This window comes from Neobacillus terrae, assembly GCF_011393025.1.
Taxonomy (GTDB): Bacteria; Bacillota; Bacilli; order Bacillales; family Cytobacillaceae; genus Neobacillus_A; species Neobacillus_A terrae.
Map to the genome: position 1 here is coordinate 173,015 of NZ_JAAOEO010000002.1, position 57,671 is coordinate 230,685.

Consider the following 57,671-nt stretch of genomic DNA (forward strand, 5'->3'; position numbering starts at 1 on the left):
TTTGGAAGCCTTCTCGCAATAGGAATTTCCGGAATGATTGGTATTCAGTCATTCATTAACCTAGGAGGCGTTTCAGGGCTTATTCCATTGACAGGAGTACCGCTGCCATTTGTAAGCTATGGAGGCTCCTCGCTCATCCAGCTTGCCATCGCATCAGGAATCCTTGTTAATGTTTCCATGTTTGTAAATTATGAAAAAAATTATAAGAATCAAAAAGAACAAACAGAAAATAACATTCATCCTTTACCAAAAAAAGTTTATCAAATAAAACAATAAAAAAGCTGCTGGCCTTATGCCAGCAGCTTTTTTGCAGTCGTTCTATATATTTCTTTTTGTCCTGGAGTACAGAAGCAGAAAATAACTTAATACACCAAAAAGACAGGTAATGAAGAAAGCGTGAAGAAGAGCTATATAAAGGTTTAAACGGCTGAAAATAATAAAAGCTCCGGCAAGCACCTGTAAAGTTACTAAGATAAATGAAATAATCCAGCCCCAGTATAAAACTTTCTGATCCCGATATTTCTTTACCGCCAGGTAAGTGATGTAGCCTATCCAGATAAAAATCAAGCCCGCTGCCATTCTATGTCCCATTTGGACCCATTCATACATGTTTGAGGGAAGGGCAGGGGAAGTATTTACACAGAGCGGCCAATCCTTACAGACTAAACTTGACTTAGTATGCCTTACAAGCGCTCCTGTATAGATCACGATGTAACTGTAAATAGAAAGAAGTACAATATGCCGTCCCATTCTTGAATCGATGACAAGCTTGTCTGCATCAAATTTTTTATCTACTTCAAATATTAAAATTGTCAGAAGAAAAACAGCAGCAAATGAAACAAGTGAGATGCCAAAATGCAGGGCAAGGACAAAGCTTGATTGTCCCCATTTTACAGCAGCAGCTCCAATCAGCGCCTGCAGCAAAAGAAAGAAGAAAGAAAGGATCGAAAGAAACTTAGTTTCTCTTATATGCCCGATTGCCTTCCACGACCAGATGGAAAGAGCAAGTACCATGAAACCTCCTGCACCAGACACAAGCCGGTGTGCCAGCTCAATCACCAATTCGGGTGTGATATGAGTGGGGAGAACCTGGCCGTTACAGAGTGGCCAAGACTTTCCACAGCCAGCACCTGAGCCGGTTTTGGTAACAAGTGCTCCTCCTATTAAAATAAATATCATTGCAATGGTAGTTGCGACAGCAAACCATTTTAAAGATCGCCGCAAAAAATTCACCTTCTCGTTAATAGTTCAATAATTTGTCAAAGAATAATCTTAAAAGTATAATAAAACACAATGGAAAATAGAAAAATCCCTAATACATCATAACGAAAAAAATCTAAAATGAACAGTTTTCTGCAAATAAAAATCGATTTAAGTATTATATTTAATCGTTATAGTAGATAGTTAAGGGTTTTCACTATTGTTATAGTGGAATAAGTTGAAATCTAGCCTCAAAAATGGTAGAAATGTTAATAGGAATCTTATGGAATTTTTAGAGACAGTTTCCATTGTTCCTTAGAATATCCCCATTAAAGGGACTTAATGCCGCTTTTTCATTATTTATTCTGGCATATTTCAATTTCTAAATTTTTTAAAAAGGCTGGATTAAAATTTCATTAAAATGAATTAAAAATTATACAAAAAAAGTTCACAAAAAACACCAAAAGTGTGATTTAATATACAGAGAAAGTGTTTCGTTGTATGATTTATTATTTAACAAGGTATATATAGTAAAAATAGTAAAAAGCATAATGCCGGATGGAAGATAATTGATCCTGCATGTTTCGTTTTTTAGTTTTGTGATAAAGAAATAGGAGGAATATAAATGTCGAATCCGAAGGCTTTAAGTGATGTCGCCGTGGAAGATGGCGCAACTGGCCTACATATAGAAGAAACAAATGCCTGGAAAGACTTTTTGGCTTTAATTAAAATAGGCATCGTTAATTCCAATATGATTACAACCTTCACCGGCGTTTGGCTGGCTCTGCATTTTAGCGGACTGCGTTTTCTCGAGAATTTAGATATAGTATTTTTTACTTTGTTAGGTTCAGCTTTAATCATTGCTGGTTCTTGTGCTATCAATAATTACTATGACAGAGATATTGATCATTTGATGGAACGGACTAAAGTAAGGCCGACTGTTACAGGGAAGGTCATCCCATGGAAAGTCTTAAGCCTTGGTCTTTTCCTAATAGCAATAGGAACTCTGTCTCTAGCAATGACGACTTGGACTGCTACTTTAATCGGTCTTATTGGTGTTTTCAGCTATGTCGTTCTTTATACAATGTGGTCTAAGCGGCAGCTGGTTTCAAATACAATTATCGGAAGTATTTCCGGAGCGGTGCCTCCTCTAATCGGATGGGCAGCTGTTGATGGAAACCTCGATATAATAGCTTGGTTTTTGTTTATATTAATGTTTGTCTGGCAGCCTCCTCATTTTTATGCCCTTGCAATGAGAAGGGTGGAGGAGTATAGGGCTGCTGGCATACCTATGCTTCCTGTTGTAAAAGGGTTTAGTACCACTAAAAAGCATATTGTTCTATGGGTGGCAGCTTTGCTTCCTATTCCGTTTTTTTTAACTTCTTTAGGAATCCCATTTCTAATTCTGGCGACTGTTTTAAATATCGGTTGGCTGGTATTGGGGATTTATGGATATAAGATCAAAGACGATATAAAATGGGCAAAACTGATGTTTGTATATTCGCTGCAATACTTGACTATAATTTTCACAGCGATGGTAATTGTCACATTAATATAGTTTTGCTGTTAAGTTCCTTCTATTGGGGGACCGCCCGATAGGGGGACTTATCATATATTTCATTTGATCATGCATTTCAAAGAAATCATTAGCGAAAGAGGGGTTTGATTAAGCAATGAAAAGGCTTGCGAAGTGGCGTTTGATCTCGTTGTTTTCGATCTTAGCGCTTATTCTTTCCGGCTGTGGCCAGCCATATTTGTCTGCGCTCAGGCCAGCTGGAGAAGTTGCAGAAATGCAATATGGTTTAATGAAGCTAAGTACATTAATTATGGTTGGGGTTATCGCAGTTGTAACCGTTATCTTTATCCTGGTTGTAATTAAATTCAGAAGGAAAGATGACAGTGAAATCCCAAAACAGGTGGAAGGCAATCACAAGTTAGAGATTTTATGGACTGTTATTCCTATTTTATTACTTCTCATTCTTGCAGTACCTACTGTAGCAGATGTATTTAAGCTTGCAGACGTTGGTAAGATGGATAAGAAAGGTGCCCATAAGGATGAAGTGGTCGTAAAAGTACGTTCCAATCTTTACTGGTGGGAATTCGAATATCCAGACCTTGGTATCGTCACTAGTCAGGAGCTTGTAGTTCCTACAAACAAGAAAGTTTACTTTAGTTTGCATTCTTCAGATGTAAAACACTCTTTCTGGATTCCTGCTGTTGGGGGAAAAATGGACACTAATACGGATAACGTTAACAAGTTCTGGCTCGAATTTGATGATAAAAAAGCAAATGAAGCCGGAAATCTATTCTATGGTAAATGTGCCGAGCTTTGTGGACCTTCCCATGCTCTAATGGACTTTAAAGTTAGAGCAATTAGCCAAAGCAAATTTGATAGCTGGGTTAGCGCTATGAAAGACGTAAAAAAACCGCAGCAGGCAACTTCTGAATTGGCTCAGCAAGGTCAAAAGATTTTCAGCCAAAGCTGTATCGGCTGTCACGCTGTTACACCAACTAACGCAACACCTGAAAAAGCCCGTGTGGCGCCTAACTTGACTAACTTTGGCGAACGTTCTCGTGTAGCCGGTATTTTACCTCATACAAAAGAGGATGTAAAAGCTTGGATTAAAAATCCTGAAAAATTTAAGCCGGGAAATAAAATGACTGGCAAATATCCGCAAATGTCCGATCAGGAGCTAGATGCATTGGCTGAATACTTGATGGGCTTGAAGGTTCAGGATTAATAGGGGAAATAAGAGAAAGGGAGGTAAAATTGTGAGTACCTACGCACAAAAAAAAGGATTCGGCGCAACTTTATGGGACTTTTTAACGACAGTCGATCATAAAAAAATTGCGATCCTATACTTGATTGCCGGCGGATTTTTCTTCGTCGTTGGCGGACTTGAAGCGATGTTTATCCGTATACAGCTTGCAGTGCCAAATAATGATTTTGTAAGTGCCGGCCTGTATAATGAAATTATGACAATGCACGGAACAACCATGATTTTCCTGGCAGCTATGCCGCTTGTTTTTGCATTTATGAATGCAGTAATGCCTCTGCAAATTGGTGCAAGGGACGTTGCGTTTCCATTCGTTAATGCTTTAGGATTCTGGCTGTTTTTCTTCGGAGGAGTATTTCTTAACCTTTCATGGTTCCTTGGGGGCGCTCCAGATGCAGGATGGACTTCTTATGCATCATTAGCGATTGCCTCTAAAGGTCATGGAGTTGACTTCTACGTACTTGGATTGCAAATCTCAGGTATTGGAACCCTTATTGGGGGTATCAATTTCCTTGTAACGATCATCAATATGCGTGCTCCAGGCATGACTTATATGCGTATGCCGCTATTTACATGGTCAACATTTGTAACTTCAGCACTTATTTTGTTCGCATTTCCTCCATTAACTGTGGGATTAGTTTTAATGATGTTCGACCGTTTATTCGGTGCAAATTTCTTCGAAGTTACAATGGGCGGTAATACAGTAATCTGGGAGCACTTATTCTGGATTTTCGGACACCCAGAAGTTTATATCCTTATCTTGCCTGCATTTGGTATTTTTTCGGAAACTTTTGCAATTTTCTCTAGAAAAAGACTATTTGGATATTCTTCCATGGTATTCGCGCTCGTTTTAATCGGATTCCTTGGTTTCATGGTTTGGGCTCACCATATGTTCACAACTGGACTAGGCCCTGTAGCTAACGCTATTTTTGCAGTAGCAACAATGGCAATTGGTGTACCAACCGGTATCAAAATTTTCAACTGGCTCTTTACAATGTGGGGAGGAAGTGTAAAGTTCACAACTCCAATGTTATATGCAGTTTCATTTATCCCATCATTCGTTGCCGGTGGGGTAACGGGAGTTATGCTTGCATCTGCAGCAGCTGACTACCAGTATCATGATACGTATTTCGTAGTTGCTCACTTCCATTACGTTATCGTTGGTGGGGTAGTATTAGCAATATTGGCTGGAACGCATCTTTACTGGCCAAAAATGTTTGGAACTATGCTTAATGAAACAATGGGGAAAATTACGTTCACATTATTCCTGATCGGCTTTCATTTAACATTCTTTATTCAGCACTTCCTTGGACTTTGGGGTATGCCACGCCGTGTATTCACTTACCTTCCAGGACAAGGCTTTGAAACAGCAAACATGGTAAGTACTGTCGGCGCATTCTTTATGGCTGTCGGAGTAATTGTTCTATTGATTAATATCATTGTCACATCTGCTAGAAATGTTAGGGTTGGAAACGACCCATGGGGTGACGGAAGAACTCTTGAGTGGGCCATTCCATCTCCACCGCCTTTCTATAACTTTAAACAGCTTCCATTAGTTCGTGGATTGGATGCTTACTGGTTAGAGAAAATGGAGGGTAAAATGGCAATGACTCCAGCAGAACCAATTGGCGATATTCATATGCCGAACGCTTCCTTCCTGCCTTTCACAATAGCACTTGGCTTATTTATTGCAGCGTTTGGTGCTATGTACCATGTGGATCATAAGCCTTGGGCGCTCCCAGTAATGGTTATAGGATTATTAGTAACCTTTGCATCAATGTTCTTACGCTCTGTAAAAGATGATCATGGATTCCATATCCATAAAGAAGATCTAATTGAAAAAACTGACAAGGGGGTAGAGGCATAATGCAAGTGGAAGAAAAATTCACCTATGAAACTTGGCCTGCTCACTCTGAAAAAGCTACCCTTGAAGCAAAAAATAAATTTATTGGTTTTTGGTTATTCTTAGGAGGAGAGACAGTTCTTTTTGCTTCTCTCTTCGCTACTTACCTGGCTTTAAAGGATAAGGTTCCGAATACAAGCATGCCGCATGCGAAAGATTTATTTGAATTGCCGCTTACTTTTGCAGCAACAATGCTGCTTTTGACAAGTTCTTTAACAAGCGTTTATGCAATGTACCATATGAAGAACTTTGCCTTTAGAAAAATGATGCTTTGGCTTGGTCTTACTGCTCTTTTAGGTGCTGGATTCCTTGGGCTTGAAATTTACGAGTTCACAAATTATGTACATGAAGGCCATACCTTTACAAGCAGTGCTTTTGGATCTGCCTTTTATACTTTAGTTGGATTCCATGGAGGCCACGTTGCTTTCGGTCTTTTATGGTGTTTAACATTAATGTTCCGTAATTCAAAAAGAGGTTTAGATCTATACAACGCACCAAAGTTTTATGTGTTCAGTTTGTATTGGCACTTCATTGACGTTGTATGGGTATTCATCTTTACAGTAGTGTATTTAATGGGAATGGTGGGATAAACTGATGGCAAATCATGAATTAAATTCAGGAAACCCTAGAGTTGACATTGAATATCGCCGTAAAAAAAGCAAAGAAGAAATGCGTTATCAAATCGTCTCATTTACAATGATGCTATTTTTGACATTTATTGCTTTTGGTATGGTTGCTGCAAAAGGTTTTTCGCATTGGTTTACAGTGCCAATTATTCTTTTGCTTGCTGTTGTTCAGGTGATATTCCAACTATATTATTTCATGCATATGAATCAAAAGGGGCATGAAGCCCCTTCCCTTTTCCTTTTTACAGGTTTAGGAGTAGGTCTTACTGCAATCCTTACTTTTATGACCATCGTTTGGTGGTAATCAAAAGAAAATCGGCTGCTGCCGATTTTCTTTTTGTGTTTAATAGAAAAAACTGTCAACTGAGGAAAAGGACCCTTCTTTGCTTCAAATCGAATTCAGAGGTATAATAAAGACATGTTTTGACAGAGGTGATTATAAGTGCTTTCATTAGATATTTTTGGATTTCAGGCGCTTTGGAGCCCATATTTTTTGGTTTCACTGTTAATTGTTTTAGCAATTTATTTTATCCTGACAACACGTTATAGGAAGAATTTTAAAGAAAGCAGCCCTCTAACAATGGGGCAGGGGATTTCTTTTTCAATAGGTATTATTCTATTGTATGCAGCGAAAGGGTCTCCGCTGGACCTAATGGGGCATTTAATGTTTTACGCCCATATGATCCAAATGGCTGTCTTATGTCTAGTTATACCACCGATTATGATTGTGGGTATTCCGCAGTGGATGTGGAGAGCGATACTAAGACATCCCGTCATAAACTCTGTTTTTACAGTCATGACAAAGCCACTGATAGCTCTCATTGTATTTAACGGCTTATTTTCTATTTACCATATCCCTTTGGTATTTGATAATATTATGCAAAGCATGTTCCTTCATGCCGCTTATACAGTGATACTTTTTATTACTGCTATCTTTATGTGGTGGCCACTGGTTAATCGCTTGGAAGATTATCAAACGCTAAACGGGCTAAAAAAAGTCGGCTATATTTTTGGTGACGGCATTTTACTTACCCCGGCCTGCGCGCTTATTATTTTTGCAAATGACCCAATGTACACCACTTTTTCTGATCCTCATACCTGGGGAGAAATGATGAAATTATGTGTACCCCCGGCTACATTAGCCAGCCTGAATTTGAGCGGTCCTGAATTATTCAATTCAATGTCATTGATTCATGATCAGCAGCTGGGCGGGGTGTTAATGAAAGTTATTCAGGAAATTGTTTATGGAACAGTATTGGGACAGGTATTCTTTGAGTGGTACCGTAAGGACCAGGCAGAATCCCAATTGGAGATTACTAACTCTCTTAACCCAGAAATAAACAGCAGACTGAAACCCTCTCCAAGTAAATAAAATATCAAGATCTCCCTTATAAGGGGGATTTTTATTTTAATTCTTAGCAGCAATCCGTAGCCCTTTTTCGAAAAGAATTGCTCTTTTCATACTTTTTTAGAATAGGATTTGTAAAATCAGGACAAGTAAACTAAAATTATGGATGAATAAAATAAAAGCGAGGACTTATATATGAATGCTTCATTGCCCGTTTTACCTACAATAAGTACATCATTTATTGTTTTGAGTGCTGTTACAGTTGCGATTGGATGGTGGCAAATCCGCCGGAAAAATATTGAGGCTCATAAAAAGACGATGATAACCGCCGCAATATTTGCCCTTATTTTCTTTTTGATTTATGCAAGCAGAACCGTTTTTATCGGGAATACTTCCTTTGGCGGACCAGCCAGTGTCAAACCTTATTACACTATATTTTTAATTTTTCACATTACACTGGCAACAACCGGAGCAGTTTTTGGGATTGTCACACTTCTTACCGGGTTTAAAAATAAATTGTCCAAGCACCGTAAGCTGGGACCAATTACAAGTATTATTTGGTTTTTCACAGGCATAACAGGAGTCGCAGTTTATTTATTATTGTACGTATTTTACCGAGGCGGAGAAACAACCTCCGTAATCAAAGCTATATTGGGATTCTAAAACCAAAAGTACCCTTTCTGGGTGCTTTTTTTGTTTACCCATTTTGCTTCTCTGAACCCATTTTTGGTCACTAAGAGGGGCAAGTCTATGTTAACGGATGCAAGTTAAAGGTTCTACGGGAAAAGCAGGTCATGGGAGACCATGCAGGCACATAGCGCGGTGGAGGCACCTGTACCGCCCGCGGAAAGCGAGTGCCTGAAGTGGGAAACAAGGCAATAATTGAAAAGGAATTGCTTTGCTCTTAATCGACTTTTTATAGAGATTTATGGAAATTAATAAATTAACAGCAGGATTCTATGGAGCTTTCGATGTATGTTTTTCAGTATAAAATTAAAGATGAAGATATACCAAAGAGAAAAGAAATGCTAAAAAATATAAAATTTGAGGAATTTATCAACAAGAACAATTGGCTGCCAACCTTCATATTATTCCTCTGGAAATAATAATGTCTGGGGCACAATGGAAAATGGGGGGATTGCAGGTGTTGCAAAATATCCTGAATATCGTCAATAGGGTTTGTTCATGCTTTATTAAAGGAAGCAATTAGGGAAATAAAAGAGAAGGGCTGCTTGTGTCTTTCCTGCATCCATTTGATATTGCCTTTTATCGAAGTTTCGGCTGTGAGATTTTCACAGAGAACCGGAAAATAACAATCCAAAGTAAAGACTTTCAATCCATCGGTTATGCAAATGGAACTATAAAGAGATTTTCAAGAGAAACACATAACAAGGAATTAGAAGATATTTATCATTCATACGCGACCCGTTTCACCGGTATGAAGATTGGTGGAATCAAAATATTTATCAAGATGAACAAGTGGCAGTCTATTACGATGAAACCAACAATGAAGCTAAAGGTTATGTCCTTTATAATATAAACGATCGGAAAATGGACGTGCAGGAATTAGTCATTTAAATCAGGAAGCAAGGGAAGGCTTATAGAATTTTATCTAACAGCATGACTCCATGGTTGATACAGTGGCATTACTAGTTTCAGTTCATGCCCCGTTTCCTTATTTTTTAAAACAGCCAAAACAAAAGACGGAAGTATTTCCTTATTTTATGGCTAGAATTGTTGATGATAAAAGAATGCCTTAAAAGATATGTTTTCCGCCAGAGTTCGGAATCGGTCTTTATTCATTTGAAGGATGATATGCTCCATGGAACAATGGAAGCTATTTAATAGGACCTACAGAAGTCAAAGCTTTCAAAGAAAAGCAAGGAAGTACCTGTACCAATTATCCTAAAAAAGGAATCTCCCTAAGTATTAATACTTTAACAGCTATACTTTTTGGATATAAGAGCCCTCATGAATTATTTGAATTAGGGTACATTCGAGGAGATTCCTCGGAAGCAGATAAGCTTGAACATATAATTCCCCATAAGAAACCATTAATTATGATTTCTTTTAAATTAATACAATAGAGGACTTCCTGTGGATGTCATCTTTCACTTCTTGGAAAAATACTAAATCTTAAATTTCACTTTTATAATGCCTGCTTCCTTTGCGGTAGTATAAATAATAAGAAGTAACGGGCCTACTATAAAGCCGAGAATTCCTACTACCTTCATTCCCAAATACATAGCTATCAGCGTAGACAGAGGGGAAAGGCCAATGTGTCTGCCCATTACTTTTGGTTCTACTGTTCGACGAATAATTAATAAAATCGCTGCAAGAATGGCAAGCTGAGTGCCTGTTGAAACGTCTCCTATAGCAAACTCGTATAGACTCCACGGACCAAGTATAAGAATAGAACCAAGTATTGGAATAAAATCAATTCCCCAAATAACAAGGGAGACCACAAGAGCAGTATCAGGGCAAATTATAATCAGGCCAATTAGTGAAACAATAAAAATAATCACACTAACCATAAACTGTGCCTTAAAAAAACCTACAACGACATAGGAAAGCCTGGAAGTCATGAAGCTCACTTTTTCAGCTGTTTTTTCGGAAAGATGATTATAAGTTTTAAGCTTTAAGGCAGGCAGTTCCAGTAAAAATAAAAATAGGGCTATTAAATAAACAAGAAAATTAACTAAGTAATTAGGAATGTTTGTCAAAATTACTTTTAAGTTGTTTATATTTAAATATGTGAGAAGGTCTGCTTTCAGGTTATTAAGGAAGCTTTCTACCTGTGAACTTATTTCACGCACAATCTCAACAGGGAGATCTCTTGAGGCAGATATATAACTCTTTTGCATTTTATGCCATGACCTGGTTACATCATTGATGTATTGAGGAGCGTGGTTTACCGTTTTCACTGCTTCGGTAATTACTTTTGTGGTAACAAAATACCCAACAAGAGATAGTAAAAGCACAAATATAAGAAACACAGTGATAACCGCTGTCCGGTGCTTTATTTTTAAAATCTGTTCCAGCTTTAGACAAGCCGGGTTGAGAAGAGAGGCTGTAATGAAAGCAAAAATTAATGGCAGAGAAACGGGCAATATAAAATATAGCAAAAGAAAAATGATGGCTAAAACCAATAAATAAACCAAATTTATTTTTGTGAAAATTACTTTCAATAGGGTACCCCTTCCCATGAAGCAAATGAAAAAAATAAAAGGATTGAACAATTAAATTATAGTACGCATTTAATGGAATAAACAATGTAATTTGCACTTATGCCCTATTTATTTAAAATTGAGTTGAAGGCGGCGGTAATGCTATGTGCCCAAAAAGCATTACAGAGGAAACCATCCAGGCTATTGCCCATATTTTATTGGCGATAATTGAGTCAGCTGCAAAGGAATATAATTTTGTTCTTACAGGATCCTATTCCCAAAAAAATACTTTTTATTCAAAAGAAAAAATGCTGGTCCGGTATAAAGGAATGGTTGTCCGGCCTAAAGAAGATGGAGTATCAGTAGATGTGTTTGTTCTTTTTCAAGGGTATGATGATGTCATTGATAGGGTTAAAAAACTGCAGGAACAAATCTTTCAAGATGCAAATAGCCTTATTGGCTGCCTTGTAAAAGAAATTAATATTAGTCTGGAAAAAGTAAAAAAGGCGCAGGATTGATGCGCCTTTTTTACTTTTTACGTATTTTATTAATTCAGGAAACCTCGTGAATTATTCCGCAAATTTCTCTACTTCAGCTTTTATATCTGAGAGAATCTTTTTGCATTGGTTAACAAGTGATTCAGGGAAATTTTCGCCTTCCCCATATTCAACACCGTGCGGGTAATAGTGCTTTCCAAGAAGTGGCGTCATTAGCTGAATTACTGCCTTGTGAGAGCCAACATCACCTTCAACTGCATAACCAAAAACGCGCAGATAGTAAACACCGTCTTTTAATTCGAACTTGCGATCGTATGTAACTCGCTCATAATCCCATTGGCCTTCACGAACAAGGCGGTGGTCTAGCATGACTTCATCCAGACGGTTTAATTCCGCCTTTAAATTTTCGATTCCAATACCCTCGAATTTCATAAATTAATCCCTCCTGCAACAATTCCATAATACAAGTGTTTTCTATCACCAATTATGAACAATTTAAATTCAATTTAATAATAGTTGAAAACGTTACAACATGCAATGAATACATCAACTGAAGTAAGAGATTCATCCTCTAAATAGAGAAATCATATTGTAGAATATTATGGACTTTCTTGGAAAAGCTAATATGAAGAATCTTAGGTATTTGGGAATCTAATTGGAGGTATTTAAGTTGGAAAAGATAAGGGATATTATGACAGACGAAGTAGAATGCTGTACTCTTTTGGATAATGTGTTTGAAGTTGCTGTAAAAATGAAGAATTTGAATGTTGGAGCTATTCCAATTGTAGAAGAAAAGAAATTGGTAGGAATGATTACGGACCGGGATATTGTTGTTAGAGGTGTTGCGGAAAAGCATCCAGGTTCTACTAAGGTAGAGGATATCATGAGCAGTGAATTAATTACCATTTCGCCTGATGCAACAAGCCAGGAAGCTGTTCATTTGATGTCTGAGCATCAAATAAGAAGACTGCCTGTTGTTGACAACGGAGAGTTAGTAGGGATTGTTTCTTTGGGGGATTTTGCAATAAGACAATTATCCGACGACCAGGCAAAAGAGGCCTTGTCTGACATATCAGAACAAAAATATAATAATCTGCAGCATTAGAAAGGTGCCCATAGGTGCCTCTTTTTGTGCCGATAAAGAAAGGTGTCAGTATTTTTTATTGATTCTTGTTAAATTAAATATTAAAAATGGTATAATAATTTTAATACATATCGATTTAATCAGGGCAAAATGGGGAGGGGCAGCCTCTGCAAACACTTTTTAGGATTCTTATTATTTCTGCGGTTATTCTAATGGTCGGTTTTTATATGAATTTGAATGATCGCAGCAGTAAAGATGTTTTAATAAAAGAAAACTCCGGGGCCCATTATAAAGAACCGGAAGCTTTAAGAAGTCCCGACAAAACTTCTACTAATAAGCGAGAACAGCCAAGTGAAGGTTTATCCACATTAATAGGAAAAAATGTGGATGAATTAGTTAAACAGTGGGGGCAGCCTTCACGGATTGATCAAACCATCTATGGGTATGAATGGTATATCTACAAAAAGGATAATGCTCATTATTTTCAGGCTGGCGTGGAAAATAAGAAACTGGTAACTATTTACGCTGTCGGCAAGGATCTTAACGCTTCCCCATTTGAACTAGGGGAATCAGTTGAAGAGATTTTTAATACCCAGTTTTTTGATGCGAATATTAATATAACACTTGAAGGAAATATTTATCGATTTGAACTTAATGATACAGACCTGAACACACGGCCTCTACTGCAGCTAGGCAATATTTTTGCCCAGCTGTATATTGATAAGTTTACAGGCACTCTTTCAAGTGTTCGTTTTCTTAATGCTGCAACTCTAGTCAAGCAAAGACCCTATGAACTGGTTTACCGTGGCCAGCTTCTTGATCCAATTCAGCCTGATCAGGATAAATGGCACTCAATTGAAGAAGGTACCGAGAAAGAAATCTTTGATCTTACAAATGTATTACGTTCGCGTCATGATTTGAAGACATTGGATTGGGATGAAAAACTTTCTGAAGCTGCTTATGCGCACAGTGAAGACATGGCAGAGAATAATGATTTTTCCCATACTTCAAAGAAATTCGGTACGCTTTCAGATCGCCTGAAAAAAGCGGAGGTAACCTTTCAGTCTGCTGGAGAGAATATAGCAGCCAATTATACAGATGGACCGGCAGTAGTCGAAGGATGGCTGAACAGCAAAGGGCACCGTGACTCTCTGCTAAATAAGGATTTTACTCATTTGGGAGTTGGAGTTTACAAAAAGTATTATACTCAAAACTTTATCCAAAAGTATGAGAAATAAAAATAAAAGCGTTGTCCCTGTTTAGCGATTTAAGTACAGAATAAGAATGATTTTTCTTCATAAAAAAAGGAAGCTTCAAACTGGAGCTTCCTTTTGATCTTTTACCGGATCCAGAGAGAAGTATCGGTTGCAGCAAAAGTATTTTTGGTTCCACTCCCCGATGAACTGATATCTTTTACCAATTTGAAATTCCTCGATTACAAAGTCTTTTGTAATTGGTGTCACTTTTTTAACAGCAGTTGATGAAGTCCCTGTTTCCACCTGAAGCTCCTGTACAAAAATAAAACGTTGATAATAAAATCTTTGTTTTTCACTGGATATTGACTTTATAACCCCTTCAACAATGGCTTCTTCATTAAAATGCCCTGAATTCTTCCACTTCATATCATTTTCTTTCATTTCTTTTCTTGTTAAAAGAAAAAAATATATACATATAATTGGAATAACAATTGCTGTTACCATGCCAGTGTTAACCCCTCCGCAAACCGCCTATAGTACCTATATGGCGAGCTTCTGTATCCTTTTGATTTTACCACTATACGCCCAAATAAAACGAGACAAATTACAAAGAGGTTTCACCAATAATTAAAAGCTACATATGGTAATATAGGCGAGCGATTTATGACAGAGGTGAAAATTTATGGAACAAAAAAAATTGCACCCTTCTGTGTTGAAGTTCAGGGAGTTTGTGAGGAACAATCCGGAAGTTTTATCAGAGGTTAAAAGCGGAAAAACAAGCCTTCAGGATTTGTATGAAGAATGGTATCTTCTAGGCGAAGAGGATGAGAGATGGCAGCAGTTTAAGGAAACAGGCAATTCCACGGAATCAGATGAAAAGAAAAACAGCAGCGGTGATAAGAAATCTGATTGGATGGGACAGATAGCTAATATGGCTAAAAAAATGGATCCTGTTCAGATGCAGGTATTTATTAATAATGCCAGCCAGGCGCTCGGGGCAATACAGGGAGTATTATCCCAGTTCCAGGGTTCAGGTCAAATAAATCAGCCTGGGCCATCAAAGCCTGCAGAAGGCCCAAAACATCCTTTTCAGTTTAGAAAAGATTAAGAAAGGAACCAGATGTGATGAGAAGAGAAGTCCTAGAATACTTGGATAGCAAAAAAGAATTAAAGCAGTTTGTTAGGGAACAGCCCATCTGGTACAGAAAGCTGTCCAGAAATCCTTATGAGCTGGAATCACTCGAGGTTGCTTCTTTACATCATTATAAAAAAACTGTTCCCCATCAGGTGGAGAAGTTTACAAATGGGGTACAGATGGCTTCTATGATGTTTCAAATGTTCCAGGCAATGAAAAGCCAGGGGTAAAGCGCACATAATCCAGACTATGTGCGCTTTTATTTTGTAAAAGTTTATATAATGATATGAATAGTGTTCCTTCTGCCTGATCCTTTGTTTTTAAGAGTAAAAAACAAATGGAATGCGAACAATACATGCATAAGGAGTGATGAAATTGAAAAGGAAACTGACTGGATTCATCGCGATGATACTCTTGCTTAGTATTTTTGCCGGCTGCCAAAGGGACATGCCAAAACCAAGAGCGAAAGCAAGTATGGTTAAGGCTTCAGAAAAGAAACCGGATAACAGCTCTCTTTCGCAAAGAATGGACGCTGGCAAAAAGGACTTTAGCGTGCATTATGACATAAGAGGAAAAAATCTGCTCATTGAATGCATGGTTAATGGAGTTTCCTTTCGGCAGAATGATCCTACTCAAAAAAAATTAGGGAAAATAGCAGTTTGGGTTGATGGAAAGAAAAAGGAGGAGGTAGCTTCAGCAGCATTTATAGTTAGAAACCTATCGCCTGGTGCACATCGGATAAAGCTTGATATCTTAAACTTAAAAAATAAACCTTACGGGATGAGCAGAGATTTTTTGGTAAATATCCCTAATTAAATTGAAAATTTCACTTTCTTATTTTAACCGTGGTAGAATAAGGAGTGGAGGTGGGCTCATGCTAGCAACATTTGAAAGAATAGAACTATTGGATCAAGCCGAAAATTTAAGCCAGATGATTATTGACTCTGATGTAGCAGAAAATTATTACATTTGTTTATATAAATTACAGTCCAATCAGGAGGCCCAAAGGAAAATACGCCATTTCGCCAAACTGAAGGAACAATACGAGGAAGTTCAGCGATTCGGAAAATACCATCCTGATTATAAAAAAGTTATGATGGAAATCCGTGTAGCCAAAAGGGAGATGGACCTTGATTTTCACGTAGCGGAGTTTAGGAAAGCCGAAAATGATCTGCAGGATTTATTGAACCATATCAGTGTCCTCATAGGCGGGGCAGTTTCACGCAATGTGAAAGTACCTACAGGAAATCCCTTTTTTGATACATCTTCGAGCTGTGGAGGCAGCTGCGGTTCTGGAGGCAGCTGTGGATGTTCTGCATAAAACGGCATAATTGCCGTTTTTTTTTTCGGTTAGGAAATTATAGATTTTCACCTTGTGGAAAACTCCGAACTAGGTTAGTGTAATCCAGCTCCAGCGCCTAGCCCCTCGGGGTCTTAAGCCAAATCACTTCAGAAATCAGGACAAGGAAAGCTTCGGAAGCATCCGCATCGCACGAAGGAAAAGCTTTTGCTTTTCCGAGGATGACTACGTGATTCGTCTTATGCCTGTTGGAGGCCCACAGGATGTGGGTCAGGAAGGCGTTGCCACAGGACGTGGCGATTTTAGCCTTTCATCATCTAACCAGGGCGCTTGCGCCTTTTGTTCTGATACAAGAAAAACCACATCTAACTTGACTGTTGTCTACGTTGCGGAAAGATAATCATTTTGAAACCTTACGCAATCATTACATAGATTGCCGCAGCAAAACATCTTTTTTTGTGGAACATAAAACCGGTGTCTAAAAACCAATAATGATTTTTCCTTCCGTACAAAAACCGTTTGACTGTGAAGGCGTTTCCCTTGCATTGCTTTGGCCGCTGATTGCATAATAGCTTTTTGAATATCTTCGACCATGGTTCTCTCCCTTGGCATAATATAAAGGAAGGGGATTCCGGTGATCTTTTTCCATTCTGCTTTTTCAATTATAGAATTGGAGGACTGGAGCAGGATGATAAATTTTTCCCATACAAGATCTAACTCCATAAATTTCACCTACTTGTTATTGTTAGAATTTTGGGAAGTAATTTAGGTTTAAATTGAAATCTAGTGCTTTTTTATGCTAGACTAATAAAAACTAGTGCATTTAAGGGGAAAAAAATATGATTGGACAGAGACAGGGATTGGTTATATGGCTCTATTCCTTAAAGCAGGCTAAAATGCTGAGAAGATTTGGCAACGTTCATTATGTCTCGAAGAGATTGAAATATGTAGTCCTCTATTGCAATCAGGAAGACTTGGAAGGCATTATGGAGAAATTAAACTCCTATTCTTTCGTTAAGAAAATTGAACCGTCATATAAACCTTTTTTGAAAATGGAGTATGAAAACTCAGCTCCTGACAAAGCAAAAGAATACGATTATAAAATGGGGATTTAAAGGTGGGGGCTTAAGCCCTCACCTTTTCTTATCCTTTTTATTGTAGGGGTGCTAAAAAATGATTGAGTCTTAAAATTCCTATCAGATACTGGTAGTAAAGCTCATTTTCAGAAAAAATGACTGATGGCTTAACTGACAGTTCATAAATTTCCTTACCAAGTGTTCTGGCCGTTTCAGAAAAGAGATCAAAACGTTTATTTGGAAGGTGGACTGGATTTGGAATCCCTTCTCTGCAAAAATAAATAGGCTGAAACTTTCCAGGATCTGTTGGCTTCAATATAATTGCCAAAGAGGTAAGTTCTCTTTTTTCAATAGTTGTATGCAATGCCATCATGTATTGGATCCGGTTGGGATTTGATTTTGCAAGTTCGATTAATTCATATATATCCGAGTACCCTTCACCTAATTCTATAAAACGCTGTATCAATGGACAGTTCTCCTTTTTGTCATAATTTCTAAATTAATTTAACACTTTAGGGATAGAAAGAAAAGTGAAATAGAGGTTTTCCAACCAAAAGTGGTCTTCGTAAACATCATGTTATTGGTATAAAAGGAATGTTTTTTAAGGGGAGTTTCATTTGTATAAAAAGATCATTATTTGTCTGCTTATCTTTTTGGCTGCTTTTGGAGGAATTCAATATTGGCAGTGGCACAGCTTTTCAGAAATTGGGAAAAAACATTCTGACGGCCTAAAAAATCAGGTTTCGCAGGAACTTATCATAAATTCGGATGCGAGCGGTCTTCTTAACATCGTTCACACATTTTCAGGACTGAGCACAAAAAAAGAATATACAGTCTTGCCTCCACGGTATAGTCCAAATTGGACTTGTATAGGCGCCGATAGAGAAAAATGCGCCAGCCAAGACAGCGACCCGAATACCTTTCTGGCCACAAAAGGCACTTTGTCTCTACAGTATTCTCTGCAAACAAACAAAAAAGAAAAAGCATTTTTACTCATGGAATGGTCAGCGGGCTTAAAGAATGAGAGCATCCAAAATACAAAAATCACAATAATTTCTCCAGCAAAACAGAAAGGGAAATGGATAGCAGGTATCCCCTTAACAGGGCTAAAGAAAAGGGAATTAATCGATTATTACGTTTTTAAGGGGAGAGAACCAGAAGTTTCTTTATACTGGCAGGAGAGTCCCCTTTATGTGTTAAAGCAAACGGGGAATTATACCATATATAGTGATAGACCAGAGGAATTGAATACAGAGAAAAAGATCATTGAATCCAGCTGGCTGAAAAGCATGCCTTTTTTAAATATTTTTTTTACAAAAAAGACACCACCAGGATCAGCCCCAGGATTTCTATTCCTGGCGGATGGCCGGCCCGCTTCAGAAATACAAGCGGCAGCTGCTGAATATTTCTATGGACAGAAGTTTAAAAAAGCACCCGAATCTGAATGGATAAAGGATATGCTTCTTTCCAATTATTCTGGTAATGAACCCAGGACTGAGAAAGGGAGATTTGCTTTAAACCAATTGCATTCCTCCCTTAGTGATAAGGAATGGAAAAAATTTATTGGTAAGGTAAACAGGACAAAAACACAAGTGAATGTCAGAGATTTAGACTCTATTCTGGAGAAAACAAAAGGGATGAAAACGTCCTTTTTTACATTAAATGCAGAGAAAACAAACGAAAATATTCCTCTTACTTTTTTTGAGAGCCGATCTCTTGTTATCAATGGTACGAAAGCTCCCTCTCTTGAGATTCTAATAGCACAAAGCAGCCATTTTTATCCTTTCGTCGCAACAATGGGTGCTTTGGGATATACGGCAGGTCAACGCGAAGAAAAGTTTATTGTTTTAAAGAAACAAAAGGCCATATATAGTTTCCAGCCTGAGAAGAAAATATTTTATCGGAATGGACAAAGCTACGGGCTTTTGATAAATCCTTTTATGGTTAAAACAGGAAAAGTTTATATAAGCGAGGCTGGACTCAAATCCATATTTAAAGTGAAGGTAACTGAAACTAAAAAGGAGATTACTTTAATCGATTAACAAAGAAAAAACCCTGCAGAAAAAATCTGCAGGGTCCTTCTATATCCTTAAAAAGGATAGAAGGCAAAGGGAGAGGAGAAACCGGAGGAAGAACTTATGGGGAAACGTAAGTCTTCTCCGCGGTTGGCAACAACATCCTCGAATTGATGTTGTTAGTAACATTATTTCCACAAGAGGAAGACTTATACACATGTTTGATAATAAATTAAAATTTTCCCAAACTTGATTCTTACTATTTTTATTAAACAGCTTTATAAATTAGTTATCCTGTTGGCTTGGAAATAGCAATTATGATAGGATAGTGAAGAAATAAGAAAATTGTCAGAATATGTGGTGATTAAGATGAGAGTGGTCTCTGGAATTTGCAAGGGGAGAGCCTTGAAAGCGGTTCCCGGAAACACAACTAGACCAACTACCGATAAAGTAAAAGAAGCAGTTTTTAATATGATTGGTCCATATTTTGATGGAGGCTTGGGCCTGGATTTATTTGCAGGCAGCGGCGGACTGGGTTTGGAGGCATTGAGCAGGGGATTGGATAAAGTTATTTTTATCGATAGGGAAACTAAGGCAATCCATACCATTAACGAAAATATAAAAACATGCGGCTTTGAAGAAAAATCTGAGGTCTATCGAAATGACTCTGAACGGGCGTTAAAAGCACTTAAAAAAAGAGAAATAGCATTTGATTACATATTTTTAGATCCGCCTTACAAAAAACAGCAGCTCATGAGCCTTATGGAAAAAATAAGGGAACAAAATCTGCTCGCTGAAGGAGGCCTGATTGTCTGTGAACACAGCCACGAGGTTATTCTTCCAGACTCATTGGAGGGTTTGCAGCAAATAAAGCATGAAAGGTATGGAATCATATCCATCTCCATTTTTCAGAATGAATTAGAGGAAGTAGGGAACTGAATATGGCAAGCATTGCGGTGTGTCCTGGTAGTTTTGATCCTATAACTTATGGACACTTAGATATTATTAGAAGAGGGGCTAAAGTTTTTGATCAGCTATATGTGGTTGTTCTAAACAATTCCTCCAAGCAGCCACTCTTTTCAGTCGATGAGAGAATTGATCTAATTAAAGAAGTAACGAAGGACCTTCCTAATGTTAAAGTGGATGAGTTTTCAGGGTTATTGGTGGAATATGCACAATCTGTAAATGCAAATGCCATCATCCGGGGATTAAGGGCGGTTTCCGACTTTGAATATGAGATGCAGATTACATCTATGAACAGGGTACTAAACGAGAGTATTGAGACCTTTTTTATTATGACAAATAATCAATATTCCTTTTTAAGCTCAAGTATTGTAAAAGAAGTTGCCAAATATGACGGCAACATTTCTTCACTTGTTCCCTCCACTGTAGAAAAAGCTCTACATCAGAAATTTAAAAAATAGGCAGATCATAACATATAAGAAAACAGACCAGAGCTGGTTCTCTGGTCTGTTTTTTGATAATCGGAATTAATTTTGACGGACAGGACAAGGAAGTCTTTATCAGCTTTTGCATCACATGAAGAAGAAGCAAAGCTTTATTGAGGACGTGCCTTTTGGAGCGTAATATGGGCAACTGCGGGGCTGCTCTCACTTAAAGGCTCGGCAATCGCCAAGTTTTCTTTACGCTTTTACATTCCTTTTTACAAGGATTAATACATAAACTCCAAGTGCAAAAAGAGTAATCAATGGACCGGCAAGGACCATTTTTTGAAATAAGTGATCTGACTCTATGGCCGTTTTAAGAAGACTGACGGGTATGGCATTTGAAGGCTTTTCTGGTTCCTGAAAATGAAGATAAAGTGGTTTCCATAAAATAAGTGTAAATAAGCTGGCAAAAACACCTTGAATAATCCTTGCGAAAAAAAACGGCTGGAACCGTATATCGGTTTGAGCCAAGATGCTTGCAACCTGCGCCTGAACACTAAAACCACTAAAAGCAAGGATAAAGCTTGTTATCATTGCCTGCTGCAGCATAGTGGCATCCTGAACCTGGCTTGTCAGCTGGCTGCCAAGGGTAATCTCAAAAAGACCAGAAATAAAGGGAATACTCAGCATATCAGGAAAGGATATTGCCTGCAGGGCGAAATCAACAACTTGTGCAAGGAAAGCAGTGATATGTAAAAGATATAGGAGTTTATTTATCACTGAAAAAATTATAATAAACCCACCGACCATTAGAAGGGTTTGAATGGAGGAAGTCACTGCATCGCCCAATAATTTCCCGATGGGACGATTATCTTTTAATCTCGTTTGATGAAGAGCGGATAAGGCACTTCTAAATGCAAACCTTTTTTTTCTTTCACTCCTTTTCAGTGAATCTTCCTTTCCATAAAACCTCATGAGGATACCAACACCGATGTTTCCAAGATAATGAGCAAAGGCAAAAATGACACCCAGCTGAGCATTATTGAAAAATCCAACGGAAACAGCTCCGAAAATAAATAGCGGGTTTGAGGAATTAGTAAAAGACACAAGCCTCTCAGCTTCAGTTCTAGTTAATTGTCCTTCCTGGCGAAGCCTTGCTGTTAGTTTTGCGCCTGCAGGAAAACCGGACGCCATACCCATGGCCCATACAAAACCGCCAACCCCAGGCACTTTAAAAAGTGGCCGCATTAGCGGTTCGAGCAGGACCCCTATAAATTTAACGACTCCAAAACCGATAAGCATTTCCGAGACAATAAAAAAGGGCAGTAACGAAGGAAAAACAATTTCCCACCACATATTTAATCCCCTGATTGATGCCTGAAATGATTCCTGTGGAAAGGAAATAAGGGAACCTGCCAATATGGTAACTGAAACAGATAAAAAGAGGGTTTTTAGCTTTGAACGAAACAAATGGGACAGCCTCCTTCCTCTGGAATTCCTTACTGTGCAAGGTACCAAATCAGTGCTAGAATAAGGAATATTGCCTTGTCCTCATATACCACAATATACTCATATAAAGAAATTTTAGACCATAAGATTGAAAGACTATTCTCTTATCAGAAAAACGGGCAAAGGAAACTCCACAGGCCCATAGGGATGAGGAGAAAGAAGAACAGAAGCGACCTCGAGGGGCTAGGCGCTGAAGTTTGACAGGCTCCAAAACCGGACGCGGAAAGCGAGTTCCTTAAGCAGAAATAAACAGGCAAAAATTTAAGAGACACCCGTGAAAAAAATTGGCAAAAGAATGAAAGAACAGCTATCCACAGTTATTTCAGGGTAGAACCAAAATTAAAAATATATTTTTATTTTGTCTCATAGGAAAGGCATGCCGAAAACCGGTTTTTACTAGGTATAGGAGGAGTTCAATTTGGTGCGTCCGAAGATTGGATTGGCGCTCGGTTCAGGGGGAGCAAGAGGTTTTGCACATCTGGGTGTTATTAAAGTGTTAAGAGAGGCTGGGATTCCTGTTGATTTAATTGCCGGAAGCAGCATGGGAGCATTAGTTGCCTGCTTTTACGGGGCTGGTATTGATATGGACCGCTTATATAAACTTTCAGGAGCCTTTAAGAGAAAATATTACCTTGACTTTACTGTTCCAAAAATGGGATTTATAGCGGGGAACCGAATAAAGGAATTTATAAGGCTCTTTACACATGGAAAGAATCTTGAAGAGTTGGATATTCCTGTTGCAGTAGTCGCTACTGACCTGATTGCAGGAGAAAAGGTCATTTTTAGAGATGGCCCGATATCTGAGGCGGTTCGTGCAAGTATATCCATTCCAGGAATATTGGTTCCTGAAAAATTGAATGGCCGGATATTAGTGGACGGTGGTGTGGCAGACAGGGTCCCTGTTTCTGTTGTAAAGGAGATGGGTGCTGATATAGTTATTGCGGTGGATGTCGCAAAGGTAAAGAAAAATGCTGAAATTACTTCCATTTTTGATGTAATTATGCAAAGCATAGATATTATGCAGAAGGAACTGGTTATTAGCAGGGAGGCGGCTTCCGACATAATGATTCGCCCTCATGTAGAAATGTACAGTTCAAGAGCTTTTACTAATATAGAAGAAATTATAAAAATCGGGGAAGATGAAGCGAGAAAGCATCTTTCTCAAATTCAGAATGTGATTGATCAGTGGAGGGAGACAGAATAAAGATGCGAAAAAAAATATCCTTTCTGCCTTATATTCTAATAACAGCAGTTTTAATAGGAGCTATATATTATCCCTTGCCATATTTTGTTTCCAAACCGGGAATGGCAAAGGAACTGGAGCCCATCATCAAAATAGAGAACGGGTACCACGAAAAAGGGAGCTTTATGCTGACAACTGTAAGAATGGGCAGAGCCAATTTCTATTCGTATCTCACTGCTAAAGTAAGCAAATATGATGAAATCTACCCTTTAGACATGATTATGGGAAAAAAAGAAACGGAAGAAGAATTTAATACCCGGCAGCTTCAAATGATGGAGGGCTCAAAAGAGAGTGCAATAGAAACTGCTTTTAAAAAGGCAGGAATCCCTGTTCAGTACCGCTACAAGAGTGTGTATGTACTTGATATCGTACCCGGGATGCCGGCTGCAGGGAAATTAAAATCTGGAGACAGGCTTCTAAAAGTTGATGGTCATCCGTTTATTTCTTCAGGACAATTTATTGAATCTGTTAGCAAAAAGCATGAAGGAGATCCTATTAAGATTACCTTCACAAGAAAAGGAAAGACAGATACAGCGAATATGTCTGTCAAGAAGTTTAAAAATGATCCGAAGCATGTTGGGGTAGGGATAGGACTTGTTGATGATAAGGATCTTATTACTCTGCCAAAGGTTAAAATCAAAACAGATGAAATCGGTGGCCCTTCAGCAGGATTGATGTTCTCGCTTGAAATTTATAACCAGCTGACAAAGGAAGACTTAACAAGGAACTATGAAATTGCGGGAACGGGTACGATTACTCCAAATGGAATGGTTGGACCTATCGGGGGAATTGAGCAAAAAATCATTGCAGCTGACAAAGCAGGTGCTGAAATCTTTTTTGCCCCGAATGAAAAGGGAGCGAAAGACTCAAATTATCGAGCAGCTGTTAAAACCGCAAAAGATATAGATACAGATATGAAGATCATTCCTGTGGATACCTTTAACGATGCTGTCCATTATTTGGAAAATCTTAAAATGAAATCTTAATTAGATAACAATTAGAAAAACTCGGCATTCGCCAAGTCCTTTTAAGCGGATGCCCTAGTTTTTCTTATGCGTTCAGAATTTATGGATATAAATTCTGATTAGCTAAATAAAGGACTCCCCACCGGCGGGCAGTCCTTTATTTCATATAAATTGGCGGCTGATTAAATTCCATTTTTAAAAGCTTCTCTTGTTTTTCACCACTTAGTGCACATGAATAAACTTTTGCTGCTTTTATATCCAGATGAATAGGCTTCTCTTTAAAAGAAGATAGTTTTGATACAAGCGGTAAGGAAAAGTGGCTTTTCATTTTGTTTAAGTACTCCCGTCCTGCCAAAGACATCCCGAGCAGTCTCATATAGGATGCTTTTTCCTGGGGAAGATACATTTCTTCTTTATGTGTATTCGTTAATATATGTACACAGGCTCTTTGGAGTCTTGTCCAGGTATACCTTTTTGTTTTAATTTTCTCCATGAAGTCACCAAAAGAAGAAGAGGATACTGCCGCTTTTAGCATACGGTTTTCAATTCCTTCTTCCACTTCGTAGATTTTCTGCAACTCATTAGCCTCCATATTCAAGAGTCTATATTTAAGGAAAGGCCAGTAGTTTTCCCATTGATGAAAGAGACCATATTCTGAAAAGTAGAGTTTTAATTGATCAAATGTTGCTTGCGGAACATACTGGCTAATCTTGTCCGCGTTTTCGTCTTCTCCAAAAATGGCTTTTCTGATACTGGTTGCACTTGCTATTGTTTCAGAAGCAAAGTGTTCATCATGGTAATCAGCATTCTTTCTTCTTACAGTGAGAGGCTTAATGGAGCTTTTTTGATCTTGAATAGCTTTTATGTATTGATAGCCAAGAATGTTATTTGGCTTTGCCAGGCTGATGAGACTATCAGTTCCTTCAAATTCCTCAAAAGAAAGTGAAAGAGCTTTGGGATAGCTTACACCGGATTTCATATAGTCTTTTACTTTATGATTATATTGGGCCTGGTTCTCATTCAGGAAATCCAGCGTATTAAGAAAAGCATTAATATCCCCGTCTTCACTGCCGAAGCATAGAGCATCACAACCCGCTGCAGCCAAAATAGATACAGCGCCATTTGCGAAGGTTTCCGCTTTCTGTGCTGCGAAAATATATGGAAGTTCTAATACAAGATCTGCACCGCCTGCCAAAGCCATTTTTGTTCTTGCCCACTTAGATACAAGCGCCGGTTCTCCTCGCTGAAGGAAATTTCCGCTTATAACCGCAATAACAATATCTGCATCTGCAGCTTCTTTAGATGCATGAAGATGAAAGGCATGTCCATTATGAAAAGGGTTGTATTCGACAATAAGGCCAACAGCTTTCATTTAATTTCTCCTTTAATTTTTAACGATTTTCTGGTAAATTTTATTATATCAAATTTTTTTCAGCAATTCCTGCTGTCACGGGTATTCACGATGATTACCTTAGGGTGGGGTTTGCAAAAATATATAAAGGATAAACTAATAATATGTTCTATAGTAAAATGACAAAGGTTGATTGTTTTAATGCCTTCCAGGTGTAAAGAAAAAACATTGACAAAAAATTATAGGGAGGCTATAATTACCTTTGTTGCCTTGAGGTGATTCATATGAAATGGACATTAAGCCAATTGCAAAAGAGTCGAAATAAGGAATTTTTAATTGATGAAACCATTAGAGTGGATGAGATTAAAAAAGATGATTCAACAATAAGAGAGGTTTCGCCAATCCATGTAACTGGACGGGCTGATATCGGCTCTACTAGAGTGACATTTCACTTGAAAATTGATGGATATCTTATTCTTCCTTGTTCTCGAACATTAGTTGATGTCAATTATCCAATTTCTGTCGAAACAACTGAAACATTCCTCTTTAATGTTCCAGCATATGAAGCTGTAACAGAAGAGGAGGAAGCTCATCAAGTTAAAGGTGATGTTATTGATCTAATGCCAGCCATTAGAGAAATACTCCTTCTTGAAGTGCCAATTCAAGTATTTTGTGATGATTATAATCAGGAAGGCGCGGCTCCTCAATCGGGAAAAGATTGGGAAGTAGTCACTGAAGAAGATCAGACAAAGAAGATTGATCCAAGACTTGCAGAATTGGCTAAGTTTTTTGACGACAACAATTCCTCCGATTAACAATCGGCAAAAAAAAGAAGCAAAGTGAAGACCGTGATTTCGGCCTTCATTACTTTCTTATAACTCTTTAAGGAGGTGGGAAGAATGGCTGTACCTTTTAGAAGAACTTCTAAAACTGCGAAAAGAAAGCGTCGTACACATTTTAAATTAAATGTTCCTGGTATGGTAGAATGCCCAAACTGTGGTGAAATGAAACTTGCTCACCGCATATGTAAGGCTTGCGGAACCTACAAAGGAAAAGACGTTGTAAACAAATAATCATTATGATAAAAAGCACAAGGACTATTATGCCCTTGTGCTTTTGTCGTTTTAAGGAACTATATATAAAGGAAGGTTAAGGAATGGATTACACTTTAAAAAAGTATGCGGATGGATTTTTGGTTTTTACAATTGAAAGAAATGAAAAAAGGAATGCCATTAATTATGGAGTTATGGAGGGCCTAAAAGAAGCTATGGCCATAGCGATGGATAAGGATATAAAAGCCCTGGTGATTACTGGAAGCGGTGATCAGGCTTTTTGTTCAGGCGGCGATTTATCTGTATTCCACTCACTAAAGACCAGGGACGAAGCCTATTCAATGCTTTCAAGAATGTCTGCTATTCTCTATGGTTTGCTTATTCTTCCAAAGCCGGTTATTGCTCTTATGAACGGGGCTGCTGTGGGAGGAGGCTGTGAAGTGGCAATGGCCTGCGATTTCCGTCTGGCAAAAAGAACTATTAAAGCAGGTTTTGTACAGGGAAAGCAAGCGATTACAACCGGTTGGGGCGGAGGATCGATTGCATCAGAAAAACTAACGGGGACGAACGGAATGAGACCGCTGCTTGAGGCAAATATAAAGCGGGCGGAAGAGTTACAAAAAATGGGTTTTATCGATGAGTTTTATGAAGGGGAACCACTTGAAGCAGCGAAGTTGTTTATTAAAAAAACACTCAGCTTAAATACAGACGTTATTCAGGCCTATAAAGAAATGTGGATCCGTAAATGGCAAGCTGTACAGCTAAAGGAAAGAATGCAGGAAGAAGTTAAGGCGTGCGCAATTTTATGGGAGAGTGACGCCCATCATGAGTATATAAGCAATTTCTTTAATAAAAAATTGAATAAACAATAATACAGGTTGATATCAGTCTATCTTTTCTAGCAGATGCATATTATGAATAAAAACACTAGGAGGGATACTGATGTCACCAACCAGACAGGATGCATGGACGCAGGATGAAGATTTGCTGCTAGCTGAAATAGTGCTTCGCCATATTCGTGAGGGAGGAACTCAGCTTCAGGCTTTTGAAGAAACAGGGGCAAGGCTTTCGAGAACTGCTGCGGCGTGTGGTTTTCGCTGGAATTCCTACGTCCGTAAGCAATATAAATCCGGTATTGAGCTTGCAAAGAAACAGCGAAAAGAAGCCAAGAAGACTCCAGCATTAGAAGAAGAGACAGTTGAAAATGTCCAGGGGAATTTACAGGAAATAGATACTGAAGAGGCAGTGGGGACTGGTGTGCTGAACCTTCAGGAAGTGGTAACTTATATTCAAAACTTATATGTTAAGGCTGAAAAATCCGCTAAAGCTGATGAAGATAAAGCAAAAATAAGAGACTTAGAGAAAAAGGCATTCTATCTTGCTGCAGAAAATGAAAAGCTTTCTAAAAACTTAAAAGCAATAGAGGAAGATTACCGTTCTTTGATTGAGATAATGGAGCGCGCCCGGAAAATGGTGGTTCTGCAGGAGGAGGATCGCCAAAAAAAGGTGAGATTCCAAATGGACAAAAACGGTAATCTTGAAAGAGTAGAAGGGTAAGTTTTCATATTTAAATATAAAAAAGCGGACGCACTGTCCGCTTTTTAATTTGGAAAAATATCCGATAATCTTTTTCAATAACCAGTTTGGCGCACCGAGTTTTCACCTTTGAAAAGCACCATTGAGTTTCTTGCATCTAGTATGACCGCTGGGTGATAGAAAGGAAGCTAGTGTCCGTCCTATTCCTCCCTGCGAAAGTAATCAAAGCGTAGGCCCTCACGACAAGGAAAGCTGTAGCTTTTTCGAGGCGAGGGCAATTTGAGCTCTTCTTAAACTACCATATGTTGCTATTAGGGCACATTCGTTTTTTCTAATGTACCTGCGGGTCAACGCCTTCTGGGTACCATACGAGCGGGTTCTCACCGCGGTCCCGTTCCATTTCATAATTTACATTTTTAAAGCCCATCTTCTCCCAGAAATCTTTAGAATTGACACGAGGGTTGGTTTTGATTGGCAGGCCAAAGCTCTTAGCATATTCAACCAGAGCCTTTCCAAACCCTCTTCCCTGGTAATCCTGGATAACTTCAAGCTTCCAAAGTTCCAAATAATTTTGAGGAGGGGAGAAGTAACGGTCAAACCTGGAGTCAACCTGGTAAAGGCTCATCCTTGCAACTAGCTTATCTCCGAAATAAATACCATAGAATGGAGACTCGCTGTTTTCTTCAATAATATTTCCTTCAAGATCTTCCAGCATTGAAAGTTCCTGAAGACCATATTCTTTAAACTTTTTAAATTCTTCAAGAGTCTTAAAATTAATATGCAATTTTGTGACGGCCATTAAAGATACCCCCTAAATTAAATTCTTATCTTTATAATGTATATAGTGAAAATTAAAGGAATAACATAAAAATGAAAATCCTTCCGTAGTATTTTCATAATATATTATTTTAATTATATAACAAATAGATTGAATCTTCCAACGTGTGCTGCTTTTAAACCTCATTTTCACAGAAGCATCAAGATGGAAGAAAAAACTCCAAAAAACAACAGAAACCGTTTTCATAATTTGCAGGAAATTCAGGAAACCATGTAGAAAGATATAACATTGTTGGTAAAAAAGCATAGAGAAAGGAGAAATACTGTGCAAAAAATTTTAATTGCCAATAGGGGAGAAATTGCATTAAGAATTATCAAAACTTGCCACGAATTGGGAATCGAAACCATTGCAGTTTATTCCGATGCTGACAAGGAATTGCCTTTTGTAAAAGCAGCTACTAAGGCGGTCAGAATTGGGGAGGCTCCTGTAAATAAATCATATCTCCTGGGAGAAGCAATCCTTGAAGTGGCAAAGCAGGAAAAGGTAGATGGCATTCATCCTGGTTATGGTTTTCTCTCGGAGAATGCTGCTTTTGCTGAAATGGCTGAAAAGGAAGGTATTTCTTTTATTGGTCCTAAATCCAAAACTATTGAGTTAATGGGAGATAAAATTGTTTCAAGACAAACTATGGAGCGGGCAGGGGTTCCAGTTGTGCCTGGAAGCGGCACTGGAATTCAAAGTACTGAAGAAGCAAAAGAGCTAGCCCAAAGTATAGGTTACCCTGTAATGTTAAAGGCGAGCAGCGGAGGAGGCGGAATCGGAATGATCCGCTGTGATGATGAGCAAGCGCTCGTTAAATCCTTCGATTCAACGAAGGCCAGGGCAAAGGCCTATTTTGGTTCTGATGAGGTATTTATTGAAAAATATATTGCCAATGGCCGGCATATTGAGGTTCAAATTTTTGGAGACAAGCATGGGAATTTAGTTCATCTCTTTGAAAGGGACTGTTCCATACAAAGAAGGCATCAAAAAGTGGTCGAAGAATCCCCATCTCCTTTCCTATCGCAAACAGCTAAGCAAAAAATGTTTGAAACTGCTTTGAGGGCAGCGAGGGCGGTAGACTATGAAAATGCCGGAACAATTGAATTTATTGTGGACCAAAATGAGAACTTTTACTTTCTTGAGATGAATACGAGACTGCAGGTCGAACATCCTGTTACCGAATTAAATACAGGAATTGACCTGGTTAAATGGCAAATTCTTGTGGCAAGGGGAGAAAGACTGCCCCAATCACAAAATAAAATCGTTTCCAAAGGGCATTCTATAGAATTTCGCTTATATGCGGAGGACCCAGTCCGCTTTCTTCCTTCTCCAGGTAAAATAACCAAACTTGATTGGCGTCTTGAAGAAAATATTAGGGTAGACACAGGTTATTGCGAAGGAGATACGGTTACACCTTTTTATGACCCTATGATTGCCAAATGTATTTTTCATGGTGATTCAAGGGCGGAAGCTATCCAAAAGGCAAAAGCATTTTTTGAAGAAATGAAGATTGAGGGGATTAAAACCAACGTCCCTCTGTTCCTTAATATTTTAGAAGATAAAGATTTTCAGGATGGAAGTTATACAACTGGATTTTTAACAAATACAAATGTACTGAAATAAAAGGAGGAAAAAACATGAAAGAGATTACTGCATCTATGGCAGGTACTGTACTAAATATTTTAAAAAGTGAAGGCGAGGAAGTAACCGAGGGCCAGGAGGTATTAATGCTGGAATCTATGAAAATGGAAATTCCAGTTGAAAGCCCATATGCAGGAACTGTAAAGGAAATGAAGGCAGCAATCGGTGATTTTGTAAATGAAGGCGATGTTTTAATGGTCCTCGAATAGAAGGGCGTCTATATGATACTGCCAAAAGGGGAGGAAAAAATGACTGTGAATAAAAGTATTCAGGATAAGCTGCTTGAGAATCACAAAAAAGTGGAAGCCGGCGGCCATCCGAAATATCATGAAAAGCTGGCTGAGCAAAACAAGCTATTTGTTCGTGAAAGACTTTCTTTATTGTTTGATGATGGAAAGTATGAAGAGGATGGGAAGTTTGCAAACTTCCAGGCTGGTGATCTTCCTGCAGACGGTGTCGTTACAGCTATGGGAAAAATCAATGGCCAAGCTGTTTGTGTAATGGCCAATGATTCAACTATTAAAGCGGGGTCCTGGGGGGCTAGGACAGTAGAAAAGATTATCAGGATCCAGGAAACGGCCGAAAAATTAAAGGTGCCTATTTTTTATTTGGTAGATTCTGCAGGTGCCAGGATTACAGATCAGCTTGAAATGTTCCCGAACAGAAGGGGCGCAGGACGGATTTTTTATAATCAGGTCAAGCTTTCTGGAATGATTCCGCAGGTTTGTATCCTTTTCGGCCCATCAGCTGCAGGTGGTGCCTATATTCCGGCCTTCTGTGACATAGTTATCATGGTTGATAAGAATGCATCCATGTACCTTGGTTCACCACGTATGGCTGAAAAAGTAATCGGTGAAAAGGTCACGCTCGAAGAGATGGGCGGAGCACGAATGCACTGCACTGTAAGCGGCTGTGGTGATGTGCTGGCGTCAAGTGAACAGGAAGCCATCGAGCAGGCAAAGAAATATATTGGCTACTTCCCGGCTAATTTTAAAGAAAAACCTGATGCTGTCGAAGCAGGAAGTCCAAAAAAGGGCCGTTCTTTAGAAAGTATCATTCCTGAAAATCAAAATGCCCCGTTTGATATGTACGAAGCCATTGATCAACTAATTGACGAGGACAGCTTTTTTGAAGTTAAAAAGCTTTTTGCCCCGGAAATTATTACTGGTATTGCCAGAATAGATGGCAAGGCAGTGGGAATCATCGCTAATCAGCCAAAAGTAAAAGGCGGAGTTTTGTTTGTGGACTCAGCTGATAAAGCTGCAAAATTCATTCAGCTTTGTGACGCCTTCCATATACCTTTACTATTCCTGGCAGATGTACCTGGATTTATGATTGGCACTAAGGTTGAAAGAGCTGGTATTATCAGGCACGGTGCCAAATTAATTGCTGCTATGAGCTCAGCTACAGTTCCCAAAATTTCTGTTATTGTTAGAAAGGCATATGGTGCAGGTTTATATGCCATGGCGGGTCCAGCTTTTGAACCGGATTGCTGCATCGCACTTCCAACTGCACAGATTGCTGTAATGGGACCTGAGGCAGCAGTAAATGCAGTCTATTCCAATAAGATTAATGAAATTGAAGATCCAAAAGAGCGAATTGCTTTTGTTCAGGCTAAGCACCAGGATTATAAAGAACATATTGATATATATAAGCTTGCTTCTGAATTAATTGTTGATGAAATCGTTGCAGGATCAGAGTTAAGGGATACCCTGATACAAAGATTCGCATATTATGAAACAAAGGAACTTTCATTTAGTGTCCGTAAACACCCTGTATACCCGGTGTGAAAATAAAACCCTTTCCAATCTAGAATCGGAAAGGGTTTTATTTTGTATTCAAGCCTTTTAGAAATGACTAACCGCGCCGGGCCATGTTCTGTTAAAATATTTCTATAGAAAACAAATGAGGGATTTTAATGGAAATTTCCATAATTGGTGCAGGATCTATTGGTTTATTATTTGCCTCCTACTTAGCAGATTTCTATGAAGTTGCTGTTTATTCCAAGACAATAGAACAGGCAAAGTTAATTGAGGAGCATGGCATCGTTCTGTTAAAGGGTAGCAGCAAAAAAAGGGTACAAGTAAAAGCCCTTCCCTTTGAAAAGTATATTAGAAATGAAGATTTAACAATTCTTGCAGTTAAGCAATATCAGTTAAATGAGGTGCTTCCTGCATTAAATGGCGGAAACCTTTTCTTTTTACAAAATGGCATGGGCCACTTGGAAACACTGCAAAAACTCCGCTCGGAAAATATTTATGTAGGGTCCGTAGAGCATGGGGCCTCAAAGGAAAACCAATGGACCGTCAGGCATAATGGAGAAGGGATAACAAAATCGGCAGTATTCAGAGGAAGCAGTGAGCCTTTAATATCTTTATCAAATACGCTCTCTGGTCTTTTTCCAATTTCCCTTGAAAAAGACTACTATGAAATGCTCTTGAAAAAGCTTGTGGCAAATGCAGTAATTAATCCCTTAACGGCCGTTCTTGGTGTCCCAAATGGAAGATTATTGGACAATCCCTATTATCTTATGGTATTTAATCAAATATTTGAGGAAATTGCTTATATTTTAAAATTAAAAAATAAAGAAGAGATGTTGAAGTCAGTAATGGAAATTTGCCAGAAGACAGCCAAGAACAGATCTTCAATGCTAAAAGATGTGGAAGCTCATCGAAAAACAGAAATTGATGCCATCCTTGGGTATGTTGTGATGGAAGCAGAAAAGCAGAATATTAAAGCACCTCTCACAGAGAACTTTTACCACATGCTAAAAGGAAAGGAGAAAAACAGGGAGGGTAAATTTTGATAAATCTTATTTCTTTCCTTATTGCTGGGATGGTTATGCTGCCACTGGCAGCTTATCTGCTAATATTTATAGGTTATAAATGGCTTACGGGCAGCCATCGAAAATCAGTTCAAATGGCCGCTGACGGCAGCACTATTTTTTTTGTTACTTCCGTCTATTTTATTATTTACACTATTTGGGGAAAATCTCTTTTTTTGATGATTCTGCTGGTAATTCTGATAATTGGAGCTTTTTTTGTCATTACCCATTGGAAAGTTAAAGGAGAAATTCACTTTGCAAAGGTTTTTAAAGGAGCATGGCGATTTATTTTTTTAATCTTTGCTCTTGCTTACTTTGTTTTGATTGTTTTAGGCATGATTTACAGGGTTATTGAATACACCTGTTGATTTTAAAAGGCTGTTAAAATTTAAATCTTATTTTCAGGCAAAGTTTTTTTTCAATCATGGCAGTAAATGCTATACTCGATAGGAATGAATATTGGTTGAACAGAAAGGAAGTACAATAAATGGAGATGATGAATCTCTCTTTGCCTGCTACGAATAAATTTGCATCAAGCTATTTGGAACAATCGGCTGAAATTCTGCCCTTTTTTCATTACCGATACAATCAATTATCTGATTATAAAAATAGATTAAAGGAACTGGAAAATAGGACGTTTCCCCGAAAAGTGCTAGGCGAACATATAGAGGCTTATATGAGCCGCTTTCCATCTTCCCCTGCTGTAAAAAGCTCTATAGAGAAGCTAAAACAGGAAAATTCCGCAGTAATTATAGGCGGACAGCAGGCAGGGATTTTAACAGGTCCGCTTTATACCATACATAAAGTAATATCGATTATAAAGATGGCTGAACAAAAGGAAACCGAGCTGGGAATACCTGTAGTCCCTGTTTTTTGGATTGCCGGAGAAGACCATGATTTCCAAGAGGTTAATCATGTATTTGTTCCGGTGGGGCAAAAAGCGGATAAATGGATATATCCGGAGAGGGTTCTTCAGAAAAAAATGGTGTCAGATATAACAATTGACGAAGAGATTTGTCTATCATGGGCACAAAACCTGATTAAGAATTTTGGAGAGACAGATCATACAAACTCTATTTTGGAAATGCTGGAGGATTCTCTAAAACAATCGGAGAGTTTTACAGACTTTTTTGCAACGGTGATCATGGAATTTTATAAGGATTATGGGTTGTTAATAATTGATTCTGCAAATCCGAACTTAAGGGAAATTGAAAAGGAATTTTTTGAAAAACAAATCAATCACCATGATTCAATCACAGTTTCTCTTCTTGAACAGCAGCGGGAAATCAGCAAAAAAGGTTTTTCGCTAACTTTAGAAGCAACTGAGAATGCGGCAAACATTTTCTATTATGAGCCCATGCTGCAAGAACGTATTTTATTGGAATACGATCGGACTCAGGATAGGTTCATCGGGAAGAATGGGGTTCTTTCCTTTTCAAAGAAAGAGTTAATCCGGGTATTAGCTGATTCACCAGAGAGACTGAGCAATAATGTGGTAACTCGTCCATTAATGCAGGATTTTTTGTTTCCAACTCTCGGTTTTATTGCGGGTCCAGGCGAAATTGCTTATTGGGCAGAATTAAAGAAGGTTTTTGAACATTTTGAGATAAAAATGCCGCCCATTATTCCAAGGCTTAATATTACTTTGCTGGACAGATCTGTTGAAACAGATATTGAAGAGCTGGAATTGGAGCTTGCGGAAGTTCTTCAGTTTGGTACTTCGAGTAAAAAGGATGCATTTCTTGAATCCATTAAAGATAAGGAAGTGGAAGAACTTTTTACATCCGCGAGAGATCAGCTTACTCGACAGTACCTTCGTATCGAAGAAAAAACAGGGCAGCTGGACAAAGGGTTGCTTCCTTTATTAAAGAAAAATAAAGATTTATTAATTAAACAAATCAGTTTTATGGAAGGCAGACTTGAGAGATCTGTCAAGATGCAGCATGAGACAGTTCTGGAAAAGTTTTCACGAATTGATCTTGCTTTAAGACCTGAAGGTTCTCCTCAGGAACGGATATGGAATATCTTCTGGTTTATCAACAAATATGGACTTGATTTTGTACATTCACTTATGGAACTTTCCTACGAATTTGATGGAAACCATAAGGTCATAAAGCTATAACAACCTCACCACAGGTGAGGTTTCAGTTTGTCGACAAAAGGGGGTTCGGAATGCTATATTCCGAACCCCCTTTTTGGTTTATTAAGATTTCTTATCGGATTATACTATTCTTATTCACTGATTCAAGGCGATTACTGGACCCCACCATGTCCAGTTGGCCATCTTTTTTAAATTCAGGGCAGCGAAAGTAAGCGTCGCCAGCATCGACCATTTTTCAAGTCCACTAAAGGTTGTCCAACGCATGCTTGCTTCTCTATTGCATCGGCGAATACACGCTCGACTGTACCTTTCTTATTCGTGTTCGAATACTCAATACTTCACCAGCAGGATAGAGGCAACAGTCATAATATTCATCATAGACAAATCTTGTTTTCTGAAGAATCCATCCTTCCTACGCGGTCGATTATATGGTAAGGCCGGGGTGATTTCATCTTCGATCAGGAAGTTAACAATAGCTGGTGTCTTATAAGCAGCGTCTGCCGCTTGATTCTATTGCCACACTAACTTTCTAAACCCAGTTGATTGGAGTGGAGGGCACGAAGACTCCTCGAAAATGCAACGGCATTTCCTTCGTGCGGTGTTGATTCAAAGAGGCTTATTCAATGTCCTGCGGGATTAGCGGGACAGGTGAGACCCCACAGGCGTGTGCGCCGAGGAGAAAGAAGAACGGAAGCGCCTTGTTCTGCCCCGACAAGCGCTGGAGGGCCTGACGATGAAGTCATTCTTTCCTTCAAAATCAGGATTGAAGCGACCTCGAGGGGCTAGGCGTTGAAGTTTGACAGGCTCACCGCCCGCCCCTCGCAAAGCGAGTGTCTGGGAACGGAAATCAACAGGCCCCCCTCTACAGTCTGGACCCTCATCACTGGTGAGTTTTTTTTGTGTTTGAGGAAAAAACTTATCCACATGTGGATAAGTTTTACGATTGTATTAATTTTTAAAAAAGGTGTGGAGGAAAGTGGGGGATTGTGGTACATTTTAAATAGAAAGTGGGGCTAGTGGTATGTTCATGGGTGAATACCATCATAACATTGATAATAAAGGCCGTTTAATTGTGCCCTCTAAACTAAGAGAAGACCTGGGTGATTTGTTTATTATAACCCGTGGTTTGGATCAATGTTTGTTTGGTTATCCACTGTCTGAATGGAGCCTTATAGAAGAAAAGCTAAAAGCGCTGCCTCTAACTAAGAAAGATGCCCGCGCCTTTACACGTTTTTTCTTTTCAGGTGCTACCGAAAGTGAAATCGATAAGCAGGGAAGAGTAAATATACCTGCGCCACTGCTCCAATATGCAAAGTTGGAAAAAGAATGTGTGATTTTGGGAGTTTCCAATCGAATTGAAATATGGAGCAAGCAAATTTGGGAAGACTATTTTACAGAGTCTGAACAATCTTTTGCAGAAATTGCGGAAAATATGATTGGCTTTGATATATAATGGGAATACTATACTGATATAGTTTTATATATCAGCCGTTCGATTGGAAAGGGGCTATATGCTTAATGTTTGAACATACAACGGTGTTATTGAAAGAAACGGTGGACGGCCTAAACATAAAACCGGATGGTATTTATGTTGACTGCACCATGGGTGGAGCAGGCCATAGCGCCTATTTGCTATCAAAGCTAAATGAACATGGAAAACTATATGCTTTTGATCAGGATGAGACTGCAATTGCTAATGCTAAAGAGAAGCTTTCTGAATACAGCGGGCAATTAACCGTTATTAAAAGCAATTTTGTAAATCTGCAAGAAGAACTTGAAGACCTTGGTGTTACAGAGGTTGACGGCATCCTTTATGATCTTGGTGTGTCATCTCCGCAATTGGATACACCTGAAAGGGGTTTTAGCTATCATCATGATGCTCCCCTGGATATGAGGATGGACAGTGACGCCCGGCTATCTGCTTATGATGTAATTAACGATTGGAAGTATGAAGATTTGGTACGGATCTTTTTCCGATATGGAGAAGAGAAATTTTCCAAGCAAATCGCACGTAAGATCGAGGCGGCGCGGGAAAAAAAGCCGGTAGAAACCACTGCTGAATTAGTTGAACTGATTAAGGATGCCATTCCGGCCCCGGCAAGAAGAAAAGGCGGACATCCGGCGAAAAGAGTGTTTCAGGCCGTAAGGATTGCTGTAAATGATGAGCTGGGTGTATTTGAGAAATCACTTGAACAGGCCATTGACTTGTTAAGCCCCGGCGGAAGAATCAGCGTTATTACATTCCATTCTCTTGAAGACAGGATTTGTAAATCAGCTTTTAAAAAGGCTAGTGAAATTCCAAATCTGCCGCCAGGCCTTCCGATAATTCCAGATGAGTATAAGCCTATCCTTAAACTCATTACGAGAAAACCGATTTTGCCAAGTGAAGAAGAATTAGAGGAAAATAATCGAGCAAGATCTGCAAAGCTGAGAATAGCAGAAAAATTATAAAGCGGATACGGGAGCTAGGTTAATACAGCTAGATATTCGAAAGAAAAATGATAAAAAGATAATTAAACCAGGAGGGGAAAAAATGAGTAATCTTGCCAGACAATTGCAGGATCAGCAGCAGCAGCAACAAATGCCATTGACCGAACCTAAAAGGGCCAAGGCAAGAAAGTTTTGGCTTACACCCGGAGAAATGGTGCTGGGATTGACATTTACCACAATGGTTGGCTTTGGAGCGGTCCATATGATTTCCAATCAGTCTCAAATTTACAGCGTTAACAAGGACATCCAGGAAATTCAGAGCTCGATTAAGGAGCAGGGCAAGGTAAATGATGATTTAAAGGTTCAGGTTAGTGAACTTAGTACATATGAACGTATCAAGTCAATAACGGATAAGCTTGGTCTTCAATTCAATGATAAAAATGTTAAGGTAGTGCAGCAAAAATGAGCCGAAAACAGCCTAATATGAATTTTGGAGCAGCGATATTATTTGTAATATTCAGCCTGCTCTTTTTTGTATTGATTTTCCGTTACTTTTCCATTCAGATAACTGGGGAAGCGGCTGGCCAGCCGCTTGCCGCAAAGGCTAAACAGAAATATATGAAACATGGAGTGTTAGAAGCAACCCGGGGAACCATTTTTGATCGAACCGGCGAAGTAGTTGCAGAAGATACTACTGCATACACTCTTGTTGCCATTCTTGATAAAAAAATGACAACCGATCCTAAAAAGCCAATGCATGTTAAAGATCCAGAGAAAACGGCCAGAGAACTTTCCAACTACATTAAAATGGACGAATCAGAAATTTATCATCGTTTAACGAATAAGAGTGCTTTTCAGGTGGAGTTTGGGAAAGCAGGACGGGATATTTCACACCAGACGAAGACAAAAATTGAGGCTTTGCATCTTCCTGGGATTATATTTATGCGTGACTCAAAACGATTTTATCCGAATGGAATTTTTGCATCCCATGTTGTCGGATTTGTGGAAAGAAAAGAACAAAAGGACCAAACATATAAAACCGAGGCGAAAATGGGAGTAGAGAAAACCGAAGATTCCAAGTTGGAAGGTAAAAATGGAACAATCGATTATGAAAGTGACTTATGGGGGTATCTGTTACCCGATAGCAAGAAAAAAATTACTCCTGCCAAAAACGGTAATGATGTATATTTGACGCTCGATAAGAAAATCCAAACCTTTTTGGAGGATGCTCTTAATAAGGTGGATAAGGAATATAAGCCTAAAAAGATGATTGCAATTGTGGCTAATCCTAAAACAGGTGAAATATTAGCTATGGGCCAGAGGCCAACCTTCCGTCCATCAACAAGAGAAGGAATCGATAAGAGCTGGCACAATGAAGCGATTGAAACATCCTTTGAACCAGGGTCAACGATGAAGATTTTTACTTTATCTGCAGCTATTCAGGAAAATTCGTTCAATCCGAATGCTATTTATCAGTCTGGAACCTATAAAATTGCAAAAAGTACTATTCATGACCATAACTATGTTGGATGGGGGCCTATAACCTATTTAGAGGGAGTCCAGCGTTCTTCAAACGTCGCATTCGCAAAAATTGCGAATGAGCAATTAGGATTCGACAAATTAAGAACTTACCTAACAAAATTTGGTTTTGATAAACCGACAGGTATTGACCTTCCTGATGAAGCAAGCGGAAAGATTTTGTTTCATTGGCCAATTGAAAAAGCGACAACAGCTTTTGGACAGGGTACAGCTATTACCCCTATCCAGCAAATTCAGGCTGCCACAGCAGTTGCCAATGACGGAAAAATGATGAAGCCGCATGTGGTTGAAAAAATTGTGGAACACGATACAGGTAAAGTAGTCCAAGATTCAGCCCCGGAAATCGTGGGAAATCCGATATCTGCGGAAACGGCAAAAAAGGTAAGAGATATTCTCGGAACAGTCGTTACCTCACCAAAAGGAACAGGAAGCAGATATAAGATTGATGGCTATGATGTAGCAGGTAAAACAGGAACTGCACAAATGCCAGGACCAGATGGAAAATACCTTACAGGGGCACAAAACTATGTTTTCTCTTTCCTTGGTATGGCGCCAAAAGATGACCCGAAATTAATTGTTTATGTTGCTGTGCAACAGCCTGATATTGAAACTTATTTTGATGGTTCAAAGCCTGTGTCGGAGATTTTTGTTCCAGTTATGAAGAGCAGCCTTCAATATTTAAATATACAGCCAATAAAACAGGATAAACCATCGACGCTTGAATTAACGGATTTAACCGGTGAACAGGCTGATACAGCTGTTAATACTCTAAAGGATAAAGGCTTTGAAACGGTAGTAATCGGAAATGGAAATAATATTGAGGGGCAGCTTCCTAAAGGAGGAGAATCGATCCTCGAGGGAGAGAAAGTTATTATTTACACGGGCGGCAATGCCAAGATTCCGGATATGACAGGATGGTCATTAAGAGATGTAATGAAAGTGGCAAAGCTCCTGGAAATAAAGCTGAGTTCTGCCGGCAGCGGATATGTTGAAAAACAAAGTATCCCAGCTGGTACAGAGGCGAAAAACGGAGAATCATTAATAGTGAAACTCCGTTCACCTGAGCAGCTGTTTGAGGCGGAATCTCAAAAGAGTGATAAGAAAAAGGATGAAAAAAGCCAGAAAGAAGCAAAGGACTAAACAATAACCGAAGAGCCGTGACGCGTTCTAATTAAATTCGTACAAGCATATAAATGAACGGACTCATGAAAAGGAGGATCGTTCATTTATGCGTGTTTCTAATGTTACTGTTAGAAAACGGCTGACGGTTGCTTTATTTGTCGGCATTCTGACTTTCTTAATTATTGATGTCCGTCTTGGTTATGTTCAATTTTTTCTGGGAGATAAACTAACGGATCTTGCCAAGGGCTCATGGAGCCGAAATATTCCTTTTCAGCCTAAGAGAGGGGAGATAACGGACAGAAATGGCGTTGCTCTTGCAACAAATATAAGCACACCTACTGTTTACGTAGTGCCAAGACAGCTTAAAAACCCTGCCGATACGGCGACCAAACTTTCCAAAGTGCTGGGACTCGATAAAGAAAAAACTTATAAGGAAATTACCGCAGGAGAGTCAATGGTCCGATTAAAAGGTGGACGGAAAATTTCTCATGCCAAGGCAAAAGAGATTAGGGCATTGGGCCTTAAGGGTGTTTATATAGGTGAGGATTCAAAGCGATACTATCCATATGGTAAATATCTTTCACATGTTTTGGGCTTTACAGGAATTGATAACCAGGGATTAATGGGCCTTGAATTATATTATGATAAAGAGCTCCGAGGCGATGAAGGCTCAGTTAAATTTTATGCAAATGCCAAAGGCGAGCGGATGAATGATATGGCTGACGATTTTGAGCCTCCGAAAAATGGTCTTGATCTTAAACTGACAATTGATGCAAAGATACAGACTATCATGGAAAGAGAACTTGATAATGCGCAGGCGGCATATAATCCGGATGGGTTGATTGCAATTGCCATGAATCCAAATAATGGGGAAATATTAGGGATGTCAAGCAGACCTAATTTTGATCCTGCTAACTTCCGTAATGTACCGCAGGAAGTTTACAATCGAAATCTTCCTGTTTGGAGTACCTATGAGCCGGGTTCAACCTTTAAAATTATTACCCTTGCAGCCGCCTTGGAAGAGGGAAAGGTAGATCTTGACAAGGAACATTTCCACGACCCGGGGTTTGCGAAGGTTGCCGGAGCAAGGCTAAGATGCTGGAAAGCAGGAGGGCATGGAAGCCAAACCTTCTTAGAGGTTGTCCAAAATTCCTGCAACCCGGGATTTGTTGCTCTTGGTGAAAGACTTGGTAAGGAAAAATTATTCAGTTATGTTAAGAATTTTGGGTTTGGTACTAAAACAGGCATAGATTTGCAAGGGGAAGGATCAGGAATCTTATTTAATCTCGATAAAGTAGGTCCTGTAGAGCTGGCAACCACTGCTTTTGGACAGGGCGTATCAGTGACCCCCATTCAGCAGGTTGCAGCTGTTTCCGCCGCTGTTAATGGCGGAATCCTCTATACTCCTTATGTAGCAAAGGAACTAATTGACCCTCTTACAAAGGAAGTCGTCATGAGGAAAACTCCTGTTGCAAAGAGAAGGGTTATTTCAGAAGAAACCTCAAAAAAAATCCGCTACGCATTGGAAAACGTCGTAGCAAAGGGTTCAGGCGGCAATGCTTTTGTAGATTCCTACCGGATTGGGGGAAAAACAGGTACAGCGCAAAAAGCACAAAACGGAAGATATCTTGAAAATAATCATATCGTGTCGTTTATTGGATTTGCTCCGGCAGATAATCCTGAACTGGTAGTTTATGTAGCTGTAGATAATCCAAAAGGAACTGTGCAGTTTGGAGGCGTTGTATCCGCGCCGATTGTAGGGAATATCATGAAGGATAGCTTAAGGGCCATGGGAGTACAGCCTAGAAAAGACCAAATTGAGAAAAAACTGAAATGGACAGATACACCAATGATTAAGGTTCCTAATCTTGTAGGTATGACAAAATCGGAACTCCAAGAACAAATGGTCAATCTTAGAATTGATGCAAGCGGTGAGGGGGATATTGTAGTAAGGCAATCTCCTGAGCCAGGCATTAAACTAAAGGAAGGATCAACCATCAGGCTGTTCTTCGGAAAGAAGGAATAGGTATAAAAATGGGCGGTAAATTTCCCTTACCGTCCCATTTTTTGCTTTCTTTTTCCAAAAACGGTAATAATAATTATTATTTAAACTTTTTAATCTATCTGGTTTTAGCGCCCAGCGGGAGGTAGGATTCTTAGATTATCTTGCATCAGCCATGAACGTTCGGTAAATGTTTGGTACAGCTAATGTCCATCCCACTCCGCAACATCTTATTCAGTGAAGTTCTTTCACCACGTCGAAAAGCTGTCTGAAACATCCGCTTGATCCTTCCGGCAGCTGCTTCGCTAAAGGTCACTTACACTTTTCTTTAAATCAATGGCATTGTCTTTCATTATCATGTAAAATATAAACGCTATGTTTTAGACATGAGAGGATTTGAGATTATATGAAATTACATGAGCTGCTCAAGCATTTGCATCTTTTAGTTCCTTTTACAGGTGACAACCCTGAAATTACTTCGATTGAAAACGATAATCGCAAGGTTCAGCCTGGAAGTCTTTTTATCTGTATTAAGGGATACACCGTTGACGGCCATGACTTTGCTCCATCGGCTGTTCAAAAAGGGGCCACAGCGGTTCTGTCTGAAAGGGAACTGAATCTTGATGTGCCTGTAATCATCGTAAAAGACACCAATAGAGCTATGGCTGTACTCGCTGATGCTTTTTATGGACATCCAAGCAGAAAGTTTCAATTAATTGGCATTACCGGAACAAACGGAAAAACTACTGTAAGTCATTTAATTGAAAAAATAATGTCGGACGCAGGCAAAAAAACAGGCCTTATCGGAACGATGTACACTAAAATAGGTGATCGTACGATTGAAACAAAAAATACAACTCCCGAAAGCCTGACACTGCAAAAGACATTTAAAGAAATGGACGATAACGGGGTACAATCAGCTGTTATGGAGGTTTCGTCCCATGCCCTGGATTTAGGAAGGGTACACGGAACTGACTTTGATATCGCTGTTTTTACTAATTTGACACAGGATCATCTTGATTACCATAAAACAATGGAAGAGTATAAGCACGCTAAGGGCTTATTGTTTTCGCAGCTCGGAAACTCTTTTCTGGCTGATAAACCGAAATATGCGATCCTGAATGCAGATGACGAAGCTTCCGAATCCTACATAAGAGGAACAGCTGCGCACATAGTCACATATGGTATTGACAGTGCAGCAGATATTATGGCTAAAGAAATAAGCATGACTCCTGAAGGAACAACATTTAAACTTATCCTTCCTCAAGGAGAATATCCTGTTTCGATGCAGCTGATTGGAAAGTTTAGTGTTTATAATGTATTAGCGGCCATTAGCGCAGGGCTGGTTTCAGGAATTCCTGCTGAAGAGATTATCCGTTCGATTGAAACCGTAAAAGGAGTATCGGGACGATTTGAGCTAGTAAAGGCTGGACAGGACTTTACTGTAATTGTTGACTATGCTCATACACCTGACAGTCTTGAAAATGTCCTTACAACTATTCGCCAGTTTGCCCAAAAGAAAACCTTTGTGGTGGTAGGCTGCGGAGGAGACCGTGATCGGACTAAACGTCCATTGATGGCAAAAATAGCCTGCGAATTGGCTAGCGACCCTATCTTTACCTCTGATAATCCAAGAAGTGAAGATCCGATCGAGATATTAAAGGATATGGAAGATGGAGCAATAGAAGGCACATATCAACTGATCCCGGACAGAAAAGAAGCAATTAAGTATGCAATCAATAATGCTGTTAAAGGCGATGTGATCTTAATTGCAGGAAAAGGACATGAGACATACCAAATTATTGGAAGTCAGGTGTTTGACTTTGACGACCGGGAAGAAGCAAAAAAAGCAATTGAAGCTTTATAGGTGTTCAAAGATAAAAAAATATGGAAAGAGCAGATAAAAAATGAATAACATCAATCTTTTTTTAGATAAAAAACTTCTTAATAAATCTTATCTATCATATGATATAGCTGTAATAGAAGGGAACTTGGCAGTCATTTTAGGCAGCCGGGAAAGGAGGGGCTAAAATGCTGGAAAAAGTTCTGTTTTTCACAATCATAATGGGTTTTTTAATAACGGTGTTAATATCCCCTGTTTTTATTCCCTTTTTAAGAAGGCTGAAATTTGGACAAAGCATTCGTGAAGAAGGTCCTAAATCCCATCAGAAGAAATCGGGTACACCTACAATGGGTGGTTTAATGATTCTCTTCTCGATTATAATCAGTACCTTTGTTATGACAGGAAGAATTGCTGAGCCAACTGTCAAAACTTATTTACTTGTTCTCGTTACTTTTGGATTTGGGCTGTTAGGCTTTCTTGATGACTTTATAAAAGTAGTCCTAAAAAGGAATTTGGGTTTAACCTCTAAACAAAAATTATTGGGACAAATTATTATTTCCGTTATTTTTTATTTAATTTATAAACAAAATGAGTTTCCGACTGTCATTGATCTTCCATTCGGAAACTATTCGATTAATCTTGGTTGGTTCTTTGTCTTCTTCATTCTTTTTTGGCTGGTTGGTTTTTCGAATGCAGTCAATTTAACAGATGGATTAGACGGACTTGTTTCCGGTACAGCGGCCATAGCATTTGGTGCCTATGCTGTTCTTGCCTGGAACCAATCTCAATTTGAGATAGCTATTTTTTGTGTAGCCGCAGTAGGTGCTGTTTTGGGATTTTTGGTTTTCAATGCTCATCCAGCAAAGGTGTTTATGGGTGATACTGGATCGCTGGCTTTAGGCGGCGCGCTTGCGGCTGTAGCGATTTTGACAAAGCTGGAAATACTGCTAATTATTATTGGCGGGGTATTCGTTATTGAAACTTTATCTGTTATCCTCCAGGTTGCTTCTTTTAAAACAACCGGCAAAAGGATTTTCAGAATGAGCCCGCTTCACCATCATTACGAATTGATTGGATGGTCCGAGTGGCGGGTAGTTGTTACTTTTTGGAGTGTTGGTTTGTTATTTGCGATTCTTGGAATTTATATAGAGGTGTGGTTGTAAGTGAAAACGATAGAGACGTATTGTCATAAGAAAATTTTAGTACTGGGATTAGCCAAGAGCGGGGTAACAGCTGCAGCCCTTTTACATAAGCTGGGAGCTTTCGTTACCGTAAATGATATGAAGCCTTTGTCTGAAAATCCAGCGGCACAGGGCTTGCTTGAACAGGGGATAAAAGTTATTTGCGGCAGCCATCCTATTGAGCTGCTTGAGGAAGGCTTCGAACTAATTGTTAAGAATCCTGGCATTCCATATCATAATCCAATGATTGAAGGAGCAATTGAAAAAGGTATTCCTGTTATAACGGAGGTTGAACTAGCCTACCAGATTTCTGAGGCTCCGTTTATTGCTATTACTGGAACAAACGGTAAGACTACAACAACAACGCTTGTACATGAAATGCTGAATGCTGGCCATAAAAACCCGCTAATTGCAGGAAACATTGGAACGGTAGCCTCTGGAGTTGCACAGGAAGCAACAGAAGAGAATACCATTGTTATTGAACTATCCTCGTTTCAATTAATGGGCATAGAGCAATTCAGGCCAAAGATTGCGATCCTCACTAACCTCTATGATGCTCATCTTGACTATCATGGAACTAGGAAGGAATACTTTGCTGCAAAGGCAAATATTACTAAAAATCAAACAGAAACAGATTATTTCATTGTTAATTCCAATCAGAATGAAGTGATGGAGATTGCCCGGAACTCAAAGGCATCTATTATACCTTTTTCAGTGAAACGCCAGCTCGATAGCGGTGCTTATGCTTATGATGGATGGCTCTGGTTCAATGGGGAACAGGTAATCAAGATTGATGATATCGTCTTGCCAGGAAATCATAATCTTGAAAATATTCTCTCTGCCATGGCGGCAGCAAAGCTTTCCGGTGTAACCAATGAAGCTATTAGAGAAGTTCTCACAACCTTCAGCGGGGTTAAACACCGCCTTCAATTCATAGGGGAAGTACAGGGAAGAAAGGTTTATAACGATTCTAAAGCAACCAATATCCTTGCCACAGTTAATGCACTTGCAGCGTTTAAGCAGCCAGTTGTTCTGCTAGCCGGGGGACTTGATAGAGGCAATGAGTTTGATGAGTTGATTCCATACTTGGAAAACGTAAAAACGCTCATTACTTTTGGACAGACATCTGAAAAAATTCAGAAGGCAGGAAGAAAAGCAGGAATAAAAACAATAACACAGGCCGATAATGTGGGAAAAGCAGTCCCTGTCGCGTTTGAGTTATCTGAACCTGGGGATGTTATTCTCTTATCTCCTGCCTGTGCAAGCTGGGACCAATACAAAACTTTTGAAGTCAGGGGAGACATTTTTGTGGAAGCGGTGAATAAGCTTAAGTAAGGGCTTGTCTATGCAGAGATCTCCTTAGTTCGCAACACTGCAAGCCCCAATACTAGCGGTTGAGGTGTGTAGCGGTGCCGACAAAGAAAACAACTCCCGATTTTATTTTATTGCTGGTAACATTTACGCTGCTGGCAATAGGACTGATCATGGTTTACAGTGCAAGTGCTATTTGGGCGGATTATAAATTCCATGACTCCTTTTTCTTTGCAAAAAGGCAGATGCTTTTTGCGGGGGTGGGAATTGCAGCTATGTTTTTTATTATGAATATCAATTATTGGACATGGCGCACCTGGTCAAAAGCTATTTTAATTACATGCTTTGTTTTGCTGGTTTTAGTTCTTATCCCGGGAATCGGCAATGTCAGGAATGGCTCGCGCAGCTGGATTGGTGTTGGTGCGTTTTCCATTCAGCCATCAGAATTTATGAAACTTGCAATGATAGCATTTCTTGCAAAATATCTATCAGAACGGCAAAAGCTTATTACATCCTTTAAAAAAGGGCTCGTGCCGTCTTTAGGTCTTGCATTTGCTGCCTTTGCCATGATTATGCTTCAGCCTGACCTGGGTACAGGCACTGTAATGATTGGAACATGCGTAATTATGATCTTTGTTGCAGGTGCAAGAATCAGTCATTTTGCGTGGCTGGGGCTCATGGGAGTTGCTGGCTTTGTAGGCCTAGTGGCTTCTGCTCCTTACAGGATTAAGCGGATTACATCGTTTCTTGATCCTTGGTCAGATCCTCTGGGGAGCGGATTCCAGATAATCCAATCTTTATACGCGATTGGGCCTGGAGGGCTTTTTGGACAGGGACTGGGTGAAAGCCGCCAGAAATTCTTCTATTTGCCTGAACCACAAACTGACTTTATTTTTGCTATTCTTGCTGAAGAGCTTGGCTTCATTGGAGGATCTCTGATTTTGCTCCTATTCTCACTAATGCTTTGGCGTGGAATCCGGATTGCCCTTGGTGCCCCTGATTTATATGGCAGCTTTCTTGCGGTAGGCATTATCGCAATGGTGGCTATTCAAGTCATGATTAATATTGGGGTAGTTACAGGACTTATGCCAGTTACTGGTATTACACTTCCTTTTCTAAGCTATGGAGGTTCGTCGCTGACATTAATGCTGATGGCGATAGGGGTTCTCCTGAATATAAGCCGTTATTCGAGATACTAAGGTATGAATGCTTCTTGGAGAGCTCGCCAGTCGGCGAGTTTTCTTTTTGAAGAGGAACTGTTAACTTTTTGGAGGAGTGTCTGGAGTCCCTAACAAACAAAAACTTCGTCTGGAAAGCTTTTGTAAGTAGATTTGAGCTTATCAAAAGAAAACGCCACTTGACTGTATTTATCAATCTTTAATAAATCCAGAAATACCTAGGCTTTCCAATCATTATTAAAGTTTATTACAGTTGTCTAACATTCTTTTTGTATAGCATCAGATTTTGTTTTGTTTATAGTAGAATGGGGTATATCCAGTTGGTGGTCAAAAGCCACTTGCCAGGTTAGCAAGTACCCGAAAAGAAGATATATAATGGGGTGTAGAAATGAAAATTGCGATTAGCGGCGGGGGAACAGGCGGCCATATTTATCCGGCGCTGGCTTTGATAAGGGAAATTCAAAAGGAATCAGCCCAAAATGAATTTTTATATATTGGAACAAAAAATGGATTGGAAAGCAATCTGGTTCCGAGGGAGAATATCCCTTTTAAGTCTATACATATAACGGGCTTTAAAAGAAATCTGTCCTTTGATAATGTAAAAACAGTCATGAGATTTTTAAAAGGTGTAAGGGACAGCAAAAGAATGCTGAAGGAGTTTAAGCCTGATGTCGTAATAGGAACAGGCGGTTATGTTTGCGGCCCAGTTGTTTATGCTGCTGCAAAATTAAAAATACCTACCATTATTCACGAGCAAAATAGTGTGCCGGGCCTAACAAACAAATTTTTAAGCAGGTACGTAGATAAAATCGCTGTTTGTTTTAAGGAAGCAGAAGATTATTTCCCAAGTGAAAAGGTTGTTTTTACAGGGAATCCCCGGGCTTCGGAAGTCCAGGGAAAGGATGGCATCCGTGGACGTCTTTCGGCAGGACTAAAGACCAATGTTCCAGCCGTTCTTATTTTTGGCGGCAGCAGAGGTGCAAGGCCAATAAACGAAGCGGTAATCAAATCGCTAGCGGAACTTGGTGAGAAACCATATCAGGTTTTATACGTTACGGGTGATGTACATTTCGAAGACGTAAAGAAAGAAGCGGATCTTGTTGGAAATCCACAGAATGTTATAATCAAGCCGTTTATCCATAATATGCCAGAGGTACTTGCGGGAATGGATTTAGTTGTTTCCAGGGCTGGGGCGACTACTCTTGCGGAAATTACATCTCTTGGAATACCAAGCATTCTGATTCCAAGCCCTTATGTAACAAATAATCATCAGGAAAAAAATGCCCGTTCACTGAGCGACAACGGAGCTGCGGATATGCTCCTTGAAAGGGATTTAAATGCTTCAGCCTTTATTCAAAGTATTGATCGAATAATGCTGGATAAGGATATACAAAAGGAAATGAAAAAGAACGCCCTGAAAATAGGAGTTCCAGATTCAGCAGACCGCTTGTTTAAAGTAATGAAACAGCTAACAAAGAAAAACAATAGGTAGCCCATTTCCTGTTTACTGCATAAATTGAATTAACCCCGGTTTAAAAATATAACAAGGATTATAAATTTGATTACTGTCTAGCAGCCGTGTCAAGTGACTAGTGGCCATTCCACTTCTCTCTTCGATAAGTCAACATCGAATCGTTTTTAATAGCATAAGATACACTTACTTATGTGCGCCAAAGGGTCCTTCAGTCAGCTTTTTACAAAGCGGCAGGATCTCATTGGAGCGGTTTATAATGATGTTACTCAGGGAGCAGCTTCGGTAAACGACGCGTGCGCTTTTCTATTTGGAGGTAACCATGGACGAATTACTAAAGGAATTAGAAGGTTTAAGTATTGGGAAAGTAAAGCAGAATGAACCGCTTGCAAATCATACGACAATTAAAATTGGCGGACCCGCGGACCTATTTATAGAACCGTCATCAAAGGAAAATTTGAAAAAGTTAATGGAATTTATCCAAGAGCATACTCTTAATTGGCGTGCTATTGGAAGAGGATCCAATTTACTTGTTTCTGACTCCGGAATAGAGGGGGTTGTAATAAAACTGGGACCTGGTCTTGATACGCTGAAAATTGAAGAAGAAAAAGTAACTGCTGGTGGGGGTCATTCATTAGTTAGTCTTGCAACACTTGTAAGTAAGCAAGGTTTGTCCGGAATGGAATTCGCAGGTGGTATACCTGGATCAGTGGGCGGAGCCGTTTATATGAATGCGGGTGCTCACAGATCAGACGTTTCAAAAATATTGAAAAAAGCCCTTGTTCTTTTTGAGGATGGAAAACTAGAGTGGCTGACCAATAAGGAGATGGAGTTTTCCTATCGTTCCTCTGTACTGCAGAAGAAGCGCCCAGGTGTGGTAGTAGAGGCGGTATTTCAATTGGAAAAAGGGGACAGGGAAAAAATCACAGCAGAAATCAAGAAGAATAAAGATTATAGAAAAGAAACCCAGCCTTGGAATTTCCCTTGTGCCGGCAGCATTTTCCGCAATCCTCTCCCTGAATATGCAGGGAAACTGATTGAAAAAGCAGGCCTAAAAGGTCATAGCGTTGGAGGAGCTAAGATCTCAGAAATGCATGGCAACTTCATTGTTAATACAGGTAACGCGACTGCACAGGATGTACTGGCGCTTGTCCAGCATGTTAAAGATACTATTTATGATTTATATCAAATACAAATGGAAACAGAAGTAGAAATAATAGGCAGGAAATAGCAATAAAATGTTCTTTTCGCTGACAAATATTGTGCTATAATAATTCATTAGATATAGGGGAAAAAGCTGTCGAAATAAATAACGGCATGAATACTCGTGCCGTTGTCTACTTTTTCTGAATAAGGTTTAACTACCCTTTATTAACGGTTCTCCTATTCTAGTGGGGTGAAAATTTTGGAAAAGGGAAAAATCGTTACCCTTGAAGACCGAATACCAAAGCTGAAACAGCAAAGGCGCAGAAAAGCTAACAGAAGGCTGATTACACTTCTGCTGCTGTTCTTTATCCTCATAGCCTGTATTATTTATGTTCAATCGCCTTTAAGTCATGTCAGAAAGATTTATGTAAAAGGCAATGAGTTTTACTCATCGAAAGCATTAATAAAACAGACAGGCCTTAATGAACAAACAAACATTTGGAAAATCAGAAAAAAAGAAGTATCAGGAAAGCTTAAGAAGCTGCCTGAAATAAAAGATGCGAAGATATCCGTTATCTTGCCGAACTCGGTTATCGTTCAGGTCAAGGAAAACCAAAGGATAGCCTACCTTGCGAAGGATTCTGCCTATTATCCGGTCCTGGAAAACGGCAAAATTGTTAAAGGAAGAAAATCGGCAGATGTTCCGGTAAATGCGCCTGTTCTTTTTGACTTTAAAGAAGGGGACGTCCTGGTTTTAATGGTAGACAGTCTGAAGAAATTACCTGCTGAGGTTGCCAATTCTATTTCTGAGATTCATTATACTCCGAATAAAACGGACAAGTACCATATTTCCCTTTTTATGAACGACGGTTTTGAAGTCAGCGCTACATTAAGAACTTTCTCTGAAAAAATGTCGCATTATCCTTCAATCATAAGCCAGCTGGATCCCAATAAAAAAGGTGTAATTGATTTGGAAGTGGGTTCATTTTTTAAAGCTTATGAATCAGAGGGGGAAAAAAACAGTGAAAAAACTGAAGGTAAAAGGTAATCATGTTATTTTATCCCTTGTCTGTCTCGTTTTAGGGTACATGATAGCTTTTTCCTACCACCTTACCCAAGAAGAAAACCAAAAAAAAACTAACAAAGTGTCCGGGAAACAATATGAGGAAACTCTGGCATTAAGGAATGAACTCATCGATCAGGAAGAAACAAACCGGAACCTTGAAAAAGAATTAAAACGTAAACAGAATAAGGTCCTTGAAAATGAAAAGAGCTTATCGAAGGAAGACCAAATCAACTTTAATCTAGCCGAAGATGCTGAGAAATACAGGAAGTTCCTTGGGAAGGTAAAAGTTAAGGGCAAAGGGGTTAAGATAAAACTGGATGATGGTGATTATAATCCCGATGAAAAAAATGTAAATAACTATCTAGTTCATGAATTTCATATATTTAAGGTAATCAATGAACTTTATATATCGGGTGCTTCAGCAGTAGCAATAAACGGTCAAAGGTTATCAAGCCATTCTTACATTGTTTGCAATGGTCCTGTAATAACTGTGGATGGATATCAGCATCCGGCTCCGTTTGTTATAACCGCTATTGGAGATCCTGACGTATTATCCTCGGCAATTAACCTTACCGGAGGGGTAAAAGACCAGTTAGTAAACGATAATATTGTTTTTACACTTGAGCAGGATGAAATTGTCCTTGACCCTATTTTAGGAAATTAAAAAAGAGCACATTCCGTCCACGAAGTTGAAGAGATTAGAAGGTGAGAAAAGTGGACAAGCCCAAAAAGGTCAGTTTTACTCTTGTAGCTGTGATTGTTGGTTTTATGATTGCAATTCAATTCCAGACAATTAAAAAGCCGGTCGAGAGGGATACCCGGGATATTTGGCAGTTAAGAGAGGACTTACTGAAAGAGAAAGAGCTGCAATCAGGTCTTTTGAAGGAAATAAGGTCCAATGAGGAAAAGCTGTCTGCCTATGAATCAAAAAGAAAGCAAAGCAAGGAAGCAGTATTAAGAGAAACTCTTAATGAACTGAAGGCAGAAGCTGGGTTAACCGATATAACTGGACCTGGGATCATTCTGAAAGTTGAACCCGTTTATGAAGATATTAAATTAGGAGAGCCTGTCACAGCGACCGTTTCGCCTGACCTCTTAAAGAGACTTCAAAACGAATTGAACATGTATGGAGCTAAACAAGTATCGATTGATGGGCAGCGGGTAATAAATAGCACTGTTATTCGAGACATAAACAAGGAAACAAAGATAGACGGTCATGCAATCAAGGATCTGCCAATAGAAATCCATGTTGTTACTGACAGCCTGAAGAATGCCGAAAAGCTGTATAACCACATGCAGGTTTCCAAATCTGCCGAAGAGTTTTTTATCGATAATATGAGATTAACAGTTTCTGAGCCCAAACCGAGTGTTACGGTTCCAGCATATGAAAACCCTATCCGCGTCCTGAATATGGAGACCGCCGGAGGAGAAAAAGGAGGCAATACATAATGTGGCTTCCAATTATGGGGATGATTGTCGGCATTTTTCTTGGGCTGCTGACTGATATCCGTATACCCGAGGAATACTCCAACTACTTGTCAATAGCGGTTCTCGCTGCCTTTGATACTTTATTTGGAGGTATAAGGGCCCACCTGCAAAATATTTATGATGAAAAAGTATTTGTATCGGGATTTTTCTTTAATATTCTTTTAGCTGCAAGTTTGGCTTTTCTAGGTGTTCATCTTGGTGTAGACTTGTATTTAGCAGCAGTGTTTGCATTTGGTGTGCGGCTTTTCCAAAATATTGCTGTTATCCGAAGAATATTATTGACGAAATGGTCAACGAACCAGCAAAAAGCAGAAAAAAAATGAATTTTTTTAAAGGGAATCATTTAGTTGTGACGAATAATTTTATAAGATATAACTAAGATGCTATTAAATCGATAAATATAATTCATTTAAACTTTTAAGAGATGAAAAAGGAGGTGCCAGTGAATGAACAGCAACGAAATTTATGTAAGTCTTGACATCGGTACATCCAGTGTAAAAGTTATCATTGGGGAAATGGTCAATGACTCATTGAATATTATTGGGGTGGGCAATGTCCAATCAGAAGGGTTAAGAAAAGGCTCCATAGTAGATATAGATGAAACAGTTCATTCCATTAGAAGGGCAATAGAACAAGCTGAGAGAATGATAGGAATGGAAATCAGGCAAGTTATTGTCGGAATTTCAGGAAACCATGTTATACTTCAGCCTTGCCACGGTGTTGTTGCAGTATCCAGTGACAATCGAGAAATCACAAATGAAGATGTTGCCCGGGTAATAGAGGCAGCCCAAGTGGTTTCAATTCCGCCAGAAAGAGAAATTATTGATGTTATTCCAAGACAGTTTATAGTTGACGGACTTGATGAGATCAATGATCCTCGCGGTATGATTGGTGTTAGGCTGGAAGTGGAAGGAACAATCATTACTGGTTCAAAAACGATTTTACATAACACGCTCCGATGTGTGGAGCGGGCTGGATTGGATATCTTGGACATAACCCTGCAGCCATTAGCTGCAGCATCTTTTGCACTGTCAAAGGATGAAAAAAACCTTGGTGTTGCTCTCGTTGATATTGGCGGAGGTTCAACAAGCCTAGCCGTTTTTGAACAAGGGCATCTTAAAGCTACAAGTGTAATTCCAGTCGGGGGAGAACATATTACTAAGGATCTTTCCATAGGTTTAAGAACTTCCACCGAAGATGCTGAAAAGATTAAGATAAAATATGGACATGCTTTTTACGATGATGCATCAGAAGAAGAAGTATTTAGTGTTCCTATTATTGGAAGTGATCAGCATCAACAATTTAACCAGCTTGAAATTTCTGATATTATAGAAGCAAGGATGGAAGAAATTTTCGAATTGGTTGCAAATGAAATTAAAAAAATGGGTGTAAGAGATCTGCCAGGCGGATTTGTCCTTACTGGCGGGGTTTCCAATTTGCAGGGTGTTCTTGAGCTTGCGCAGGAAATGTTTAATAGCCGCGTCAGGATTGCAATTCCCGATTACATTGGTGTCAGGGAACCGCAATATACGACTGCAGTGGGACTTATAAAATTTGCCTATAAAAATGCCAAATTAAGAGGTGGCCTGGCAGGTATGCCATTGCCAGTTTCCGAACCGAAAGAAAAGAGGATTCCAAAACAGCAGCAGCAGCATCCGCCAAAAGTTAAACAGGAAAAGCAGCCGGAGGAAAAAGTTACCTCAAAGGTAAAAAAATTCCTCGGATACTTTTTTGAATAAACGCGCGATAATGGGATCTTGACGAATTAGGAGGATATTACATGTTAGAGTTTGATACTAATTTAGACCAACTAGCAACGATAAAAGTAATCGGTGTAGGCGGCGGCGGAAACAATGCAGTTAACCGGATGATTGAGCATGGTGTACAAGGCGTTGAATTTATTGCTGTCAATACTGATGCACAAGCTTTAAATCTCTCAAAGGCAGAAGTGAAAATGCAAATTGGTGCTAAGCTTACCCGTGGGCTTGGTGCAGGTGCCAACCCTGAAGTGGGGAAAAAAGCTGCTGAAGAGAGCCGTGAACAGGTAGAAGAAGCTCTTAAAGGAGCTGATATGGTATTTGTTACTGCTGGAATGGGCGGAGGAACTGGAACAGGTGCCGCTCCTGTCATTGCACAAATCGCACGTGAACTAGGTGCTTTAACAGTGGGCGTTGTTACACGGCCTTTCACTTTTGAAGGAAAAAAACGGGCTGGACAAGCTTCCGGCGGTATTGGAGCTATGAAGGAAGCAGTTGATACCTTAATCGTCATTCCGAATGACCGTTTGCTTGAAATTGTTGATAAAAGCACTCCAATGCTTGAAGCCTTCCGTGAAGCAGATAATGTACTCCGTCAAGGTGTTCAGGGTATCTCAGATTTAATAGCTGTCCCTGGTCTTATTAACCTGGACTTTGCTGATGTAAAAACCATTATGTCAAATAAGGGTTCTGCTCTTATGGGAATCGGAATCGCCGCTGGAGAAAACCGTGCTGCTGAAGCTGCCAAAAAGGCAATCAGCTCCCCATTATTGGAAACTTCCATTGATGGTGCCCAGGGTGTATTGATGAATATTACTGGCGGGTCAAATCTTAGCCTTTACGAAGTCCAGGAAGCAGCAGATATCGTTGCAACTGCCTCAGATCAAGAAGTGAACATGATTTTTGGTTCTGTTATTAATGAGAATCTGAAAGATGAAATCATTGTTACAGTAATTGCAACAGGATTTAATGAAGAAGTAATTCAGCCAAAAATGACTCGTCCTTCCTCTTTTGGACAGGTTAAGCCATCGATTGGCACTGTTAAAAGAGAACAGCCAAAACGGGAAGAGGTTCAACAGGAACCTCCTGTAAGAAACACTCAAGTATCTCAGGAAGATGCTTTGGATATTCCTACATTCCTGCGCAATCGTAACCGCAGAAGATAAGAAGAAAAGTATAAGCACTCGTTAACTTTTACCTGAGGCCAGACTTGATGCAAGATACTCAGGAATGCCTCTCGGAGATGAAAACTCGCTGGGTGGATTAGCTAGATAAAAATATTTGTTTATAAGGCCATAATTCCATTAGAATCATGCCTCAGACTGTAGAAAAACTCGAAGAATTTTGAGTTTGTTTACAGTCTTTTTTCTTTTTGGCTCTATTTAGGTTGACTGTGGATTTTAGCTTCGGGTGGGGCGCTTTCCGCGAACGCCCCCGGAAAGCAAGCGCCTGGAGCGGAGATTAACCTTCTTACATTCAGAGCAAAAAACGACCATACGTATCTATAGCCCTTTGTAATGAGGGGCATGATTCCTTAGGAATCATGCCTTTCTATTTATTCCTCCTCTATTTTCCTTCTAAATCCTTCCAAAAAAAACTGACAAAATTCCGCAGAGAAGGATGAAAATTTCTCCACTTTCATGTACACAAAGTGACACACTTCAGCGTTAACTCTAGGTTATACTTTTCCGTAAACAGAATATTAATAGAATTGCTTGGCTCTAAGTTTATTCTCGTATTGCAATGATATGTAAAGGAGGAGGGGGCTCTGGTTGTATATTTAGATATAATCTGGCTGCTCAATCTTCTGTTTGACAGTCTTCTCCTCTACCTGACTGCTATCCTACTGAAAAGGAAATTCAAATATTGGAGACTAATTACAGGAGGTTTCATTGGTTCACTTATTGTTTTGCTATCCTTTACTCCTTTCAGCTGGATTACAAGCCACCCTGTTTCAAAGTTTGTATGCTCCGTTTTCATGGTTTGGATAGCCTTTGGATTTAAAAGATGGAGGTATTTTATTAACGGGCTTTTAACTCTCTATTTATCGACCTTTATAGCAGGTGGGGCATTGATTGGAGTTCACTATTTTATTCAATATGATCCAAAGCTTACTGAAAATGTCCTGATCTCAAGTGTAAAGGGCTTTGGTGATCCTATCACCTGGTTTTTCATTATGCTGGGGTTTCCAACAGCCTGGCATTTTGCTAAAAATAGGTTTGACAGAATGGAAATAGCTAAAATCAATTATGACCAGTTAGTTTCGGTCGTTATTAGGGTGGATGAAAAGGATTATAATTTTTCAGGTATGATTGATAGCGGGAATCAGGTTTATGATCCTATATCGAAAATGCCGGTTATGTTCGTTTCTATAAATAAGAGA

Annotated in this window: 60 protein-coding genes and 2 pseudogenes (2 of these 62 running past the window's edge); 52 read left to right on the top strand and 10 right to left on the bottom strand. The window is 39.2% G+C overall.

Annotation, left to right across the window (positions count from 1 at the left end):
• On the top strand, nt 1-276 hold the 3' end of the coding sequence (locus G8761_RS03340; RefSeq protein ID WP_166023657.1) for an FtsW/RodA/SpoVE family cell cycle protein. 930 nt of this gene lie to the left of the window's left edge; the window shows 276 of its 1,206 coding nt (coding positions 931-1,206); its start codon lies off the left edge, out of view; it ends in the stop codon at nt 274-276.
• 42 nt (nt 277-318) lie between these two features.
• Here the strand turns inward: G8761_RS03340 and G8761_RS03345 are convergent, their stop codons facing one another.
• Nucleotides 319-1,224, bottom strand: coding sequence for a COX15/CtaA family protein (locus tag G8761_RS03345; RefSeq protein WP_166023659.1), 906 nt, complete (start codon nt 1,222-1,224; stop codon nt 319-321).
• Between the two features lie 601 nt (nt 1,225-1,825).
• Here G8761_RS03345 and cyoE point away from each other — a divergent pair.
• The 9 genes and pseudogenes from cyoE to G8761_RS26970 all read left to right on the top strand — a co-directional run.
• Nucleotides 1,826-2,758, top strand: coding sequence for a heme o synthase (gene cyoE, locus G8761_RS03350; RefSeq protein WP_166023661.1), 933 nt, complete (start codon nt 1,826-1,828; stop codon nt 2,756-2,758).
• A gap of 115 nt (nt 2,759-2,873) precedes the next feature.
• Nucleotides 2,874-3,941 carry a cytochrome c oxidase subunit II gene (gene coxB, locus G8761_RS03355; protein WP_166023663.1) on the top strand — a complete coding sequence of 356 codons (1,068 nt, stop codon included), beginning with the start codon at nt 2,874-2,876 and terminating at the stop codon, nt 3,939-3,941.
• 31 nt (nt 3,942-3,972) lie between these two features.
• Nucleotides 3,973-5,844 (top strand): cytochrome c oxidase subunit I, encoded by a 1,872-nt coding sequence (ctaD, locus tag G8761_RS03360; RefSeq protein ID WP_338000909.1) that lies wholly within the window; start codon nt 3,973-3,975, stop codon nt 5,842-5,844.
• Entirely contained in the window at nt 5,844-6,470 is a 627-nt protein-coding gene (locus G8761_RS03365; protein ID WP_166023665.1) for a cytochrome (ubi)quinol oxidase subunit III, read from the top strand. The genes ctaD and G8761_RS03365 overlap by 1 nt, the downstream gene beginning before the upstream one ends.
• A gap of 4 nt (nt 6,471-6,474) precedes the next feature.
• Nucleotides 6,475-6,810: a cytochrome c oxidase subunit IVB gene (gene ctaF, locus G8761_RS03370; protein ID WP_166023667.1), complete on the top strand. Its 336-nt coding sequence runs from the start codon at nt 6,475-6,477 to the stop codon at nt 6,808-6,810.
• A 138-nt stretch (nt 6,811-6,948) separates the two neighbouring features.
• Nucleotides 6,949-7,878 (top strand): cytochrome c oxidase assembly factor CtaG, encoded by a 930-nt coding sequence (ctaG, locus tag G8761_RS03375; protein WP_166023669.1) that lies wholly within the window; start codon nt 6,949-6,951, stop codon nt 7,876-7,878.
• 171 nt (nt 7,879-8,049) lie between these two features.
• Complete coding sequence (locus G8761_RS03380) at nt 8,050-8,517, top strand: DUF420 domain-containing protein (RefSeq protein ID WP_166023671.1); 468 nt, start codon at nt 8,050-8,052, stop codon at nt 8,515-8,517.
• 816 nt (nt 8,518-9,333) lie between these two features.
• On the top strand, nt 9,334-9,432 hold the full coding sequence (locus G8761_RS26965) for a hypothetical protein (protein ID WP_338000910.1): 99 nt from the start codon (nt 9,334-9,336) through the stop codon (nt 9,430-9,432).
• 251 nt (nt 9,433-9,683) lie between these two features.
• A pseudogene (locus G8761_RS26970) lies at nt 9,684-9,941 on the top strand (sterol carrier protein domain-containing protein); the annotation flags it as partial.
• Between the two features lie 42 nt (nt 9,942-9,983).
• On the opposite strand, the gene ytvI reads toward G8761_RS26970, so the two are convergent.
• Complete coding sequence (ytvI, locus tag G8761_RS03390) at nt 9,984-11,042, bottom strand: sporulation integral membrane protein YtvI (protein ID WP_166023673.1); 1,059 nt, start codon at nt 11,040-11,042, stop codon at nt 9,984-9,986.
• 143 nt (nt 11,043-11,185) lie between these two features.
• Here ytvI and G8761_RS03395 point away from each other — a divergent pair, with 143 nt between their 5' ends.
• Nucleotides 11,186-11,539: an Asp23/Gls24 family envelope stress response protein gene (locus G8761_RS03395; protein ID WP_166023675.1), complete on the top strand. Its 354-nt coding sequence runs from the start codon at nt 11,186-11,188 to the stop codon at nt 11,537-11,539.
• Between the two features lie 51 nt (nt 11,540-11,590).
• Here G8761_RS03395 and G8761_RS03400 read toward each other — a convergent pair whose 3' ends face one another.
• A complete protein-coding gene (locus G8761_RS03400) occupies nt 11,591-11,950 on the bottom strand; it encodes a YugN family protein (protein WP_166023677.1) in 360 nt (119 codons plus the stop codon).
• Between the two features lie 238 nt (nt 11,951-12,188).
• Between G8761_RS03400 and G8761_RS03405 the strand changes: the two genes are divergently transcribed.
• Both G8761_RS03405 and G8761_RS03410 read left to right on the top strand, forming a co-directional pair.
• Complete coding sequence (locus G8761_RS03405; RefSeq protein ID WP_166023679.1) at nt 12,189-12,623, top strand: CBS domain-containing protein; 435 nt, start codon at nt 12,189-12,191, stop codon at nt 12,621-12,623.
• A gap of 191 nt (nt 12,624-12,814) precedes the next feature.
• Complete coding sequence (locus G8761_RS03410; RefSeq protein ID WP_166023681.1) at nt 12,815-13,840, top strand: CAP domain-containing protein; 1,026 nt, start codon at nt 12,815-12,817, stop codon at nt 13,838-13,840.
• 75 nt (nt 13,841-13,915) lie between these two features.
• On the opposite strand, the gene G8761_RS03415 is transcribed toward G8761_RS03410, so the two are convergent.
• Nucleotides 13,916-14,302 carry a hypothetical protein gene (locus tag G8761_RS03415; protein ID WP_166023683.1) on the bottom strand — a complete coding sequence of 129 codons (387 nt, stop codon included), beginning with the start codon at nt 14,300-14,302 and terminating at the stop codon, nt 13,916-13,918.
• A gap of 178 nt (nt 14,303-14,480) precedes the next feature.
• Between G8761_RS03415 and G8761_RS03420 the strand changes: the two genes are divergently transcribed.
• From G8761_RS03420 to G8761_RS03440, 5 genes are all read left to right on the top strand, one after another.
• The gene (locus G8761_RS03420) at nt 14,481-14,906 is read left to right on the top strand and encodes a YlbD family protein (protein WP_166023685.1); all 426 of its coding nucleotides are present in this window, start codon (nt 14,481-14,483) and stop codon (nt 14,904-14,906) included.
• A gap of 17 nt (nt 14,907-14,923) precedes the next feature.
• Entirely contained in the window at nt 14,924-15,163 is a 240-nt protein-coding gene (locus tag G8761_RS03425; protein WP_166023687.1) for a YlbE-like family protein, read from the top strand.
• A gap of 145 nt (nt 15,164-15,308) precedes the next feature.
• Nucleotides 15,309-15,749 (top strand): hypothetical protein, encoded by a 441-nt coding sequence (locus G8761_RS03430; protein WP_166023689.1) that lies wholly within the window; start codon nt 15,309-15,311, stop codon nt 15,747-15,749.
• 58 nt (nt 15,750-15,807) lie between these two features.
• Complete coding sequence (locus G8761_RS03435) at nt 15,808-16,254, top strand: YlbF/YmcA family competence regulator (RefSeq protein ID WP_166023691.1); 447 nt, start codon at nt 15,808-15,810, stop codon at nt 16,252-16,254.
• Between the two features lie 208 nt (nt 16,255-16,462).
• A complete protein-coding gene (locus tag G8761_RS03440) occupies nt 16,463-16,633 on the top strand; it encodes a hypothetical protein (protein ID WP_166023693.1) in 171 nt (56 codons plus the stop codon).
• Here G8761_RS03440 and G8761_RS03445 read toward each other — a convergent pair.
• Complete coding sequence (locus G8761_RS03445; RefSeq protein ID WP_166023695.1) at nt 16,615-16,956, bottom strand: hypothetical protein; 342 nt, start codon at nt 16,954-16,956, stop codon at nt 16,615-16,617. The genes G8761_RS03440 and G8761_RS03445 overlap by 19 nt on opposite strands.
• Before the next feature lie 116 nt (nt 16,957-17,072).
• Between G8761_RS03445 and G8761_RS03450 the strand changes: the two genes are divergently transcribed.
• A complete protein-coding gene (locus G8761_RS03450; RefSeq protein WP_027323267.1) occupies nt 17,073-17,348 on the top strand; it encodes a YlbG family protein in 276 nt (91 codons plus the stop codon).
• A 37-nt stretch (nt 17,349-17,385) separates the two neighbouring features.
• Here G8761_RS03450 and G8761_RS03455 read toward each other — a convergent pair whose 3' ends face one another.
• Entirely contained in the window at nt 17,386-17,775 is a 390-nt protein-coding gene (locus G8761_RS03455; RefSeq protein ID WP_166023697.1) for a DUF7147 family protein, read from the bottom strand.
• Between the two features lie 151 nt (nt 17,776-17,926).
• Here G8761_RS03455 and G8761_RS03460 point away from each other — a divergent pair, with 151 nt between their 5' ends.
• From G8761_RS03460 to coaD, 3 genes are all read left to right on the top strand, one after another.
• A complete protein-coding gene (locus G8761_RS03460; RefSeq protein WP_166023699.1) occupies nt 17,927-19,351 on the top strand; it encodes a hypothetical protein in 1,425 nt (474 codons plus the stop codon).
• Nucleotides 19,352-19,693: 342 nt separating this feature from the next.
• A complete protein-coding gene (gene rsmD / locus G8761_RS03465; RefSeq protein ID WP_166023701.1) occupies nt 19,694-20,263 on the top strand; it encodes a 16S rRNA (guanine(966)-N(2))-methyltransferase RsmD in 570 nt (189 codons plus the stop codon).
• Between the two features lie 2 nt (nt 20,264-20,265).
• Complete coding sequence (gene coaD / locus G8761_RS03470; RefSeq protein ID WP_166023703.1) at nt 20,266-20,748, top strand: pantetheine-phosphate adenylyltransferase; 483 nt, start codon at nt 20,266-20,268, stop codon at nt 20,746-20,748.
• Nucleotides 20,749-20,967: 219 nt separating this feature from the next.
• Here coaD and ylbJ read toward each other — a convergent pair whose 3' ends face one another.
• Nucleotides 20,968-22,182: a sporulation integral membrane protein YlbJ gene (ylbJ, locus tag G8761_RS03475; RefSeq protein WP_166023705.1), complete on the bottom strand. Its 1,215-nt coding sequence runs from the start codon at nt 22,180-22,182 to the stop codon at nt 20,968-20,970.
• Nucleotides 22,183-22,639: 457 nt separating this feature from the next.
• Between ylbJ and G8761_RS03480 the strand changes: the two genes are divergently transcribed.
• Together G8761_RS03480 and G8761_RS03485 are read left to right on the top strand one after the other, a co-directional pair.
• On the top strand, nt 22,640-23,425 hold the full coding sequence (locus tag G8761_RS03480) for a patatin-like phospholipase family protein (protein ID WP_166023707.1): 786 nt from the start codon (nt 22,640-22,642) through the stop codon (nt 23,423-23,425).
• Nucleotides 23,426-23,427: 2 nt separating this feature from the next.
• On the top strand, nt 23,428-24,450 hold the full coding sequence (locus tag G8761_RS03485) for a SepM family pheromone-processing serine protease (RefSeq protein ID WP_166023709.1): 1,023 nt from the start codon (nt 23,428-23,430) through the stop codon (nt 24,448-24,450).
• A 136-nt stretch (nt 24,451-24,586) separates the two neighbouring features.
• Here the strand turns inward: G8761_RS03485 and G8761_RS03490 are convergent, their stop codons facing one another.
• Entirely contained in the window at nt 24,587-25,801 is a 1,215-nt protein-coding gene (locus G8761_RS03490; protein WP_166023711.1) for a nucleotidyltransferase, read from the bottom strand.
• 263 nt (nt 25,802-26,064) lie between these two features.
• Between G8761_RS03490 and G8761_RS03495 the strand changes: the two genes are divergently transcribed.
• From G8761_RS03495 to G8761_RS03510, 4 genes are all read left to right on the top strand, one after another.
• Nucleotides 26,065-26,595, top strand: a complete 531-nt coding sequence (locus G8761_RS03495) for a YceD family protein (protein ID WP_166023713.1) — start codon at nt 26,065-26,067, stop codon at nt 26,593-26,595.
• 84 nt (nt 26,596-26,679) lie between these two features.
• Nucleotides 26,680-26,853, top strand: a complete 174-nt coding sequence (gene rpmF, locus G8761_RS03500) for a 50S ribosomal protein L32 (RefSeq protein ID WP_027323277.1) — start codon at nt 26,680-26,682, stop codon at nt 26,851-26,853.
• An 83-nt stretch (nt 26,854-26,936) separates the two neighbouring features.
• Complete coding sequence (locus G8761_RS03505) at nt 26,937-27,704, top strand: enoyl-CoA hydratase/isomerase family protein (RefSeq protein ID WP_166023715.1); 768 nt, start codon at nt 26,937-26,939, stop codon at nt 27,702-27,704.
• Nucleotides 27,705-27,774: 70 nt separating this feature from the next.
• On the top strand, nt 27,775-28,389 hold the full coding sequence (locus G8761_RS03510) for an RsfA family transcriptional regulator (RefSeq protein ID WP_166023717.1): 615 nt from the start codon (nt 27,775-27,777) through the stop codon (nt 28,387-28,389).
• A 310-nt stretch (nt 28,390-28,699) separates the two neighbouring features.
• Here the strand turns inward: G8761_RS03510 and G8761_RS03515 are convergent, their stop codons facing one another.
• On the bottom strand, nt 28,700-29,167 hold the full coding sequence (locus G8761_RS03515; RefSeq protein WP_166023719.1) for an N-acetyltransferase: 468 nt from the start codon (nt 29,165-29,167) through the stop codon (nt 28,700-28,702).
• Nucleotides 29,168-29,470: 303 nt separating this feature from the next.
• Between G8761_RS03515 and G8761_RS03520 the strand changes: the two genes are divergently transcribed.
• The 6 genes from G8761_RS03520 to bshC all read left to right on the top strand — a co-directional run bounded on the left by G8761_RS03520 (nt 29,471) and on the right by bshC (nt 35,775).
• Nucleotides 29,471-30,811: an acetyl-CoA carboxylase biotin carboxylase subunit gene (locus G8761_RS03520; protein WP_166023721.1), complete on the top strand. Its 1,341-nt coding sequence runs from the start codon at nt 29,471-29,473 to the stop codon at nt 30,809-30,811.
• Nucleotides 30,812-30,825: 14 nt separating this feature from the next.
• Complete coding sequence (locus G8761_RS03525; protein ID WP_166023723.1) at nt 30,826-31,038, top strand: biotin/lipoyl-containing protein; 213 nt, start codon at nt 30,826-30,828, stop codon at nt 31,036-31,038.
• A gap of 39 nt (nt 31,039-31,077) precedes the next feature.
• On the top strand, nt 31,078-32,619 hold the full coding sequence (locus G8761_RS03530; RefSeq protein ID WP_166023725.1) for an acyl-CoA carboxylase subunit beta: 1,542 nt from the start codon (nt 31,078-31,080) through the stop codon (nt 32,617-32,619).
• Nucleotides 32,620-32,747: 128 nt separating this feature from the next.
• A complete protein-coding gene (locus tag G8761_RS03535) occupies nt 32,748-33,635 on the top strand; it encodes a 2-dehydropantoate 2-reductase (RefSeq protein WP_166023727.1) in 888 nt (295 codons plus the stop codon).
• A complete protein-coding gene (locus G8761_RS03540; protein ID WP_243449881.1) occupies nt 33,632-34,021 on the top strand; it encodes a DUF3397 domain-containing protein in 390 nt (129 codons plus the stop codon). The genes G8761_RS03535 and G8761_RS03540 overlap by 4 nt, the downstream gene beginning before the upstream one ends.
• Before the next feature lie 119 nt (nt 34,022-34,140).
• Nucleotides 34,141-35,775, top strand: coding sequence for a bacillithiol biosynthesis cysteine-adding enzyme BshC (gene bshC / locus G8761_RS03545; RefSeq protein WP_166023729.1), 1,635 nt, complete (start codon nt 34,141-34,143; stop codon nt 35,773-35,775).
• 114 nt (nt 35,776-35,889) lie between these two features.
• Here the strand turns inward: bshC and G8761_RS26975 are convergent.
• Nucleotides 35,890-36,258: pseudogene (locus G8761_RS26975) on the bottom strand (transposase); the annotation flags it as partial.
• A 517-nt stretch (nt 36,259-36,775) separates the two neighbouring features.
• On the opposite strand from G8761_RS26975, the gene mraZ reads away from it, so the two are divergent.
• The 18 genes from mraZ to spoIIGA form a co-directional block, all read left to right on the top strand.
• The gene (gene mraZ / locus G8761_RS03555; RefSeq protein ID WP_166023731.1) at nt 36,776-37,207 is read left to right on the top strand and encodes a division/cell wall cluster transcriptional repressor MraZ; all 432 of its coding nucleotides are present in this window, start codon (nt 36,776-36,778) and stop codon (nt 37,205-37,207) included.
• A 65-nt stretch (nt 37,208-37,272) separates the two neighbouring features.
• Nucleotides 37,273-38,205 (top strand): 16S rRNA (cytosine(1402)-N(4))-methyltransferase RsmH, encoded by a 933-nt coding sequence (gene rsmH, locus G8761_RS03560; RefSeq protein ID WP_166023732.1) that lies wholly within the window; start codon nt 37,273-37,275, stop codon nt 38,203-38,205.
• Between the two features lie 82 nt (nt 38,206-38,287).
• The gene (gene ftsL / locus G8761_RS03565) at nt 38,288-38,650 is read left to right on the top strand and encodes a cell division protein FtsL (RefSeq protein WP_166023735.1); all 363 of its coding nucleotides are present in this window, start codon (nt 38,288-38,290) and stop codon (nt 38,648-38,650) included.
• Nucleotides 38,647-40,863, top strand: coding sequence for a penicillin-binding protein (locus tag G8761_RS03570; protein WP_166023737.1), 2,217 nt, complete (start codon nt 38,647-38,649; stop codon nt 40,861-40,863). Before ftsL ends, G8761_RS03570 begins: the two co-directional genes overlap by 4 nt.
• 88 nt (nt 40,864-40,951) lie before the next feature.
• Entirely contained in the window at nt 40,952-42,871 is a 1,920-nt protein-coding gene (locus G8761_RS03575) for a stage V sporulation protein D (RefSeq protein WP_166023739.1), read from the top strand.
• Nucleotides 42,872-43,253: 382 nt separating this feature from the next.
• Entirely contained in the window at nt 43,254-44,714 is a 1,461-nt protein-coding gene (locus G8761_RS03580) for a UDP-N-acetylmuramoyl-L-alanyl-D-glutamate--2,6-diaminopimelate ligase (RefSeq protein ID WP_166023741.1), read from the top strand.
• Nucleotides 44,715-44,878: 164 nt separating this feature from the next.
• Nucleotides 44,879-45,853 carry a phospho-N-acetylmuramoyl-pentapeptide-transferase gene (mraY, locus tag G8761_RS03585; protein ID WP_166023743.1) on the top strand — a complete coding sequence of 325 codons (975 nt, stop codon included), beginning with the start codon at nt 44,879-44,881 and terminating at the stop codon, nt 45,851-45,853.
• On the top strand, nt 45,854-47,206 hold the full coding sequence (gene murD / locus G8761_RS03590) for a UDP-N-acetylmuramoyl-L-alanine--D-glutamate ligase (protein ID WP_166023745.1): 1,353 nt from the start codon (nt 45,854-45,856) through the stop codon (nt 47,204-47,206).
• Nucleotides 47,207-47,280: 74 nt separating this feature from the next.
• A complete protein-coding gene (gene spoVE / locus G8761_RS03595; RefSeq protein ID WP_166023747.1) occupies nt 47,281-48,381 on the top strand; it encodes a stage V sporulation protein E in 1,101 nt (366 codons plus the stop codon).
• Nucleotides 48,382-48,748: 367 nt separating this feature from the next.
• The gene (murG, locus tag G8761_RS03600; protein ID WP_166023749.1) at nt 48,749-49,852 is read left to right on the top strand and encodes an undecaprenyldiphospho-muramoylpentapeptide beta-N-acetylglucosaminyltransferase; all 1,104 of its coding nucleotides are present in this window, start codon (nt 48,749-48,751) and stop codon (nt 49,850-49,852) included.
• Nucleotides 49,853-50,153: 301 nt separating this feature from the next.
• Entirely contained in the window at nt 50,154-51,062 is a 909-nt protein-coding gene (murB, locus tag G8761_RS03605; protein ID WP_166023751.1) for a UDP-N-acetylmuramate dehydrogenase, read from the top strand.
• 174 nt (nt 51,063-51,236) lie between these two features.
• On the top strand, nt 51,237-52,025 hold the full coding sequence (locus G8761_RS03610) for a cell division protein FtsQ/DivIB (protein WP_166023753.1): 789 nt from the start codon (nt 51,237-51,239) through the stop codon (nt 52,023-52,025).
• A complete protein-coding gene (locus tag G8761_RS03615; protein WP_166023755.1) occupies nt 51,976-52,707 on the top strand; it encodes a DUF881 domain-containing protein in 732 nt (243 codons plus the stop codon). The genes G8761_RS03610 and G8761_RS03615 overlap by 50 nt, the downstream gene beginning before the upstream one ends.
• A 50-nt stretch (nt 52,708-52,757) precedes the next feature.
• The gene (locus G8761_RS03620) at nt 52,758-53,492 is read left to right on the top strand and encodes a DUF881 domain-containing protein (RefSeq protein ID WP_166023757.1); all 735 of its coding nucleotides are present in this window, start codon (nt 52,758-52,760) and stop codon (nt 53,490-53,492) included.
• Nucleotides 53,492-53,854 (top strand): small basic family protein, encoded by a 363-nt coding sequence (locus tag G8761_RS03625; protein ID WP_166023759.1) that lies wholly within the window; start codon nt 53,492-53,494, stop codon nt 53,852-53,854. The genes G8761_RS03620 and G8761_RS03625 overlap by 1 nt, the downstream gene beginning before the upstream one ends.
• A 123-nt stretch (nt 53,855-53,977) precedes the next feature.
• Nucleotides 53,978-55,270, top strand: a complete 1,293-nt coding sequence (ftsA, locus tag G8761_RS03630) for a cell division protein FtsA (RefSeq protein WP_166023760.1) — start codon at nt 53,978-53,980, stop codon at nt 55,268-55,270.
• A 41-nt stretch (nt 55,271-55,311) separates the two neighbouring features.
• Nucleotides 55,312-56,454, top strand: a complete 1,143-nt coding sequence (gene ftsZ / locus G8761_RS03635; RefSeq protein WP_166023762.1) for a cell division protein FtsZ — start codon at nt 55,312-55,314, stop codon at nt 56,452-56,454.
• A gap of 602 nt (nt 56,455-57,056) precedes the next feature.
• Nucleotides 57,057-57,671, top strand: the 5' portion of a protein-coding gene (gene spoIIGA / locus G8761_RS03640) for a sigma-E processing peptidase SpoIIGA (RefSeq protein WP_166024192.1). 324 nt of this gene lie beyond the right edge of the window; 615 of the gene's 939 nt are visible here — the first part of the coding sequence; the start codon lies at nt 57,057-57,059; its stop codon lies off the right edge, out of view.

Bases quoted from the DNA above. Each gene is read 5' to 3' on its own strand.
- rpmF (WP_027323277.1), top strand. From the start codon at position 26,680: ATGGCTGTACCTTTTAGAAGAACTTCTAAAACTGCGAAAAGAAAGCGT.
- G8761_RS03505 (WP_166023715.1), top strand. From the start codon at position 26,937: ATGGATTACACTTTAAAAAAGTATGCGGATGGATTTTTGGTTTTTACA.
- G8761_RS03495 (WP_166023713.1), top strand. From the start codon at position 26,065: ATGAAATGGACATTAAGCCAATTGCAAAAGAGTCGAAATAAGGAATTT.
- G8761_RS03580 (WP_166023741.1), top strand. From the start codon at position 43,254: ATGAAATTACATGAGCTGCTCAAGCATTTGCATCTTTTAGTTCCTTTT.
- ftsA (WP_166023760.1), top strand. From the start codon at position 53,978: ATGAACAGCAACGAAATTTATGTAAGTCTTGACATCGGTACATCCAGT.
- rsmH (WP_166023732.1), top strand. From the start codon at position 37,273: ATGTTTGAACATACAACGGTGTTATTGAAAGAAACGGTGGACGGCCTA.
- G8761_RS03510 (WP_166023717.1), top strand. From the start codon at position 27,775: ATGTCACCAACCAGACAGGATGCATGGACGCAGGATGAAGATTTGCTG.
- G8761_RS03415 (WP_166023683.1), bottom strand. From the start codon at position 14,302: ATGGTAACAGCAATTGTTATTCCAATTATATGTATATATTTTTTTCTT.
- G8761_RS03485 (WP_166023709.1), top strand. From the start codon at position 23,428: ATGCGAAAAAAAATATCCTTTCTGCCTTATATTCTAATAACAGCAGTT.
- murB (WP_166023751.1), top strand. From the start codon at position 50,154: ATGGACGAATTACTAAAGGAATTAGAAGGTTTAAGTATTGGGAAAGTA.
- G8761_RS03490 (WP_166023711.1), bottom strand. From the start codon at position 25,801: ATGAAAGCTGTTGGCCTTATTGTCGAATACAACCCTTTTCATAATGGA.
- mraZ (WP_166023731.1), top strand. From the start codon at position 36,776: ATGTTCATGGGTGAATACCATCATAACATTGATAATAAAGGCCGTTTA.
- G8761_RS03400 (WP_166023677.1), bottom strand. From the start codon at position 11,950: ATGAAATTCGAGGGTATTGGAATCGAAAATTTAAAGGCGGAATTAAAC.
- G8761_RS03395 (WP_166023675.1), top strand. From the start codon at position 11,186: ATGTGCCCAAAAAGCATTACAGAGGAAACCATCCAGGCTATTGCCCAT.
- G8761_RS03535 (WP_166023727.1), top strand. From the start codon at position 32,748: ATGGAAATTTCCATAATTGGTGCAGGATCTATTGGTTTATTATTTGCC.
- G8761_RS03615 (WP_166023755.1), top strand. From the start codon at position 51,976: ATGAATCAGAGGGGGAAAAAAACAGTGAAAAAACTGAAGGTAAAAGGT.
- G8761_RS03365 (WP_166023665.1), top strand. From the start codon at position 5,844: ATGCAAGTGGAAGAAAAATTCACCTATGAAACTTGGCCTGCTCACTCT.
- G8761_RS03450 (WP_027323267.1), top strand. From the start codon at position 17,073: ATGATTGGACAGAGACAGGGATTGGTTATATGGCTCTATTCCTTAAAG.
- G8761_RS03570 (WP_166023737.1), top strand. From the start codon at position 38,647: ATGAGCCGAAAACAGCCTAATATGAATTTTGGAGCAGCGATATTATTT.
- ftsZ (WP_166023762.1), top strand. From the start codon at position 55,312: ATGTTAGAGTTTGATACTAATTTAGACCAACTAGCAACGATAAAAGTA.
- G8761_RS03420 (WP_166023685.1), top strand. From the start codon at position 14,481: ATGGAACAAAAAAAATTGCACCCTTCTGTGTTGAAGTTCAGGGAGTTT.
- murG (WP_166023749.1), top strand. From the start codon at position 48,749: ATGAAAATTGCGATTAGCGGCGGGGGAACAGGCGGCCATATTTATCCG.
- bshC (WP_166023729.1), top strand. From the start codon at position 34,141: ATGGAGATGATGAATCTCTCTTTGCCTGCTACGAATAAATTTGCATCA.
- ctaF (WP_166023667.1), top strand. From the start codon at position 6,475: ATGGCAAATCATGAATTAAATTCAGGAAACCCTAGAGTTGACATTGAA.
- G8761_RS03625 (WP_166023759.1), top strand. From the start codon at position 53,492: ATGTGGCTTCCAATTATGGGGATGATTGTCGGCATTTTTCTTGGGCTG.
- G8761_RS03425 (WP_166023687.1), top strand. From the start codon at position 14,924: ATGAGAAGAGAAGTCCTAGAATACTTGGATAGCAAAAAAGAATTAAAG.
- G8761_RS03380 (WP_166023671.1), top strand. From the start codon at position 8,050: ATGAATGCTTCATTGCCCGTTTTACCTACAATAAGTACATCATTTATT.
- ftsL (WP_166023735.1), top strand. From the start codon at position 38,288: ATGAGTAATCTTGCCAGACAATTGCAGGATCAGCAGCAGCAGCAACAA.
- rsmD (WP_166023701.1), top strand. From the start codon at position 19,694: ATGAGAGTGGTCTCTGGAATTTGCAAGGGGAGAGCCTTGAAAGCGGTT.
- G8761_RS03515 (WP_166023719.1), bottom strand. From the start codon at position 29,167: ATGGCCGTCACAAAATTGCATATTAATTTTAAGACTCTTGAAGAATTT.
- mraY (WP_166023743.1), top strand. From the start codon at position 44,879: ATGCTGGAAAAAGTTCTGTTTTTCACAATCATAATGGGTTTTTTAATA.
- G8761_RS03530 (WP_166023725.1), top strand. From the start codon at position 31,078: ATGACTGTGAATAAAAGTATTCAGGATAAGCTGCTTGAGAATCACAAA.
- G8761_RS03435 (WP_166023691.1), top strand. From the start codon at position 15,808: ATGCTAGCAACATTTGAAAGAATAGAACTATTGGATCAAGCCGAAAAT.
- G8761_RS03575 (WP_166023739.1), top strand. From the start codon at position 40,952: ATGCGTGTTTCTAATGTTACTGTTAGAAAACGGCTGACGGTTGCTTTA.
- G8761_RS03445 (WP_166023695.1), bottom strand. From the start codon at position 16,956: ATGGAGTTAGATCTTGTATGGGAAAAATTTATCATCCTGCTCCAGTCC.
- cyoE (WP_166023661.1), top strand. From the start codon at position 1,826: ATGTCGAATCCGAAGGCTTTAAGTGATGTCGCCGTGGAAGATGGCGCA.
- G8761_RS03525 (WP_166023723.1), top strand. From the start codon at position 30,826: ATGAAAGAGATTACTGCATCTATGGCAGGTACTGTACTAAATATTTTA.
- G8761_RS03410 (WP_166023681.1), top strand. From the start codon at position 12,815: ATGGTCGGTTTTTATATGAATTTGAATGATCGCAGCAGTAAAGATGTT.
- coxB (WP_166023663.1), top strand. From the start codon at position 2,874: ATGAAAAGGCTTGCGAAGTGGCGTTTGATCTCGTTGTTTTCGATCTTA.
- coaD (WP_166023703.1), top strand. From the start codon at position 20,266: ATGGCAAGCATTGCGGTGTGTCCTGGTAGTTTTGATCCTATAACTTAT.